Genomic DNA, 51723 nt, shown 5'->3' on the forward strand with positions numbered 1-51723 from the left:
GGACTCGCGCTCCTCGAGGAGCGCGCGCCTGATCGGCTCGCGGAACGACCGCGTGATGGGGAGCGACCTGCCGCGGGCGATGCCCCGTCGCGTGCGCTCAGTGGCTGGATTGAGCGTCCGCATGAACTGATGACGAGCACGACGATCGGAGCGACGACGGGCTCGCTGACGCCGAGGCGCGTGACACCGCACGGGCTGGCGGCGGGCGCGTTGGACGCCGACGGGCGCGGTTGGGGCGCGGCAATGGCGGCTGCCTCGCTGCAGCCTCGGCCGCGCGACGAGGGGGCCGGCATGCGGATCGCGGCGCTGTTGTGCGTGATCATCGCCGCTGGTGCGGGAATGTCGGGCTCGGGGGCCATCGCGGTGGCCTTCGGGATCGGAGCCGCCTGGCTCGGGATCCGTCGGAGCGGGCGGTCGGGTGCACATCCGGATGGGGCCGGCGACCGCGACACGACTGGGGCCGATTAGATTCCCCTCGGCGTCGGCTGGCTTCGGTCGGCAACGCCCCATTGGCCGCGCACCTGCGCGCCGTCGTCGCTGTCCCATTCCGAACAGAGTCGTTCATCCTCATGGCCCAGTCCACGTCCGCGCCCGTCACGGCGTTTCTCCGTCATCATTACCGTCATTTCAACGCGGCCGCGCTCATCGACGCCGCCGATGGCTACGTGCGCCATCTCGAAGCGGGCAACAAGATGATGATCACGCTGGCCGGCGCGATGAGCACCGCCGAGATCGGGCTCTCGCTGGCGGAAATGATTCGGCAGGACAAGGTCCACGCCATCACGTGCACCGGCGCGAATCTCGAAGAGGATATTTACAACCTCGTCGCGCACGATCATTACGCGCGCGTGCCGAACTACCGCGACCTCACGCCGCAGGACGAGCAGGCGTTGCTGGAGAAGCACTTCAATCGCGTGACCGACACCTGCATCCCGGAAGCGGAAGCGATCCGTCGGATCGAAAAGGCGATCCTCGACGAGTGGACGGCGGCTGATCAGGCGGGTGAGAGCTACTTCCCGCACGAGTTCATGTACCGGATTCTCCTGAGCGGCAAGCTCGAGGAGTTCTATCAGATCGATCCAAAGAACTCGTGGATGCTCGCCGCCGCGCAGAAGAACCTGCCGATCATCGTGCCGGGCTGGGAAGACTCGACCACCGGCAACATCTTTGCCTCGCACGTGATCGACGGCAACATCAAGAACGTGCACACGGTGAAGGGCGGCATTCAGTACATGATGTATCTCGCCGATCACTACACCGAAGTCACGAAGGATTCGTCGATGGGCTTCTTCCAGATCGGCGGTGGCATTGCCGGCGACTTCCCGATCTGCGTGGTGCCGATGTTGCATCAGGATCTGCAGCGCACGGAAGTCCCGCTGTGGGGCTACTTCTGTCAGATCAGCGATTCGACGACGTCGTACGGCTCGTACTCGGGGGCAGTGCCGAACGAGAAGATCACGTGGGGCAAGCTCGGCATCGAGACGCCCAAGTACATCATCGAGAGCGACGCGAGCATCGTGGCGCCGTTGGTATTTGCGATCGTGCTCGGTCAGTAGTCGGTTTGCCTACGGCAGCGTGTCCAAGTCGACCTTGGGCACGCGAAGCCGCTGCCCCACTTTGATCTCATCGGTCGACAGCTGATTCAGCTGTCGCAGCACATCAGGCGAGGTGCGGAAGCGTCGCGCGAGTCCGGTCAGTGTTTCGCCGCGCTGCACGATGTACCGCACGTACAGTGCTGCCGGCGGGGCAGGGGCGCGCGTGGTCGCGCTCAACGCCTCTTCGTCGCGGGTGACGGATCGCCGCGCTGCAGCACTCGCCTGCGACACGCGCAGCGCTGATGTCCACGAGTCATCGTCGACGATGAAGTCGACCTGCGCGGCGGGAGTGCGTAGCTTCAGGCCGCGGCCGTATCCGCGGAAGAGCGTGCGCGGCTCGAGCGTGAAGGCCGCGTCGAACGGGTAGCTCTCCACCAACAGTTCGGTTGGACCATCTTCGCGCGGACGCAGCAGCGGTGTCGGTGGCGCGCCCACGTACAGCAACCGCCGGTTGGTCGCGACGACCACGCCGAACGACTCGCGCCACATGTCGGTCCAGCGTCGTTGTGAGGCGAAGGCTCGCGCCACCACACGCTCGTCCGGCCCCAGCTGCGACAGAACCTCCTGCTGCGCTGCCTCGCGGGCCGTTCGACGGGCGCCGATTGGCGGGACGATCGCCGCCGCGGCCACGAGTCCCGCTGTGCCAAGCAGGGCGGTACTGCTCGTGAGCGCCACCAGCAGCCGGACCCACGGGCTGCGCTGCCGGCGGGCTGGCGGTGCGGCCGCACCTGCCCGGAGCCAGCCCGCCCGCCGAGGCGACGAGGCCGCCCCAGCAGACTCGGCGGACGCCGCCGTATCGAGCGCTGCCGTTGCGTTCTCCACAGGGTTGGCGGACGGATCATGGATAGCCATTGGCGAAAAATACCCACCGAGTTCTTCCAACAGAGACGAAGAAACTCAGCTGGGGGCTTGCCAATACGTATTTGCAGCACATTTTGCATCGCGATGGCCCTCTCTCCTGCTGGGCGCCGCGTCACCATTCATGACGTCGCCGCCCGCGCCGCGGTCTCTCAGCCCACCGCGTCGCTCGTCCTGTCGAACCACCCGCGAGCCCGCGTGGCGCCCGCGACCAGGCAGCGCGTCCTCGACGCAGCCGCCGAGCTCGGCTATAAGCCGAATGTCGTCGCCAGGTCGCTGGCCAGCCGCCGGTCGTTCGCCTTGGGGGTCATCGTGCCGGATGTGCGGAACCCGTTCGTGGCCGACGTCATCACCGGGGCCGAGCGCGTCGCCGCCGACGCGGGCTATGCCGTACTGCTCTGCGATCAGTCCGCGCGCAGCGTCCGTCAACACCTCGACGTGCTTCGAGCCCGTCAGATCGACGGCGTGCTGCTGGATGCGGTCGGGGCCAGCACGCTCCCCGACGAGGCCCTCGCCGGCGTAAACGTCGTGCTGATCGACGAGCCGTCGGAGCGATGGCCGGGGATCGCGACCGACGCCGTCATGGCCGGACGTCTGGCCGCGGAGCACTTGCTCGAACTCGGACACACGGAGATGGCCTTCATCGGTCCCGCCTCCGACGTCCACGCCTTCCGCATGCGCGAGCGCGGGTTCGTGGTGCGATTGCGTGAAGCGGGCATTTCGCTGCGCTCGGCGTGGCTCCGTCGCGCACCGGCCACGGTGACCGGCGGCCGCGAAGCCATGCGGCTGCTCCTCGCCACCGGACCTCGGCCCACCGCGGTGTTCTGCGCGAACGATCTGATGGCCATCGGTGCGCTCAAGCAGGCGCTCACGGCGGGGTTGTCCTTGCCCGCCGATCTCTCCGTCGTCGGCTGCGATGACATCGAACTGGCGCGATATGTGACTCCTGAACTCACCACCATTTCCGTCCCCGCCCGCGAGCTCGGTGCACGCGCGGCCCGTCTGCTGCTCCAGCTCATCGAGCAGTCCACGCAGCGCGTCTCGGCCAGCCGCCTGTTGCCCGTGCGCCTCGTGACGCGCGGCAGCTCTGGACGCGCGCCGACGGCCGTCGCATGACTTCGACGACGACAGGGGGCGTGGTCGCTCGTGGTCGCGAGGCCACGATCGTCGGCACCGGGAGCGCCGTGCCGTCTCGCCTCGTGACCAACGAGGAACTGTCGGCGCAACTCGGCGAGGATATCGATCCCTTCGTGCGGGGAACGCTCGGCATCGCGCAGCGACACTGGTGTACGCCCGACGAAAGCACCGCCGATCTGGCCGAAGCGGCCGCACGTGCGGCCCTCACAGCCGCTGGACTTTCGCCGGCGCAGATCGACCTGCTCATCGTGGCCACGGACACACCCGAGTATGTGTCGCCGGCCACGTCCTCGGTGGTGCATGGACGTCTTGGGCTCACGAATGCCGGGACGTTCGACCTGAACGCGGGGTGCGCCGGATTCGTGACCGCGATCGACACCGCGTGGAAGTACATCCGCGCCGACGAGCGCTACTCGCGCGTGCTGGTGATCGGTGCGTACGCGATGTCGAAATATCTGAATCCGCACGACAAGAAGACGCTCACGATCTTTGCCGACGGCGCCGGCGCTGCGGTGATCGAGGCCGGACCGGTGCCGGGTTTGCTTTCGTCGGAGCTGTTCGCCGATGGGCGCTACTGCGATGGTATGGGCGTGTTCGCCGGAGGCACGCACACGCCCATCACGCGCGAGATCCTCGACGAGAATGTGCAGCAGTATTTGCGCTTCGTGCAGAAGTATCCCGCCTCGGTGAACGAGGAGGGCTGGCCGCGCATCGTACAATCGGTGCTCGCCCGCACCGGCCACACGCCGAACGACGTCGATCTGTGGCTGTGGACGCAGGTCAATCGATCAACGATCGACGTGGTCATGCGGGGCCTCGGCCAGCCGCTCGCGCGTGCGCATACGATCATGCACAAGTGGGGCTACACCGGCTCCGCGTGCCTGCCGATGGCGCTTGATGACGCCGTACGGAGTGGGCGTGTAAAGGACGGCGACTTGATCGTGCTCACGGGTTCAGGCGCCGGTCTCGCGATGGGCTCACTCGCCATGCGTTGGCGCGGCTCCGCAGTCGCCGCCCCGTCGCCGTTGCCCACGACATCGGCGTAGCACAGTATGTCGCTCACTTCCGCCAATAACGTGGGCATCATGGCCGAGACGCCCCTGGCGTTTCGCTTCCTGGCGCGCTGCGACCGGTTTCCCGACGCCGTGGCGTTTGCGGTGTATCCGACCGGCGCGCGCGTGCCGAGTCGGATGCTGACGTGGGGCGCGTGGCGCGATGCGTCCCTGGCCTGTGCGGCGCGTCTCCTCGACTTCGGCATCGAGCCCGGCGACCGCGTCGCGATACTGGCAGGCAACGGATTGCTGTGGCCGGTGGTCGATGTCGCCCTACAGCTGTGCCGTGCCGTCGGCGTCGGCCTCTATCCCACCAGTGCGCCGGCACAGATCGTTGCGCTGCTGCGTGACAGTGGCGCGCGTCTGCTGTTTACCGACAGTGAAGCCCACGCGGCGGATATTCGCGCGGCCAGCGAGCCGGCCGTGGCGGATATCGCCATCGTCGTCGACGGAGCTCGTGGTGGCGAGGTCACGAGCTTCGCGACGTGGTGTGACGCGGGCGCGCATCTGCTGCGCGAGGGGAGCGCGAGCACGCTGCTGGAGGCGCGTATTGCCTCCATCGTGCCGGACGATCTTGCGGCGTTGATCTATACCTCGGGGTCCACCGGGGAACCGAAGGGCGCCTGCATTACGCATCGGTATCTGGCAGCATCCGCGGCCTCGATTGCGGAGGTATTGGGCATTGATGGCGACGATCGCTCGGTGTCGTTTCTGCCCTATTCGCACGCCGCCGAGCGCATCTTCGGGCAGTCCACGCGGATGCTGTCGGGGATGTCGGCGGCACTGGTGGAAGATCCCACGGATGTCTTTCCCGTATGCGCGCATTTCCGCGCCACGGTATTCGGCGGGTTGCCGCGTCTGTTCGAGCGATTGTACGAGGCCACAGAGATTGCGCGCGCCAACGGCACCGATCCCCGCGACGCGATCGCCGCGCGCCTTGGCCCCGATGTCCGGCTCGCCACTTCGGGTGGGGCGGCGCTGCCGCAGCGCGTGGCGGAGACGCTCGATGCCTTGGGCTTGCCGATTCTTGGCGCGTACGGACAGACCGAGCATCTGTGCATCGCGATGAACCGCGTCGATGCGATCCGGTTCGACACGGTCGGCACGCCGATGCCGGGAACGACGGTCCGCATTGCCGACGACGGTGAACTATTGGTACGCCGCAGCGCGCTCACGTTTAGTGGATACTGGAACAAGCCAGAAGACACCACGGCGGCATTCACGGATGACGGACTCTGGTTGCGGACTGGCGATCGGGCGGCGCTCGAAGCCGATGGCTCGTTGCGCATCACGGGCCGCGTGAAAGAGATCATTGCGCTGTCGACCGGTCGCAAGATCGCGCCAGTGCCGATCGAAGCCGCACTGACGGACTCCCCGTTCATCGCGCATGCCGTGTGCCATGGAGAAGGCCGAAAGTTCCCGGTGGCGCTGCTGGCGCTCCGGCGTGACATGGTCACCGCCTGGGCTACCTCAGCGCAGCTCTCGTTGCCCTGGACTGAATTGGTGCAACATGCGGCGCTGCGCGCGATGGTGCAGGAGCAGGTGGATCGCGTAAATGCCACGCTGGCGCGTACCGATCGCATTCAATCGTTCACGATCACCGACGCTGAGTTCTCGGTGGCCGGCGGCGAGCTGACGCCGACGCTGAAACTGGTACGCCGCGTGATCGATGCGCGATTCGCACCGGCGTTCGATGCACTGTACGCGGCCGCCGCCCGACCCACGGGGCACACATGACGGAGCACACATGATCCCGTCATCCACCGACCGGTTCGACACGCGCGCCGCGGGCCCGAATGCCACGGGTGTGTATCGGCTGACGATCACCGATGTCGTGTCGATCTCCGACGGCGACGCCGCTGTTCTCGTTCCGCTGGAGGGGTGATGTCGCCACCTGGCAAGCCTCCGCCCCGCTCCGCCTGACGATTCCCGATGTCCCGCAGTTCCGTTTCCCTCCGCACCGTTGTGGTGCACCTCCCTCGTTGTTCCCCTCCTGGAGGAGTACGCATGTCGTCATTCGTTCATTGGGCCGCCTGTCATGGGCGTGCGCTCAGGCAATTACTTGTGGCGCTGCCGTTGCTGGCGTCGCCCGCCGTCGCGGCGGCGCAGGCCGGCAGCATCTCCGGTCTCGTGTCCGACAGCGCGAAAGCGCCGCTGCCCGGCGCGCAGGTTACCGTGGTCGGAACCCGCTTCTCGAGCACCTCCGGCATGGATGGTCGCTATCGTGTGGTCGGCGTCCCGGCCGGTACGTACTCACTGCGGGTGCAGCGGATCGGCGCGCTCGCCCGCACGTTCGACAACATCACCGTCGCGGTCGACCGTGACACCAAGGTCGATATCACGCTCGCGGCTTCGGCGCTGCAGCTGGGCGGCTACGTCGTGTCGGCGTCGCGTCGCGTGGAGAAGATCACGGATGCGCCGGCCACCGTCACGCGTATCGATGCCGATCAGCTGCGCAATACGGTCGGCAACTCGTTCACGTCGGTGCTGAAGGACGTGAAGGGCGTCGACTTCTTCCAGACGGGCGTCGCTGCGGCGGGCATCAACGCCCGCGGCTTCAACAGCGCGTTCAACAACCGCATGCTGCAGATGGAGGACAACCGCGTCGCGGTGCTTCCGGAAAACGGCTTGCCAGTGGGAGTGTTCACGACCATCCCGAAGATCGACATCGCCGGTGTGGAAGTGCTCATCGGCCCGGGCGCAGCCCTGTATGGCCCGGACGCGTCGAACGGTGTGGTGACGCTGCTGAGTAAGGACCCGAAGCAATACAAGGGCCTCACGGTCGAGACGTCGATGGGCAGCAATGGCGGCTCGGTGTCGAAGACGTTCGAGAAGGATCCGGGACACGTGAGCTTCTCGGATCTCCAGGTCCGCTACGCCAATGTCTACGGCAAGGTCGGCTTCAAGGTCACCGGCGAAGCGCTCTACGCGAACGATTGGCAGAACACGAACAACTACGCGCCGGTCGCGCCGCGCACGACGCCGTCACCGGAAATCAATCCCGATTGGAGCACCAGCTATCGCCGCGCGAGCGGAGCGTTGGTGTACTACTTCGATCAGGGTGGACGCCTCGAGTACCAGGCCGGCGCGAGCAACAGCAACGGCATCGGCGTGACCAGCGCTGGTCGGAACCAGCTCAAGAACTGGGGCTACTGGAATCAGCAGGTGCGCTACACGTCCGATCATTGGTTCGCACAGGCGTACGCCACGCGCTCCACGTCGGGACAGACGTTCGCGCTAAATGGATACTCGACGAATCGGCTCGCCGCGCGCTTCAATGGCATCAGCGACGACTCCGTGCGGCGCGCCTCGGCGTTCCCGGCGGATGGACACATCTATGCCGGTGAAATCCAGTACAACACGACAGTACCACGGCTGTTCAACACCCGCATCGTGGCCGGCTCGCAGGTGCGCCGTGACGTGGTGAGCTCGAAACAGGTGTGGCTCACGGACGCGCTCACGAAGGAAGACATCCAGCTCAATCAGGTGGGCGTGTACGCGCAGACCGAGACTCCGGTGAACCAATACGCGAAACTCGTGTTTGGGGCGCGCTACGACAATCCGGAGTTCTACGATCCCCAGTTCAGCCCGAAAGCGGCGCTGCTGCTCTCGCCGAATGAGAACAGCACGTTCCGCTTCACCTTCAATCGCGCCTTCAAGTCGCCGTCGATTCTGCAGACGAGCTTCTACTTCCGTGATTTCAACCCGAGTGTCGGGGTGTTCGGCAACAAGGACGGTACCACGATCAAGAACGCTGCGGGCACCACGCTTCGCACCTTTGCGCCGGTCGTCCCCGAGGTGAACAACACGATCGAACTTGGCTACAAGGGCGTGATCAAGGACCGTCTGTACATCGACGTGGCCGGTTACGTGGCGCGCTACAAGTCGTTCCTCAGCCCGCTGGTCGTGGTCGCCAATCCGTTCGCAGGGACGTTCGCGTACAACACCGCGACGAACACGAAGTACACCAATGCCGCCGGCGCCGAACAAATCGCGCTCACGTACTACAACCTCGGTGAAGCCACGCTGACGGGCATCGATGCGGGCTGGCGCTTTGTCGTGAACAGCAAGGTCAACACGACTGGCACGTTCAGCGTGCTCAAGCTCGACTCGATCATCCAGAAGGTCGGTGACCCGCCGGAAGCGACGTCGCTCAACAGCCCGACGATGAAGGCGACCGTCGGCATGGATGGCAAGGACGGCCCGTTCCAGACCTTCGGCGGATTCACGATGCGCTTCGTGAAGGACTACAAGTTTCTCTCAGGCGTGCACAACGGTCGCATTCCGGGCCTGCTGAATCTCGACATCAACATGGGCAAGCGTCTCACGCCGAACATGGTGTTGAACGTGTCGGTGCAGAATCTCTTCACCTGCACGAGCGGCGTGACGACGGCGCCGGCATTTCTGCGAGCAGATCAGATTGCACCCTACCAGCGTGGATGGGGATGTGGTTTGGGCCGTAAGCATATCGAGCTGCTCAACATGCCGGCCCTTGGAGCGATGACGTTCATCGGCCTCCGGTTCGACCGCTAAGACGTGAATCCCTGGCGTTCCCTAGCTTTGGCCGCGTGCGTGGGGACGACCGTCGTCCCCACGCCACGCGTTCACGCGGAGAGACACATGATCGATGAGTCCAGTGCGCTGGCTCCGCTCGCGAGCGGCGTGGTGTCGGGGGAGTACGATGGTCCCGAAGGTCGTCGACCTTGGCGACTTTTTGTGCCGGCGGGCGATGCCACGACGCCGAGGGCGATGCTGGTCATGCTGCACGGTTGCACGCAGGATGCGGCGGACATCGCACGTGGGACGCGGTTCGATGAAGAAGCGCAGGCGGGCAACTTCCTCGTGTTGTACCCGGAGCAGACCGTCGCCGGCAATCCGCGACGCTGCTGGAACTGGTTCGACGCGGCGCACCAGTCACGGGGCAGTGGCGAGCCGGCGATTCTTGCGGCCATGATCGCGAAAGTGGGCGCGGAGTACCACGCTGATCCGCACCGCGTGCATCTGGCCGGTGTGTCGGCCGGTGCGGGCATGTCGGTACTGCTGGCGGTGGCGTATCCCGAGCGGTTCGCGTCGCTCACGTCGGCGTCGGGGATCGGTTGGCGCGCCGCTAGCGATGTCGCGGGGGCGATCGCGGTGATGCAGAAGGGTGCGGGCGACGGCCTTCCCTCGGGCGCTGCGATGCGCGCCGCGATGGGAGCGAATGCCTGGGCGTTGCCGGTGCTCGTCGTGCACGGTGGCAAGGATGCCGTGGTCAGCGTGCGAAACGCAGACGAGACGGCGCGACAGTTCGCCGCGCTGCACGACCTCGTGCGCGGCGAAGCAGGACAAGCGCCCCTCGTCGGCGCCGAGATGCCGCCACGGGTCGAGCATGGGTATACAGTGCAGGAACGTCACTGGAATGACGCCGGCGGTCGCGTAGCCGTGACGCTCGTGCGCGTCGATGAGCTGGGGCACGCATGGTCCGGTGGCTCGCCATCCGGTACTTTCACCGATAGTGCCGGTCCCAAGGCAAGTCAGCTCATCGCAACGTTCATTGCGCAGCATGCGCGTCCAGCTGTTCGCTAGACCTTATTCTCGATCCGATGACGTATCCGCAGCTGCCCGACCTGTTCGATCCCATCGCCTGGTGGTCCATGGTGGATGGAACGCGCACGGCCATTATCGACTCGGCCTCCGGGAGCCGCTACAGCTATCGCGATGTCGATCGCGATGCCGATCAATGGCACACCGTCCTGGCGCGTCAGGGCGTACAGGCCGGCGACCGTGTCGCAATCCTCGCGCAGAATCGGTACGACTTTGTCCCGCTCTTCTTCGGCTGCATCCGGCTTGGCGCGATTCTGGTGCCGCTCAACTGGCGGCTGTCGGCCGTCGAACTGGGTCGCGTCGTTACAGACGCCGACCCGTCGCTGATCGTCGGCGAAGCCGCTTCACGCGCGCTGCTCGAAGAGGCGTGCGCGCAGCTCGACGGCATCCCGACGCCTCGTGTGCTCGACCTGGATCACGACGTGCCGGCGTTGCAGCGCGCCGCCGCCGACGATGTCACGCCGGTGTCGCCCGCGCGCGGTCACGACGACACCACGATGCTGCTGTATACCTCGGGCACCACCGGAGTTCCCAAGGGAGTGATGCTGCCGCATCGTCAGCTGCTCTGGAATGCGATGGCCACCACGATCGGGTGGAGACTGGGCGCCGATGATGTCGGTCCCGCCGCCACGCCATTCTTTCACACCGGTGGATGGCACGTGTTCACGACCACGCTGCTTTCACGCGGCGGTGCCATCGTGCTCATGGGAGCGTTCGAGCCTGCGGAGTATATCAACGTGCTCGATCGCTTCGGGGTCACCGTCACGTTCGGTGTCCCCACCCAGTTCGCGATGTTGCGCGATTGCTCGAACTGGGGTCGGCCGCTCCCGAAGTTGCGATGGTTCTTCTCCGGCGGTGCCCCCTGCCCACAGGGCATCAAGGACATGGTGCGCGCCGCAGGATACGGATTCCGCGAGGGCTACGGTCTCACCGAGTGCGGGCCGAACTGCTTCGCCACCAACGATCGTACCGCGTTCGAAAAGGATGGCTCGACCGGCTGGCCCATACCGTTCCTGCAGATGCGGCTGCGGGCCGACGACGGTTCACTCGCCGGCGATGACGAAATCGGAGAACTGGAACTGCGCGGGCCGCAGATGTTCAGCGGGTACTTCCGAGCACCCGAGAAGACGGCGGAGGTGATGACCGACGACGGGTGGTTGCGCACCGGTGATCTTGCCAGCCGCGATGCCGAGGGCGTCCATCGTATCCGCGGTCGTCGCAAGGAGATGTTCATCTCCGGCGGCGAGAACGTCTTCCCGGGGGAAGTGGAGGCCGCGCTGCTCGACTGCCCCGGTGTGCTCGAAGCCACCGTGATCGGAGTGCCCGACGCGCGCTGGGGCGAAGTGGGGTGCGCGCTGATCGTGCGCCGCGATCCCGCGCTCGATGCGGGCAAGGTGACGCGCGACGCGCGCCTGAGGCTGGCCGGCTACAAGGTGCCAAAGCGCATCGTGTTCGTGGACGCGATCCCGCGACTTGGCTCAGGGAAGATCGACCGACGGGCCACGGCAGCGCTCATTCCCGATGCCTGACGCGTCCCATGCCTAGTCCGTCAGCGCGAGCGAGAGGTTCGGCGGTTCAGAGTACGTTGGCATTCCTGGCCGCCGCCGTTGGCGAGGCGATGCCGGCCGCGCTCATGGCCGAACTTGACGTCGATACGAAGGACGTTGTGGCGGGCGTCGCGCCGACACACGAGGTCCCGTACGACGTGTTGGTGACGCTGTGGCGGGCGGCCGATCGGTGGATCCTCGCGCATCGTCCGGATCTCCGGGACTGGGCAGAGCAGGCGGGCGAAGCGTCCATCGGATCGCTTGGCGTCCAACTGTACGGCGGGATCCTTCGGAAACCCACCCCGCGCGAGTTCCTCACGCAGAGCATCTCGCTCTTTCAACTGTATTACCAACCCGGCGACATGGATGTGGTTGAAGATGTGCCCGGACGTGTCGTGCTTCGGCTGGTCGGTTTCGATCCCGTGACGACGATGTTTTGTCGGCGGCAGACGGGTGGTTTGCGCAAGGCCGTCACCCTGGCTGGTGGCGAGGATGCCCGGGTGCGCCATGTGCGGTGCTGCATTGAAGGGGATGCCTTCTGCGAGTGGGAACTCTCGTGGCAAGTCGAGCACTCCACCGCTGGCGCCCGGAGCGCGACCTAGCGAGCATTGGAGATGCTTCTGCAGGTCCGAACGGCTCCATGACGCGCTTTGAGCGCGCACCCGCCCCCCGGCGTGCCAAAGGCGCGCGCACGTCTGCGTCCGCCGCCGCCGAGGCGAAGGCCGCCAGTGCGCCGCCGCAGCTCGATCTGTTTCCAGTGCGTCCCGTCGTCGACGTGCTCGATCCACGGTCCGTGGTGGGGGCGCAGACTGGTGTTGAACATCTGGTGCGCGTGCGGCTGCGTCCCAATGATGCGCCGCATCTGATCTTCCATGATCGGCACGGCTGGTACTGCGAGTCGCACGGACCCGCGTGTCATACCGTACAACTCGCCCGCGACGAGATCAAATGACGGGGCCATATGTCCGTTGACGTCACGCCGATCTGGACGCCGTCGGCGGACGTGGTCGATCGCGCTCGCATTACGCAGTTCCGACGCGATCTCGTGCGGCGCGGCATCGTCGATCCGTCGGTGCGTGATGCGCATGCGCTGCAGCGTTGGTCGGTGGAACACCCGACGTCGTTCTGGGCCGAGATCTGGCGCGCGGCGGCGATCATCGCCGATGGTCCCGGTGCATCGGACTCGCCGTGGAGCGAGGTACTCGTGGGTGGTGAGTGCATGGCGCCACCCGATACACAGCGGGGCCCGCGCTGGTTCACCGATACGCGTCTGAATTTCGCCGAACATTTGTTGCGTCGCCGAGATGCGGCCACGGCGATCGTATCGTGGAACGAGCACGGGGCCCAGCAGCGCATCACGTTCGCGGAATTGGCCGAGCAGGTGGCCGCCACGGCGGCCGCCCTCTCGGCGGCGGGTGTTGGCGTCGGTGATCGCGTAGTCGGCTATCTGCCGAATTTGCCGCAGGCCGTGATCGCGATGCTGGCCGCCACGTCATTAGGCGCCGTATGGTCGTCCTGCTCACCCGACTTCGGCACCAAGGGCGTCCTCGATCGGTTCGGGCAAATCGCCCCCAAGGTGCTGATCGCCGCCGACGGCTACTGGTACGCAGGCAAACAGATCGACGGTCTCGAACGACTGCGCGAGATTGTCGCCTCGTTGCCATCGCTGGCGGCGGTGTGGGTGGTGCCGTACGTCCACGCCGCGCCGACGATCGCGTCGATTCCGGCGGCGGTCACGTTCACCGACGTGTTGGTGCAGTATGCCGCGCATCGCGAGCCGACGTTCACGCGTCTGCCGTTCGATCATCCGTTGTACATCATGTATTCGTCCGGCACGACGGGCTTGCCCAAATGCATGGTGCACGGCGCGGGTGGTACGCTCCTGCAGCACTGGAAGGAATTGGCGCTGCACACCGATCTCGGGCCCGATGACGCCATCTTCTACTTCACGACCTGCGGGTGGATGATGTGGAACTGGCTGGTGTCGGCGCTGGCCATCGGCAGCACGGTCGTGCTGTACGACGGCGCTCCACTGGCGCCGTCGGCCGACATCCTGTGGCGCATGGCGGCCGCCGAGCGCGTGTCAGTGTTCGGCACGAGCGCCAAGTATCTGTCGGTGCTCGAGAAGGAGGGTGTGCAACCGCGGGAACAGTTCGATCTGACCGCGTTGCGCGCGATTCTCTCCACCGGCAGCCCGCTGGCGGCGCACAGCTACGACTTCGTGTACGCGCAGATCAAGTCGGACGTGCGTCTGGCCAGCATCAGCGGCGGCACCGACATCGTGAGTTGCTTTGCGTTGGGTGATCCTACCGGTCCCGTCTATCGCGGCGAACTGCAGATGCGCGGGCTTGGCATGACGGTCGAGGTGTTCGACGACGGCGGCATGCCGGTGCGCGAGACACCGGGAGAGTTGGTGTGCACGCGTCCGTTCCCGAGTATGCCGGTGGCGTTCTGGAACGATCCCGACGGCGCACTCTACCGCGGCGCGTACTTTGAGCATTTCCCCGGCGTGTGGCGTCATGGCGACTGGGCGGAAATCACCTCGCACGACGGTCTGATCATTCACGGTCGTAGCGATGCGACGCTCAACCCCGGTGGAGTGCGAATCGGGACGGCGGAGATCTATCGGCAGGTCGAGCAGATCCCGGAGATTCTGGAGTCGCTGGTGATCGAGCAACGCCTCGGCGTCGATGGCGACGACTCTCGCGTGGTGCTGTTCGTGCGCATGCGTGATGGGGCGTCGCTCAGTGTAGACGTGCAGCGGGCCATCCGACAGCGCATCCGTGAGCACGCCAGCCCGCATCACGTGCCGAAGGTGATCGTTTCGGTAGCGGACATTCCCCGCACCATCAGCGGCAAGATCACCGAGATCGCGGTACGCGACGTCGTGCACGGCCGACCGGTCAAGAACGCCGACGCCTTGGCGAACCCGGCGGCGCTGGCGCTCTTCGCCGACCTGCCCGAGTTGCGTTCCTAGGCACGTCGGGTCGGCAGCAGGTTATCTTTCAAGGATACCGCCGGACCGGCCCCGAGAATCACGTTCGTGGAGCGTCGTCCCATGTGCAAGAATCCGCTTTCGGAAGACCAACGGCAACGCGCCTGGATCGGCGCGCTGCCGCGTTCGCATATCTGAGTTCGGGATGGCTGAACATGGTCGGCACGATTTCGCGTGCCCGACCGTCCACCCATCACAACTGAGGTCTGTCCTATGGCGACGATGACTATCCCCGAACAGGGGATCGAGCACGATGCGTTCCCGATCAATGGCACCGACTATGTCGAGTTCTACGTCGGCAATGCCAAGCAGGCGAGCCACTACTACCGCGCGGCGTTCGGCTATCAGCTGGTCGGTTACCGAGGTCCCGAGACGGGCGTGCGTGACCGCTCGAGCTATCTCATGCAGCAGGGCAAGATCCGCCTGGTGTTGACCACGGCGCTCGACCCCGACTCTGCCATCGCGTCCCACGTGCACACGCATGGTGACGGCCTCCGCGACTACGCGCTTTGGGTGGACGATGCGCGGTCCGCCTACGCGACGGCGATCGCGCGGGGCGCGATCGCGATTCAGGAACCGCAGGTGTTTTCCGACGAGCATGGCGAGGTGATCATCGCCGCCATCGGCACGTATGGCGACACGATTCATTCGCTCGTGGAACGCCGCAACTATCGCGGCTTCTTCTTGCCGGGCTTCCGCGAGATCTCGTCGCGATATCAGCCGGCAAGCGTGGGACTCAAGTACGTCGATCATTGCGTCGGCAACGTCGAGCTTGGCCAGATGAATCGTTGGGTCAACTACTACGCGAACGTAATGGGCTTCCGCAATCTGATCACCTTTGACGACGACGACATCAGCACCGAGTATTCGTCGCTCATGTCGAAGGTGATGGCGAATGGCGACGACAAGATCAAGTTCCCGATCAACGAGCCGGCCTCAGGCAAGAAGAAGTCGCAGATTGAAGAGTATCTCGACTTCTACGGCGGACCGGGCGCACAGCACCTTGCCCTCGCGACCGACGACATTTTGGCAACCGTGACCGCGCTGCGCGATCGCGGCGTCGAGTTCCTCTCGGTGCCGACGTCGTACTACGCCGAGTTGCAGGAGCGCGTGGGGCAGATCGATGAGGATATCGACGCGTTGGCTGCGCTCGGCATTCTGGTGGACCGAGATCCGGATGGCTATCTGCTACAGATCTTCACGAAGCCAGTGGAGGATCGCCCCACGCTGTTCTACGAGATCATCCAGCGAAAGGGCGCCAAGAGCTTCGGCAAGGGCAACTTCAAGGCGTTGTTCGAAGCCATCGAACGGGAACAGGAGCTGCGCGGCAACCTCTAGCGTGGCGAACGGCTAATACGTTCGGCATGCTACGTGCGACACATCACCGGTGAACCCGTACCCACAGGAGATCATCGATGATGCATCTGGTGCATCGCACCATCCCGTTCATCGCCGTTGCGGCGTTGGTGACGGTGTCGCCAGCCGGCGCGCAGGAGCGGGACGATTCGACCTCGACCGCCGGTGCTGTCGTCTCGCTGCTCGGGCTCGGCGGTAACTTCGTCGGTTTCGGCAAGGCCGATCGCGATGCGTCGCATCCGACTGCTTGGAACTGCGCCGGCGGTTGTGCCGCCTTCGGCGCCCGCGGTTTGGCCGTGGCGCCCTTCGGTACGTCGGTGTCGGCGCGGCGCGCGCCAACCCATGGCGCGTCGATCGCCAACGGTCGCTCGGCGTTATTGCCGACCGACCGCGCCGATCTCAGTGACTACGGCTGGTCCCGACGGGTTGGCAGCGATGGCGCTGCACTCGAGCGCCTATCGGCGGCCACGGCGCCGTCGGATGCCCCCGATGTGTCGACGTCGGGTGGCGCGCCGGCTGGCCCCGTGCCAGCTCCTGTTGCCGACGGCGCCGGTCGCGCCCCGGCGTGGGTCGCTCCGGGCAGCAGCCCGGTGGCGGCAGCAGCCATGTGGAACGATGAGTCGGTGGGACCCGCGGCAGCTGCTGCGGCAGCGGCGGCGGCCCAAGACGCTGGTCGCGTGACCACGTCGAAGTTGGCGAAGGCGCCCGACGAGGCGATGACGGCGTTTGCTGCGTCGTTTGACGCGGCGCCGCTCGTGACCACGGTGCCGGAGCCGAGCACCGTCGTGTTGCTGGCAGTCGGAATGTCGTCGCTGCTGTTCCCGCGTCGGCGGAGCGCGCCGCGCCGCTGAGTCGCGGCGAGGGCCGTTCGACGCCCTGAACGCGTACGCAATGTCATGTACCGGCGGCGGGAGGATTGCCCTCCCGCCGCTTGGTGCGTTTGGCCAGATTGCAGGTATCAATTCGTCGGCGCACGACTGCCATCCGGCGTCGCGTCGGCCGCCCGCACCAGAGGCCGTCTTTCATGCCGTTCTACCACCAGCTGGGTTCCGTGCCGCGCAAGCGCCACATTGTCTTTCGACGTCCCGACGGCGGATTGTACGCTGAGGAACTGATGGGGCACGAGGGGTTCGTGGGAACCTCGTCGCTGCTGTATCACACGCACCCGCCCACCACGTACAAGTCGGCGCGCAAGGTGCGCGATTTCGTGCTCGAGGCCGATGTCGACACGTCGCTGCGCCACCGGCACTTCCTCACGTCGCGGATTGCAACTGGTGGATCGGCCACGCTTGGTCGCCTGCCGCTGCTCTTCAACAGCGACATCGTGATGCTGTACGTCGAGCCCGACACCAACGACACGCATTTCTACCGTAATTCGCAGGCGGATGAAGTCGTGTATGTGGTGGAGGGCTCGGGCGTACTGGAGTCGGTGTACGGCGAGCTGCCATACAAGTCCGGCGATTACGTCGTGATTCACCGGAACATCACGCATCGCTGGCGCCATGACCTGACCGCCGGTGCCACGAAGTTCCTGGTGATGGAGAGCCGCGGGCACATCCGTGTGCCCTCACGCTACCGCAATAATTTCGGACAGATGCTGGAGGGGGCGCCGTTTTCGGAGCGTGACATCCGCCGCCCGCAACAGCTCGCGCCGCGCGACGAGATGGGCGACTTCCCGATTCTCGTGAAGCAGTACGACGCCCTCAATGAACTCGTGCTCGATCACCATCCATTCGACGTCGTGGGATGGGATGGGTACTTCTATCCGTGGATCTTCAACATCCACGACTTCGAGCCGATCGTCGGCCGGATTCACCAACCGCCCCCGGTGCACCAAACGTTCCAAGGTGACGGGTTCGTGATCTGCTCGTTCTGCCCGCGTCCATACGACTTCCACCCCGAGGCGATACCGGCACCGTACAATCACAGCAACGTCGACTCGGACGAAGTGCTGTTCTACGCGTCGAGTGAATTCATGAGCCGCAAGGGGATCGAGTACGGATCGATCACGCATCATCCGGATGGTCTGGCGCATGGCCCGCATCCGGGTCGCACGGAGGCATCGATCGGCGCGAAGTACACCAACGAACTCGCCGTGATGATGGACAGCTTCAAGCCGCTCAAGATCGCCAAGCTCGCGATGGCGATCGAAGATCCGGCGTACCACAAGAGCTGGATCGATGCGCAGCACGCGCAGTACAGTCCGCCCACGTCGTAATTCCGCTCTCCACTTCCGACTCGCCGTCATGCCGCGCCTGTCCCAACGGTTCTCGTCGTTTCCTGCCTATCCGCTTGCACACATCCCAGGGCGCAAGAAGGCGCTGATCGAGGCTGGCGTCGATGTCATCGATCTCGGTGCCGGTGACGCCGATCTGGCGCCGCCCGCAGGCGCCGTGTCGGCGCTCCAGCGCGCGGCCGAGGTCCCGGCTATGCAGCGATATGGATTCGGGCTGGGGCTGGTGCGCTACCGCGAAGCGATCGCGGCGTGGATGCAGACTCGGTTCGGGCAGCGCGTCGATCCGATCACCGAGATCGTGCCGTTGCTGGGCAGCAAGGAAGGGCTCGCCCACATCGCCTTTGCCTTCGCTGGCCCCGGTGATGTCGCGATCATTCCCGATCCCGCCTATCAGGCGTATCTCGGTGGCACGCTGCTCAGCGATGCCACGCCGTACGTGTATGCGTTGCGGCCGCGCACGAACTTTCTGGTGGACCTCGACGAGGTCCCGACCGACGTGCTCTCACGCACGCGGATTCTGTACCTCAACTATCCGAACAATCCGACCTCGGCGATCGCGCCGCGCGACTATCTCGAACGGGTGGTTCAGGTGTGTCGGGAACGCGATATGCTGCTAGTGTATGACAACGCCTACTCGGAGATGGGATTCGACGGCTACGTGCCGCCCAGCATCTTCGAGATCGACGGCGCACGCGAGGTGGCGATCGAGTTCCACTCGCTGTCGAAGACGTACAACATGACCGGCTGGCGCTGTGGCTGGGCGGTCGCGAGGCCGGAGATTTCCACGGCGCTCGCCAAGGTGAAGGCGTTCACGGATACCGGGCAGTATATGGGCATTCAGGCGGCAGGGGTCGCGGCGATCGAGAGCTGGGCTGACTTCGTGCCGCAGAACGTGGCGGTGTTTCAGGCGCGTCGTGATGCGGCCGTCACGGCGTTCCGCGCCAGCGGCTTTGCCGTCGAGGTCCCCAAGGCCACGATGTACCTGTGGATGCCATTGCCCGAGGGCATTGCCAGTGCGGCGTTTGCCGATCGCCTGCGGGAAGAAGCTGGCGTTATCGTGCTGCCGGGCTCCGGCTTCGGGGCCGGTGGGGAAGGGTTCTTCCGGATTTCCTTCATCCAGTCCGAGGAGCGCATTGCTGAAGCCGCGAAGCGAGCCGGCGCTGTGCTCGATGCCATGCTGAAGGAGCTGACGTAGTGCGTGGTCGCGATCTGATCACTGCCGGCGCAGTGCTCGCCGTGTCGGCGGTGCTTGCCTGCCGGCCTACGGCACCGCCCGTCGCACCTGGGGAGCCGGTGCCGGCGGCTCGCCCGGAACCCACGCGACCGACGCCAGTGCAAACTCCGGGTCGTACGGCACCGGCCGCACCGGCCCGTGTGCGCCCGGTGGTCAGCGCCGAGGCCCCGCCGCTGGCGCGCGAGTTTCGCGGCGTGTGGGTGGCGTCGGTGGCCAACATCGACTGGCCATCCAAGCGCACGCTCTCCACCGCCGAACAGCAGGCAGAGCTCATTGCGCTGCTCGACCGCGCGGCGGCGCTCAAGTTGAACGCGGTGCTCTTTCAGATCCGTCCGGCGGCCGATGCGTTGTACGCATCGAAGATCGAACCGTGGTCGGAGTATCTCACGGGCGCGCAAGGCCGCGCACCGGCGCCGTTCTGGGATCCGCTCGCGTTCGCGATCCAGGAAGCACACGCGCGCAACCTCGAGTTGCACGCGTGGTTCAATCCCTACCGTGCGCGACACACCGACGCCAAGTCGCCGTTGTCATCCACGCACATCGCGCGCACAAATCCGTCTTTGGTGAAGCCGTACGCGGGCTATCTCTGGATGGATCCGGGTGAGCCTGCCGTCCGCGCACGCACATTGCGCGTGGTGCTCGATGTGGTGCAGCGCTATGACGTCGACGGCGTGCATATCGACGACTATTTCTATCCGTATCCCGAGAACGATCGACGCGGTCGCACCATTCCGTTTCCCGACGATCGCAGTTGGAAGCGCTACGTGCGCGAGGGCGGCAAACTCGCGCGCGCGGATTGGCGGCGCCGCAATGTCGATCTGCTGGTACAGGAGCTCGACGAAGGCGTGCACAAGGCCAAGCCGTGGGTGCGCTTCGGTATCAGTCCGTTCGGCATCTGGCGTCCCGGCTATCCCACGCAGGTGCGTGGGTTCGACGCGTACGAGAAGCTGTACGCCGATGCACGGAAGTGGCTGCGTGAGGGTTGGGTGGACTACTTCACGCCGCAGCTCTATTGGCCCACGACCAAACGTGAACAGGCGTATCCGGCCCTGCTCGACTGGTGGGTTGGCGAGAATGTCATGGGGCGCCACATGTGGCCGGGCAACTTCACCTCGAGAGCCGGTGGTGTCGGGTCGGGTGCGTTCTCCGTGGGCGAACTGGTGGAGCAGATCCGTGTCACGCGGCTGCAGGACGGGGCGACCGGCAACGTGCATTTCAGCATGAAGTCGTTCCTGACCAATCAGGCCGGCATGAACGACACACTGCTGGAGGGACCCTACGCCGCGCCGGCGCTGGTGCCGGCCACGCCGTGGCTCAAGGCGGCAGCGCCCCCGCTGCCCACCGCACGTCTGGCGGAAACCAGCACGGGGACCCGGTTGCTGCTGCGCACCACGGGCGCCGCGATGCCGTGGCAGTACGCCATCCGGCTGCGCACCGACACGGCATGGATTACGATGCTGGTATCGGGATCCACGACGTCGTGGCCGATCCCGAAAGGCACGTCGCCGACGGCGCTGTCGGTTGTGTCGCTCAACCGCGTGGGCACCGAAAGCCTTCCGGTCACTGTCACGTTTCGAGGACGTTCCGATGCGCCCTGATCCCATCCCGTTCTACTATCGCATCACGTCAGGTATTCGTATCACGGTACGCCCGTCGTATCTGCGCGACCGATCGAATCCAGTGCTTGGCCAGTTCGTGTTCGCCTATCACATCCGCATCGAGAATGTGGGTGAACAGGCGTCGCAGCTCCGCACGCGCCGCTGGCTGATTCACGACGAGTCCGCGGGCGACACCGTGGTGGAAGGGGAAGGCGTGGTTGGCGAACAGCCGCATCTGCTTCCCGGACAAGTGCACGAGTACCGCTCGTTCTGCGTGCTCAAGGCGCCGCAGGGCTGGATGGAGGGCTCGTATCGTTTCGTGCGCGACGACGGTTCCTCGTTCGAAGCGGTGATCCCGCGCTTTACGCTTGCCGCTGAGCCCCGGGCCGACACCGTCTCCTGAGCCGAGGTGCGACGGAGTACCGTTCACCCCAGCGGGATCGTGTCGCTGAAGGCGTCGGTCAGTAAACGCGCGGTCGCGTCGTCGAGCAGGTCGCGCACCATCAGCGCCAACAGCGCCGCGAGTGCCGGCTCGGCAATGGGCTCGAGCTCGACGTCCGCTCCCGCCGGTGCAGGCGTCCCCTGTCGTTTGACCAATTGCAGGAGCGGCCCGCTCAACGCATCGCGAGCCTCCTCCCGGCCGCTCCGGGCGATCACCGCACCGAGGCGCGCATCCGCGGCCTCGTATGCCCGGGTATCGGCCATGGCCTCGTAGCGCGCGACGACGCCCGCACGATCGGCCGCCCCGAGGCCAGCCAGTCGCACAAGGAAGCCACGCACGGCGGCGGTCTGCGGCCCATACGGCAGCGACGGCGCGGTGCTCACGAAGTAGCCGGCGTCAACGGCACCTGATGGCCGAGCAGGCGCAGGCCATCGTACACCGTGGGCGCGCTGGGACGCCAGCCCGTGGCCAGCAAGGCGTCGACGTTGATCCGCTGATTGCTGCGGCCACTGCGAACCGGCGCCGCGTTATCGCGTGGCGTCTGCTCCGCCGGCGCGGTGATCGGACGACCGATGAGGGTGGATGCGATCGACGACGAGCGCAGCGGCGTTCCATCGGCGCAGTTGAACACGCGCACGCCCGGTGTGCGATCGTACTGCAGCAGATGCACGATGGCTGACACCACATCGTCGCGCCACGAAAAGTTGCACCACACATCCCCAGTCGCGAAGGCGGGGGCGGCCAGCCGTGCGGCCGGATCACGTTGCGGTCCGTACAGGCCGGCCGCGCGCACGATGCGAACCGTGGCGTCGTGATTCCGGGCCAGCGTCGCGATACGCTGTTCGGCGTCGTACAAGGCCTGCACCCGCGCGTCGCGTGGCTCGATGGCGCTCATCTCGGTGACTTCGCTGCCGTCTTGCCGATCATAGACACCAGTGCTCGACACATACAGCACCGATCTGATGCCGAGCGCATTCGCCAACGCCGCCGCGCCGGCGGCTGCCTGCGGATAGATGCCGTAGTCGTCACCACGCGCGCGCGACGGTGCGACGCACACGACGAGGTGATCGATCGGTGCCGGGAGCGCCGACCGCACGATGGCCTGCAAGGCCGCCGTCGATTCCGGCCCGCGCACGGCGTCGGCGATATCGCCCGTCAACGCGGAAACGTCGGGGTGGGTTGCTGTACGGGCGCTACGCTGCAGCGTGGCAACGGTAGCGCCACGCGCCGCCAGCTGTACCGCCGTGGGCTGACCCAACCAGCCCGGCCCCACGAGCAGCACACTGCCGTGCAGGCGTGCTGCCGTTGCTTCCGGAGGGACCGACGTCATCGCGTGCCGCGCATCAACGAAGCAGGAAGTACCAGACCGCGCCGCCCGCTGCCAAGGCGACACCGATGCCGGCCCCGATCAGGCCGGTGCTCTTGCCGCCGGTCTCCTTCGGATGTCGATCGGACATCGGGGTCCGCCCGGTCCGTCCGGCACGCTGCGACGTGTGGGCGCTCGCCTCGTCTGCGTCGGCGGCGTTCTGCGCATCCTGTGCGCGCGTCATGTCCCGCGCCGTCGGCGGCATCGGCGCCGGAGCGGGCGCCGGCTCCATGCGAGCGCCAGGGGTGACCAGCGCAGCCGGAGGCGGCCCGAATCCATGCGTCAACACGGGCTCTGTGTGCCGTACCGGTGGACGGAGCGGTGCGTTGAGCGGCGAAAGCGGTTCTGGCACAGCGGGTGCCGGCTCCTCGATGCGCGACGGCGTTGCCTCATCGAGTTCGAGTGCCGGACGGTGCATCGGCACATCGACCAGTGAGTCGGCCAGTGCGTCGTCGAGCTCGAGCCCCAGCAGATCGGTGCTCGCATCCAGTATCGATGCGGGCGCATCGGGTGCGCCGAGCCCATGCTCGATCGTGAAGCCGAGCGCCATCGAGGGCGCATCGTCGTCCTGGCGCGGGGGCCCGAACTCGTCGGCCAGGTCGAGCGCGATGTCCACCGCTGGCGTGGGGGCATCGTCCACCAGATCGAGCATCGGTTCGACCGGTGTATCCACGACCGTTTCGAAGGCGGCGAGAATCTCGGCATCGTGATTCACCGGCTCCTGAATCGCGATCACCCCCGAGGGCGTGGTGCGCAGCAGCACATCGGTGATCGCGACGGCATCGCGGAGCGGCTGATCGTCCCACTCGGCTTCGGCCGCCTGCTCGTCGATCGAGGCATGCGCGTAGACGGCCACCTCCTCGGCGGGGCTCGCCTCACGGTGGACCGTCTCGGCGCGATTGGCGTCGGCACGGGAGCGAACGGCCGCAACCATCGCGAGCAGGCGGTCGGCACGATCGGTGGACATGCCATGCGCATCGAGCAGGGCGTGGAGACGCAGCAACAGCGGTTCGGCGTTGGCCGGGACGCCCGCGGCCAGGGCCAGCCGGGCGGCGTTCTCCAACATCACCACGAGGCGCGCATCTTCATCGCCGACATGACGTTCCACGGCTGATATCGCGCGCTGGATCAGCGCCTGCGCTTCGTCGAGCCGGCCGGAGGCACCGAGCATGACCGCGAGATCCATGCGTTCGCGAGCCACCGGCATCGCGTCCTCGCCGGCGAGCGCGACACGGAGGGCGCAGGAGCGCTGGGCATGGAGCAGGGCGTCGTCGGTACGTCCGGCCCGGAAGCAGGCCTGCGCCAGATTGCCGAGAATCAACGCCAGCGCATCGTGAGAGCTCACATCGGGCGCACGTCGTGCCAACACGTCGGCCGCGGCAGCAAATGCCTCGGCGGCTTCATCCCAGTCCGCCGCAGCGGCAAGGGACAAGCCCCGCGTGTTGTCATCCATCCAACCGTCGCGCTCGGAGCGCGCGGACCCGTGTGCCATCAGTAGCTCATGCATCGCGAGAGTTTGACGCGCCGTCGTAACCCACGTCACCGTGGTGTGCGCGATTGTGCCAGCAGTGAAACGTTCGTGCACGGAGCGACATGGCCGCCGGCCGCTTGCACTGAAACGCCGTGATCCGCCGTTCCCTCTACGAACGGTTTCACGACGCCCTGTGTGCAATATGGCATGCTCCGACCATCCGGCGGCAGGCGCGATGCGAACGGAGCGTGATGGGCGTCAAACCTCATAAGGCGGCGCTTGGGCGTCGCGTTGACGCCGATCGTCCAGCGCGTAGCTTCCGCGTATGAACTCGTCGCCGAATCGATTTGCACTGAATGACTTACGGTCCTGTTCGCCGAAGTCAGTCGGTCGTACTGCCTGGCATCTCGCGATGCTCTGCACACTCGCGGCGTGCAATCGTGAAAAGAGCGTCACGGTGTCGGGTGACATACCGGGGCTCGATACACTCGGATATCGCGGCGATTCGCTGCTGGCGCAGGCCGAGCGCGGCCCGGCCGACCTACTCGATTCGCTCGCGGTCATGCAGAACGCGTCGCAGGTGGCGGCCAGCGGTTCAAACGACGGCACGATCGCGAACGTGAACAGCGCCACGCGTGCCAGCGCCGGGTTCGGTACCACGGCCGGTCAGGCGATGAGCCTTCGGGCCCAAGCACGTGGTGATTCGATGGCCCGCGCCATCGCGCAGCGACTGGCGGGCGGGAGTGATCTGGCCGGTCGCACGCGTGGTGATTCGGTGCGCGGCGTGGTTACGATCGTCGGTGCCGAGCCCGCTCGGCAGGTCGTCCTGCGCGTCGATGGCAACAACATTTCGCTGAGCGGGATGGCGACCACGGGGCTCGGGCGATTGGCCGGCACGGAGGTCGTGGTGCGCGGCGTCAAGATCACGCCGCGCGACATCGTCGTGTCGGATTATCTGGTGCGGTCGTCCGACGGTGTACCGGCGTGGGATGGCACCCTCGACGACGGCGGCGGGCTGCGACTCACTGACGGATCCGGTCGCAAACGACTGCCCTCCGTGCCCAGCGCGCTACGAGGGATGGTCGGTGCGCGTGTCTGGGTCGCGTTCAAGGAAGGCAGCGCTACCGCCGACTCGTACGGTATCATCGGTCGGCGGTAGTCGCGCACTGATGTCGTCAGGCTTCGCGGATCGCGGCCATCGGCGTTTCCTTGTAGACATCGCGGCTGGTCAGTAACCCGATCGCCATCGTCAGCAGCAGCATGCCCGCCGCGATCACGAACGTCGGGCCGACGGCGGGATCGAACGGATCCTTGAACACGAAGCGCGTGAGGCCCCATGCGCCAGCGAACGCCAGCACCATGCCGGTGAGCGCCCCGAGCGCCCCGAGCGCCCCGTACTCCGCGAGCAACACGCGCGCGACCTGAGCCCGTGATGCTCCAAGCGTGCGCAGTAACACGCCTTCTCGCAATCGCGCGCGCCGCGTGGCGGCGACGGCGCTGAAGAGCACCGGGATGCCCATCGCCAACGAGAACAGTCCCAGGAAGCGGATCGCGAGCGTGACCTTGTCGACGATGGCGCCGATCGTCTGACGCACGAGTGTGAGATCGACGCTCGAGATGTTCGGGAACCGTCGCACGATATCGCGCTGCACGGCGGCGATCGCCGGTCCCGCCGGCACATTGGCGACCACCACGAACTGTTGTGGCGCGCGACGCAGCGCCTCGGGCGCGAACACCACGAAGAAGTTCGCCTCGAAGCGTGCCCAGTTCACGGTGCGGAAACTGGTCACGATCGTGGTGACCGGTACACCCTGCACATTCCACGTGACGGTGTCACCGAGTGCCACGCCCAGATCGGTGGCGAGGTCGCGCTCGAAGGACACTTCGAACGGCGCATCCGGACTGCTGGCGCGCGACTTCGCGCGCGTGGCCGAATCGGCGAACCACTTGCCAGCCACGACGGCTTCCGAGCCCACGATGGAATCGCGATACGTGCTGCGGTATTCGCGACGCAGCGCCCACCCGGCGCGCCGCGCGCTCGTGTCGGCCATCAGCGACGACACACTACGGCCATTCAGCGCGTCGATACGCATCGTCACGATCGGCGTCTGTTGCACCACGGGATGCTGCCGCGCGCGCAGGAGTGAATCGAGTGGTGCCGCCTGATCATCCTGCACGTCGAAGAAGAGGAGGTTGCCGGCCGAGCCGGCGGAGGTGGCTTGCACGCGACTGAGCAGATTCGCCTGCACCAGGTACACGGTACTGAGCAGGAAGGCGCCGAATCCCAGCGCGAGCGTGACCGCGCGTGTCTGATTGGCCGGGCGGTGCAGATTGGCGATGCCCTGCCGGAGCTCGAATGGCCACGACGGCCGCGTGCTGCGGCGTGCCGCCGCGATGAGCAACGAGGCGGCGATCCAGAGCACCAGCACCGCGCCCCCGATGGCCGCGCTGATGTAGAGCCCCTGGCGAACGCTGCCGATGCGCGACACCACGATGCCGATGATGCTGCTCACCAACAGTGCGTCGACGGTCAGGCGTGCCGGGTCGTTCCACTCGCGGGGCAGGGCCGTGTTGTCCATTTCGCGGCGAATCGCCTGCAACGGGGACACACGACGCAACGCGAGCAGAGGTCGCATTGCGAACACCAGCGACACCCACACGCCGGTGGCAAGGCCCAGAATCAGCGGCCGCGGTTCAAGGGCGAGTTCGACATCGATGGGTAGGAAATCCGACACCACACCCGGCAGGAGGAACTGCACGGCGACGCCGAGCAGTGTACCGGCGATAGCACCGACGAGGCCCATGGCGGCCGACTGCACGACGTACAACGCCAGGACCTGACGACTGGTGGCGCCTAGGCATCGCAGCACGGCCACGGTATCGATCTTGGCGGAAACGAACGCGTTGACACCACTCGCGACACCGATGCCGCCGAGCAGGAGAGCAATGAGTCCGATGATGCTGAGGAAATCCGCCAAGCGCGCAACCGACTCGGTGAAATCGCGCTCGGTATCGGCCACCGTGCGTACGCGCACACGCGTGCGCACGGCGCCCGACACGAGCCCCGAAGCGGAATCGGGCGCTGGTTCGACCGCCTTCGGTACCGAGTCGGCCGCCGGGGCTTCGTCTTCGCCGCCCGGGCCACGGCGTTCCTCGCCGCGTGCTTCCTGCGCTTCCTGCTGCGCGGCCGCTTTCGGGTCGATCCGGCGACGGAGATCACGCGCCATCGTCTTTGCGGCGGCTGGGGTGGCCAGCGACGCGGGCAGCTTGAGCACCACGTCGTACTCGGCGCGGCTCCCGAACTTGAGCAGTGCGGTCGCGCCGAGCCACGTGTCGGACACGTACACCCGCGGCCCGATGACCGCCGTGATGCCGGCATCGCCGGGCACGTTGCCGAGCGTGCCGGCAATGGCGAACATCTTCTGACCGAGTCGCAGTGAATCACCGACGCTGGCATCGAGCGCGACCAGCAGCGATGGATCGACGAACACGATCGACTCGTTGTGTACGCGCGACCACGCGTTGGCGGGAATCGTTTCGATCTCGCCGTAGAACGGATAGCCGGGCGAGACGGCGCGCACCTGCACGAGTCGTGTGCCACCCGACGGCTCGGCCAGCGCCATGCTGGCAAAGGTCGTGACCCGAGACGTGGCGATGTTGTCGGTGCGCAGCGAATCGAGCAGCGTATCGACCACGGCCGGGAACGCGGCGCGCGCTTGCAGCGCCATGTCACCGCCGAGCAGCGTGCGCGACTGTTCGCGAATGGAGCGCGTGACGTTGCCGGCGAACGAGTCGATCGCGACGAGCGCGGCGACGCCGAACGCAATCGATGACATGTACAGCGCCAGACGACGACGGGCCGTACGGCTCTCCCGCCAGGCGAGGCGGAGCAGGGCCTGCGTCGTCATGAGGCGGACGGAGCTGCAGTCGGCTCGTGCATGACGTCTTCGACCACGACGCCGTCACGGAGACGGATGGTGCGTTGCGTTCGGGCGGCCAGCGCGATGTCGTGGGTGACTAGCACGATCGTGCATCCACGTTCGCGATTCAGCGCCTGCAACAACTCGACGATGCGCTCACCGGTCGTGCCGTCGAGATTTCCGGTGGGTTCATCGGCGAATAGAATGCGCGGCTCGTTCACGAACGCGCGGGCGAGCGCCACGCGCTGCTGCTCGCCGCCTGACAGCTGCTGCGGAAAATGGTGTGTGCGATCGCCAAGGCCCACGCGCGTGAGCAGATCGCGGGCGCGCATGGTGGCGTCCTTGGCGGAGACCGCCCCGGAGAGCTCGAGCGGCACCTGCACGTTCTCGAGGGCCGTCAGCGTGGGAATCAGTTGAAAGCTCTGGAACACAAAGCCGACCTTTTCCCCACGCAGTTTGGCGCGGCGATCTTCGTCAAGACTTCCGAATTCTTCGCCATCGAGCGACACTGTGCCCTGTGACGGGGTATCAAGCCCGGCGAGCAGACCGAGCAGCGTGGTCTTGCCGCTGCCGGACGGCCCGACGATCGAGACGAACGCGCCCTGGGGCACGTCGAACGACACGTCGCGCAACACCGTGAGGCGCTGCGTGCCACTCTGGTATTCCTTGGTCAATCCACGGGCAACGAGCATGCGATTGGAACGGAAGAAGAAGATCGGGCGCTGGGCGGCGGGTGCGGTACTCGCGGCCCTGACGGCAATGGGAGGGGCCTGTGGCACCAACGGCAAATCCGGTCGTTCGGATTCAGCCGCCGGCGCATCGGCGTCGGCTGAAAGAACCGGGGGGGACGCCCCCGAAGCAACTGTTGCGACTCGATCCGCCCGCGTGGTGCTGTTGGGGACGAGTCTGACGGCCGGGCTGGGGCTTGATCCCGAGAAAGCCTATCCCGCGCTGCTGCAGGCCAAGGCCGACTCAGCGGGATACGCCGTGCGCATCGTGAATGCGGGGTTGAGCGGGGAGACCTCGGCGGGTGCGTTGCGACGGGCGGGGTGGGTGCTGGATCAGCCGGCGGCGTTGGTGGTGCTCGAGGTGGGGGCGAACGACGGACTGCGGGGCGTGGATCCCGACTCGACGTATGCCAACATCGTGGCGCTGGTGAAGGTGGTGCGCGCACAGCGGCCCGAGGCCGATGTGGCGCTCGTGCAGATGGAAGCCCCCACGAATCTCGGCGGGAGCTACACCACGCGCTTTCACGAGGCCTACCCGCGTGCGGCAAAGGTGACGGGGGTGACGCTGCTCCCGTTCTTGCTGGAAGGGGTGGCGGGCGATGCACGGCTCAACCAGGCCGACGGAATTCACCCGAATCCAGAAGGTTCGAAGCGAGTAGCCGACACGGTATGGCGCGGCTTGTCACCGCTGCTGGCGAAGGTGGCGGGCCGCTGACGGCTCTGCCCAACTGTAGTGATTTCTCAAGCAGGTCAGGACCATGCGTTCCATACTGGTTTTGCTGGAAGACATCGTGCGGTTGGAGTTCGGCCCCGGGGAGCTGGCGTCGGTGCGCGCCGTGGCCTCCGCGCACGTCAGTGACGCGGTTTCCGGAACGGGATCGGCGGTGCGCGTCACGGCCTTCGTGCGCGCCCTGTGTCAGGTGCGCCGTCGGCCCCTGCCCGAGGTGTACGCGTTTGTTGGTTTGAAGCTCGCCCAGTCGGTCGTCACGGATTTTCCGATGGTGACGCGCGACCGGCAGTCCACGCGACTGGTGCTGCTGCAGATCAACCAGTTGGCGCCGGCCGTGTTGGATGCCCTGGTGCCAGGGGTGGAGGTGCCGGCGTTCGATGTGGAATTGATCGACGCCGAGTCGGTGCGGGTGAGTTTCACCGGTACACCCGAAATGGCGTCGCTGCTGGAGGGCGCCGTCCGCGGGTTGGGCCAGCATTTCGGTGAGCGGGTGGAGCCGACGCGCGCGAGTCCTCCGTCCTACGCGCCGAATCGGCGCTTGATTGACATCAAGATCACGCCGGATCGCCGCACTGAGGATGCTCCCTCTCCAACGGGTGTCGATCGACGGAAGTTCTTCTCGTTCTAGCCAGCGGCCGAACCGTGATGGGTCCCTTCCGGTGATGAGACCGTCTGGTTACTTTTCGAGGCTGTGCGGTTTTGGCTCGTCGGTGCTTTGCCGGCTGGTGGGTTTGAGCGGCGCGGTATTCCAGCTGGTCTCCTGCGGGGGTTTGCCCCCGATGTCCCCTGTTCGAAGGTGTCGTTCGCATGGCCTTTTCTGCGACCCAGATCCGACGTGGCATGGTCCTCGTGTTCGAGGGCGATCCGTGCCGAGTCGTCGAGTTCCGTCACCACACGCCGGGAAACCTGCGCGCCATGGTACAGGCGAAGCTGAAGAACTTGCGGACGGGTTCGAACTTCGAGCATCGGTTCCGCGCCGCGGACACGATCGTGAAGGCGGACATGGAAACGCAGGAACTGGAGTTCATGTACCAGGGCGGCGACGTGTTTCATTTCATGAACATCGCGAACTACGATCAGATCGAGATGGATGAAGAGGCACTGGGCGATTCGGCGCCGTGGATGCAGCCGGGTATGAAGATCCTGGCCGAGTACTACAACGGCCGTCCGATCGGCATTGAACTGCCGAACTCGCTGATCTTCGAGATCGTCGAAACCGCACCGGTGGTGCGTGGCGCCACCAAAACGGCGTCGTCCAAGCCGGCGAAGCTGTCGAACGGCGTGACGGTGAACGTGCCGGAATTCGTGGAAGAGGGCACGCGCGTCCGCGTGAACCCGACGACGGGCGAGTACCTGGAGCGCGCGAAGGACTGAGCGTTGGTACCGATGAAGAAAGTCGGGGTCAAGTATGGCTGCCCCGCTTGCAATCGGCCTTTCGTCTGGTTACAGTTTGCGTCTCCCGTCGGTTGTCATCCTTGGTGATGCCTGAGGGGATGCTGGCTTCGAACGTGAGGAGTGAAGGCACACGCGTTCGACGATGGTGGCCGTAGCTCAATTGGTTAGAGCACCGGATTGTGATTCCGGGGGTTGCGGGTTCAATTCCCGTCGGTCACCCTGGTCGCACTGCAAGCGCCAGTGAGACGCGGCGCTTCAGGAGGTCCGTAGCTCAATTGGTAGAGCACCGGTCTCCAAAACCGGCGGTTGGGGGTTCGATTCCCTCCGGGCCTGTCAAAGAGTAGGAAGTACGGGGTAGGGAGTAGGGCGGGTGCCGCGAGGCGCTCGGAACGAAGAGTGATCGCGAACAGCGATCACGACAGGAAATAGCATCACCGCCGTCGGCAGGTCGCCTTCGGGGACTGCCGACGGCGGTATCGTCTAGGGGACTAGGACACAGCCCTCTCAAGGCTGGAACACGGGTTCGAATCCCGTTACCGCTACTGAAGGTGCTGTTGCACGACGCAGGCTGCAGGAACGCACGACGTAGACTCTGGCTCCATCGTCTATCGGTTAGGACACGACCCTTTCAAGGTTGAGAGACGGGTTCGATTCCCGTTGGAGCTATCAGCTCCCCCTGGAGCTGGCTGATGCAGGTGCAGGATGTTGTTGGGGGCGTAGCTCAGTTTGGTTAGAGCACTCGACTGTCACTCGAGAGGTCGCGGGTTCGAGCCCCGTCGCTCCCGTTGTTCCGCGGATGTTTGGGATGCAGGTGCTGGTGGAGTTTCCGCGAACACAGATGCAGTGCTGCAGGTGTTGTACGCCCTCGTGGTGGAATTGGTAGACACGCTACTTTGAGGTGGTAGTGCTTAACGGCGTCGCGGTTCGAGTCCGCGCGAGGGCACTGTTTACCGTTGGATAGCAGGACACGGCACCTCACCGTGAGATCGAACGCCACAGTAGCTCAGTGGTAGAGCACCCGATTCGTAATCGGGCGGTCATCGGTTCAATCCCGATCTGTGGCTCTGGTTGGTTCAGAGCAGATTCATAGCAGCAACATCGAAGCGGCCTCCGATCACTCGGGGGCCGTTTTGCGTTGGCGTGCGTATTGGCACCATTGGCACAGCTGTGCACACGCGCTCGACCGTGCACATTCCCGACATGGCCACTCCGTCGACGCATTCGCCCTCGAACGCCCCCGTCAATCCCGCGGAGCAGGGCTCGCGCTATCGCTATCTCGTGCTCGCGATGCTCGTGCTTGCCTACACGTTCAACTTTCTCGATCGCCAGATCCTCGGCATCCTCAAGGAGCCGATCAAGCAGGAGCTCGGACTCACCGACACGCAGCTCGGGCTGATGGGTGGGCTTGCCTTTGCGATGCTCTACTCCACGCTGGCGGTGCCGATCGCGTGGCTCGCCGATCGCGCCAGCCGCACCTGGATCATGACGGCGGCGCTGGGCCTCTGGAGCGCGTTCACGATGGCCTGTGGGCTCGCGACGGGCTTCTGGTCGCTGTTTCTCTCGCGCGTCGGTGTGGGCTTCGGCGAGGCCGGTGGGGTGGCACCCGCCTATTCGCTCGTGAGCGACTACTTCCCGAAGGAACAGCGCGCCCGGGCGCTCGCCGCGTACTCATTCGGGATCCCCGTGGGATCCGCGCTCGGCATTCTCTTCGGCGGCCTCATCGCCGCGTCGATCAGCTGGCGCGTGGCGTTCTTCATCGTCGGCGGCGCTGGCGTGCTGTTGGCGCCGATTTTCAAGCTCGTCGTGAAGGATCCCGTGCGCGGTGGGCTCGATGGCGCCACCGCCGCCGCGCCGTCGATCGCGCCAGCGTTCTCGAAAGTGGTGGCGACCGTGTTGCCGAAGCCGACCTTCTGGCTGCTCGCACTAGGGGCCGCCTGCTCGTCGGTGTGCGGATACGGCGTGGCCTTCTGGCTGCCAAGCTTCTTCATCCGCAGTCTCGGCCTCACCTTGGTGCAGACCTCGTGGTACTTCGGCGGGATCAACCTGATCGGTGGCGTGGCCGGCATCTGGCTGGGCGGCGCGTTCGCCGACCGCTTCGCGAAGAAGAACCGCGCCGCCTACGCCCTCACGCCGGCGGTGTGCTTTCTGGTGGCGCTCCCCTTCGCGTACGCCGCCATGAACACGACGTCGCTGGTGTGGGCCTTCGTGTTGTTCCTGGTGCCCACTGGCCTCAATCTCGCCTGGCTCGGGCCGGTCATCGGCGCGGTGCAACACCTCGCGCCGGCGAACATGCGCACCACGACCAACTCGCTTTTCCTGCTGATCAACAATCTGCTCGGCATCGCGGTGGGGCTCTGGATCTTCGGCTACCTCTCCGACCTGCTCGCGCCGCGCTACGGCACCGAGTCTATGCGCTACGCGCTGTACTGCGGCGCCGGATTCTACGTGATGGCGTCGCTGCTCCTCTGGTTGGCGTCGCGGCGCCTCGCCGCCGACTGGGTCGAGGGGTAGAGGGAGCGACGCCGAGTCCGTGATCGGTCGTTACTTCACCGTGTTCATAGAGCGCAGCACCGGGTAGTAGCTCGGCGCCGGCGTCTGGCCCAGCACGGCGTCGAGCAGGTTCCACCACATGAAGCCGTCGTCGGAGCGCGGGTCCATCAGGATGAACGTGAGACGCGCCAAGGGCTGATCCATCGGGATCACCAGCGAGCCCGCCGGCAAGGTCTGCTCCGTCGGCTCCCACGCGCCGGTGAGCGTGCGTCCTTTGTGCGTGCCCTGATACTCGCGCGTTTCCACGGTATTGGTCGCAATCTTGAAGCGATCGCCGCTGAACGGTTGGTCAGCCGCCGTCACGCTGTAGCGAATGCCGTGGGCCTCGAGGCGATCGATCACGGTCGCCAACATGCGCTGCGTCGGTGTACCAGCCGCACCGCCGCGTCCGCCGCCGAATCCACCTGGCGCCGGTGCCGGTGCTGCCGCGGCGGCCGGCGTCGCGGTCATGGGCACGACCCACACCCGCGGGGCCAATGTCGTCTCGGTGGGCTCGGCTGTGCCGAAGAAGGGCAACATCTCGCTGGTCACGTTGGCGTCGCCGAGGCCATCGGGACGCAGGCGGTACGGCCGATCGGCCACGTACGGATTGCGCACGGAGATCGTGGGCGCGAACACGATCTTCTGCAACGCCGGCGCCTTCACCAACTGCTGCCGCACGGCCAGCTGCTGGCCGATGATCGACTCGGCGTTGGCCTTGGCGACGACGTCGCGCACGGTCTCACCATGCGTCGCCACGTAGCTCAGTGACTCCTCGAGGAACCAGTACGTCTCGGTGATGCGCGTCTTGAAGGACGCGTACGAGTACGTCTCGGTAAGCAGGCCGAGGATGTTGCGCACGCCGTAGTAGGTCGAGGTGTAGCGTGGCTTCGCGAGCTCGGCGTCGGAGCGCCAGGCGCGCTGCTCGCCGCTGCCCGACACGCCGCCGTAGTAGAACCAGTCGGAGCCGTGTTTGGCCTTCACGGTCTTCGTGATCTCCGGCAGCAGCACGTCACGCAGCAAGCTCATTTGCGCTTTCGCGTTGTTCGGGTTCAGCGACGTTTCGTACGTCATGTTGAAGCCGCTCGTGGAGCTGCCGTCGGTGGTGTGCAAATCCATCGCCACGTGCGGCTGATAGCGCGTGAGCAGCGACGCCATCGATCGCGCTTCCGCCGTTTCCATCTTGGTGCCGTCGCGATTGAGATCGAGGCCCTGTGCATTTTCGCGCGTGCCCATGCCTCCCACGGGGCCCGCTTGCGAACCGCGGTTGGAGACCGACACGCGCTCGTTGCCGTCGGCGTTGTAGATCGGGTTGATCAGCAGCACGGTGGTCTTGAGCCACGCATTGCGCTCGCCCTTCGCGATGGAGCGCAGCAACCAGAGCAGCGCTTCCTTTCCTTCCACTTCACCGGCGTGGATGTTGCCTTGGATGTACACACGGGTCTTGTTGGTCGCGAGCACCTGCGCCGCGCTAGCGCCGGGCGCGCCGATCACAGCGAGCGGCAGCGGTCGGCCTTCGGTGGTGTAGCCGTAGGTGGTGAGATGGATATTCGGATTGACCGCCGCCATCTGCTTCATGTACGCGATGACGTCGTCGTACCGGCTCGTCTCGGCGTAGTCGGTACGCTCAGGACGCGTGAGCCACCGCGCGCTGCTCGTGGCGTTGCTCGTGGCGTTGCTCGTCGGCTTCGCGGGGGCTTGAGCGACGAGTGCGCGCCCGTCGAGCAGCGCAACAGCGGAGGCGAGCGCGCAGACGGCGCGGGTGACACGCGAAACGGACCACGGCTTCATCGGACGACTCCAGGGGGAGAAAACATCGGGGTCTGGTGCTGTTGAACGACGGCGACGGGGGCGACTTCGTTGTGGTCCTGTATCGTGCGGACTTCGTGCAGCTGCGGCGTGAGGCCGCCGCGCGCGCGCAGCATGACGGCGATGCTGGTCTTGCCCTTGGTCACGGCGAACGGGACGAGGATCTCGATGACTGTCGGTGCGCCCAGGGTCGCTTCGAAGCGTTTGGACGCGATGAGACTGTCTTCCACTATCAGATCGTAGTTGCCCGAGGCGCTGCTCAGGAACGTGCAGGCGATCGTGACGTCCGTGTCGTCAAAGGTCGTGAGGGCGTAGCGGATCCAGCCGCGGGCGCGCCGGTAGGCGCGGCCGTCGGCCGTGCCCGTGGCGTCGTCGTGCCCCACGTAGCCGTGCATCGCTTCGCTGTTGGCGCTGCCGGCCTCTACGCGGTCCACCACGCGGCGATCGCCGGTGGCGAAGGGGTTGGCCGTCGCGGCCGACGCGCAGGCCGCCCAAAGGGCTGCCAGGGCCGCTGCGCGGCGGAGCAGGGAACACGCGCTCGCCGTCATTCTTCGGGAAATGGCACGTCGTCGAGCCCGGGGCCGGCCGCGCGGCGCGACACCGGACCTTCGGTGCTGCCGGCCGCCAAGCCGGCGCGGGCCTGCGATCCGCCTGGCCAAGTGATCGCGCTGAGGGCACACCGTGCGAGATCCATCTCGGGCAGCGGCACATCCTGACGAATCGTGGTGAGCTGCAGCATGAGTCGCAGGTGCTCGTGCTGTCCCGCCAGCTTCGCGGTGTCGTCCCGATGACTCACGAACTCACTGGCCTCAAGGGCTTTCTCGATGGACTGCCAACGTCGCAGCAGCTTCACGGCGGTGCCTTTCCCCACGCTCTTCACACCGGGAATGTCGTCGCCCTCTTCGCCGCACAGCGCCTTGAAGGCCGGCAGGTTGCCGGGGAGCACCCCGAACTTGGCCAACACCTCGGCGGCACTCCACGGCTTGATCCGCATGCCGTTCGGTCCTTTTCCGGCGCCCACATACGTCGCCACATCGACGCCGTCCGACACGAACTGCAGCAGATCGGAGTCGTTCGAGAGAACGGTCACCCGCGCCGCAGGGCGGAAGCGCGCCATCAGCGAGGCCACGCTGTCGTCCCCTTCGAACGAGGCGACACTCACACTGGCGATGCCGGTGGCTTCCACGCCCACACGGATCGGCGTGATGCGAGTGCGCATGGAGCCGGTGCGCCGGTGTTTGTAGGTGGGGAATAGCGCATGGCGAAACGTCGGACCCTCGTGGTCCCAGGCGGCTACGACATGCGTGGCGGCGATGTCCATCGCCGCGCCACGCGCCATCTGGCACCAGAGGCGGACGCCATTCGTGACGTCGCCCGCTGCCACGTGGGCGGCGCGGCCGGCCAACGATTGGGCGTCGACGACGAGAAGGTGCGGCAGGGTCATCGGGACAATTTAGCGGTCCGACGTGCCAAGGGACCGGGAAGTACGTCACGTGACGGATGTTCGGGCCGACCGGTTGGCGCGAAGCTCCGGATACACCTTTCAGGAGCGTTCATGCGATGTCGCGCCAATTCCGCCGTGCTGTCTCTGGCGGTACTTCCCTTCGTAGCCCTCGCCGGGGCCTGCACTCCGTATGCCGTGTCGACGACCGCCGTGCCGATGGCGCGCGGCGAGGGACAGCGCACCACTACGCTGGCGGTCGTGCCGGGCGGCGCGGAGTGGTCAACCGACTCGAGCGACACACGCAAGGAGAGTATCGCCATGCCAAGTCTCGATGTCGAGCAGCGCATGGGTCTCGACGATCGCTCCGACTGGGGCGTGCGAATCCCGACGGCCAGCGGCGTGATCGTATCGTACAAGCGGCGGCTGGACGGCCCCACGAATCGTGACACGCACGCGACCGCCATCATGATCGGTGCCGGCTTTGTCAATTTTCTTCAGCATGCGCACGGCGAAGTCACTCTGATCACCTCGGGCCGCGAGAGCGCATCGGTGGTGCCGTACGGCGGTGTTCGCGCTATTCAGACCGTTCCGATGAGTTCGACGGCAGTGCACGATACGCCAACGATCGGGGCGTTCGCGGGCCTCAAAGCGGGCGGTCGTCATCGCGGCGTGTCGGCGGAGTTTGGGGTGTTCTACGATCGGTCGGCCCTGGGGCTGCGGTCGAACAATTTCGTGTTCGTGCCGTCGATTGCCTTACACGGCGACGTGTTCAAGCGACTGGTGTCGAAGTAACAGCAGCACGGACAGCACACGAGGGCGGGGAAACTCTCCCCCCGCCCTCGTGCTATCGTCGTACCGTCCGGCGCCGCAGACTACGGGGCCGGCTTCACACCGCTGGCAACCCACGAGGTGAGATCGCCGAAGGCATCGGAGATTTCTGTCGCGTTCACCTTGCAGTGGCCATAGCGATTGATCACCCGCTGCGACAGAAAGTCGGTGGCGCCAGCAGTCATGACGGCGTTGAGCAGTGCAGTCTCATGCTGCACCGGTACGGCCGGATCGTACGCGTTGTGCACCGTGAGCACAGGGATGCGCAGGTCGCCCGACGGCGTGAAATTGTGCGACAGATACTGCTCGGCGGCCGGATCGATGGCATAGCGCGTGACCGTCGCGTTGGCGAGCTGCAACAATGGCGTCAGCGCGGCCGCCGGGAGCAGCGGCGTGCCGACGCTGTACACGGTCGATGTATTGCCGAAGGGCGAGAACCCGTGTGTCAGCTCGACGATATTGTTGATGCCGCGCGCGTGAAAGGATACGCCGGTGATCAGCGACTCGAGCAGGCTGGGGAAGAAATTCGCCGGGTCGATGGGCAACGGCGTCTGTGCGGTACTGGCCATCGCCAACAGCTTGGCTTGGTTGGCCGGATTCGGCGCGATGGTACCGATGATCGTCATCGGATTGATGACGGTATTGGCCGGCACGCCGAGCACGTTGCCGGGCAGCATGCCCGGGAAGTACGCATCAGCCAGCGCACGCACGTGCCCGAGATACTGCGTCTGGACGCGCGAGCCACCGACCATACCGCACACGAGCAGTGCGCCGTCATACTGCGATGAGAACTTCTCGGCGAGCGTGAGTGCGACGCCGCCGCCCAGTGAATATCCGATCAGATAGTTTTTCGTGGGCGTGGCCGGGAGGTTCGACGCGAGCAGGCCCCGTAGTTGGTGCGTGCGCTGCGCGCCATCCTTCACGGCGAAACCATTCTCGGAGTAGCTGGAGTAGGCGACCGCGTATCCGAGTGCGCCCAGCGCTTCCCGCGTCGCGTAGAGACCGTCCTGATCACGGAGATCGACGGGCGTGGAGACATCGCGGAAGCCGTGGGCGACCGTGACCGTCTGACGATTCCACCTGGTGGGTACGTAGATGGCGTACAGGGCGCCAGGTCCGGTCGTGCCCTCGACGATTCGCGCCCACGGACCATAGGCCGGCGGTTCGGCGGTCTGCCCGAGGGTGAGTGACGCGGTGACGGCCGCTGACGGCGCGACCACACCGTCGCCACAGGCGGCAACGGCGACCATCGCGAGCATCGTGACGGCGGCGAGCTTGGAACGTTAGAAGTGGAGCAACATGGGGACATCTCCCGGGCACACGCCCAATGAAGTAGTGCTGCATCGCACACTGTGCGTGCCTCTACTTTCTGGCGTGCGAGAGGGCGGCGATATCCGTCATGCGACGTACATGCCGTCGCCGAATCTAGATGCGCGTTTGGCTACACACTCGACGCCTCAGCGCGGTAGCGTCACGCGGAACGTCGTGCCATCCTCGGACGACGAGGTAACGTCGATGTGTCCGTTGTGCGCGGACACAATGCGATCCGTGATGAACAGGCCGAGTCCGAGGTGGTGATCGGCGGAGGCGACCGGCTCGTCGGCGAGGATCTTCTTGAACGGACTGAACAGGGTGGCAATTTCGCCGTCCGGAATTATGCGGCCGAAGTTGGCCACGTCGATGACGACGGTCCGTTCGGTTCCGAATGCTCGAATGCTCACGGGCACAGAGGAGTCGCCGTGATGCACGGCATTGCTGAGCAGATTGGCCAGCACTTGCCGCATGCGCGCGCCATCGACCGGCGCCCACAGGTTGGGGTCGATGTGCGGCTCGAAGGCCCACTGCGGGTGGGCCGCTTCGATCTCCTCTACCGCGTGCTCCACCAACACGGACAGGTCGGTCGGCTCTGGCGCAATCGCGAGGCCCGCTCCCATGCGGCTCCGCGTGAAGTCGAGCAGGTCGTCGACCAAGTCGATCATCCGGGTCACACTGCGCGAGGCGCGCGAGACGAGCACCGTCTGCGTGGTGTCGCGTGTCGGGAGGGTGGCCAGGTGATCCGTCACCATGAGAACCGTCTGCAGCGGCGCACGAAGATCGTGGCTGAGGATCGCGAGAAACAGATCCTTGGACTCGTCGATGCTGCTGGTGAAACGCGTGACCGACTCACCGATGGATTGGTCGACGGACGCGTTGAAGCGCATGAGATCACTGATGTCGTCGGCGTCGAGCGTCGCGCGCGACGCGGTCCAGAGCCGGAGCACACTGGTGCGCAGCGCACGGAACTCCGACACCATTTCGCCCACGCTGAACCCATGGTGCGCGCGTTCCGCGCCGTGTGCCTGCGCCGCCGAGTCGACGCCGTCGACCGACTCATCGTGCTCGGCGCGCGCCTTGTGGGCCCCGGCATCATGCGACTGCGACCGGCGCAAGTCGGCGACGATTTCGCGGAGCATGCTGGCGGAGTGGTCGCGCAGTGCGGCCCGGTCCAGATGCTCGGCGCCCTCGCGGGTGCGGGCAAACTCTTCCCACGCCGCGAGAATGGCGTCGCGGTTGGCTTCGATGAACTCAGGTAGTCGCACAGCAGGACGGGAAGATGGTGACGCTGGAAGGTAGCGAGTCGGCCCCAGCCGCTGCACGAGTGGGACGAGATCGAGAGGACGGCGCGGATTGGGGGCGAGGGCTTTACCCGAGCGGGCCGGGCGGAGTAGCTTCTGGGGGTAGGGCGGTCGGGTGGTGGGCCGCACTGCGGGCGTAATTCAGTTGGTAGAATGCCAGCTTCCCAAGCTGGACGTCGCCGGTTCGAGTCCGGTCGCCCGCTCTGACATAAAGCAAAGCCCCGCAACGGTTTCCGTTGTGGGGCTTTGTCTGTTGTTCGAGTCGGTCGCCGATCGGGTAACCGAGGGGTAACCAATCGGGTGGATTTCGGGTCGAATCGGCTACGCTCGGGACGATGAAGCTAGCGGGAGATCGTTTGTGGCGCCATAAATTTTTTCGCAATCAAGCGTGACGCCTCTTGGTCCTCTTCGAATAGCCGCCGAATGACGCTCATCTCTTCGCTCGTCTCGGCAGCTTTAAGGGCGACGGTCGTCGGAATTGTGACCAACTCACGACCTGGCTTGCGTCGGCCAATTGCTTGTTTGCGCGCCTCATTCATCGCGGACTGTAGAGCCATCAAGGCGGGGGAAAGGGCTTGGAGCACTCCCTGTTGAAGATCGTGAATCTTCCTCACGTCGTCTTGCGCGCGCTGCTTGACGCTTTTGTCGGGGCGCTTCCTGCCTTGAGCACTTTTCGTAGTAGCCGTCGGAGCAGGGAGCGCGGCATTCATTCTTGCAACGCGGTATACCTCGGCGTGAGCAATTGCCAAAGTATCATACTGCGAGATCCATTTGGTTCGCTGTTGCGCCATGGAGACTACCTCGCTTTCGACCGAGTCTACTAACGAGTTAAGCGCAGCACACCCGTCAATCGCGAACTCGTCTATCAGGGCAGCTGAAACCCCGCCGCGACGTCGCACTATTTCGACGATCGCAGTCGAGAGTTCACTCTCGAAGTCAGTCATGCTACGCCATTGGGTTGGGTACATCGGGGCTCCTTTTACTCCGAGGAGCCAATCAATCGACACCCCAAAGTGGCGAGCAATACCGACAAGAGCCTCAGCACGAGGCAACACCCGAGCATTCAGCCAGTCTCGGACGGTGTTTGGCTTCGCCGAGAAAAGCTCCGCGAACTTTTCGACGGTCAGGCCACCCTGCTGGCGCAATTCCGCGAGCCTTTCGCCGAAGACCTTTGCGGGGTTGTTTTTCGCAAGCTTGCGGGAAGTACGAGATCTCGTAGTTGGCATTACGAAATCTCGGCAAACTTGGGGGAGTCCGTCAACTGCTCGGAATGCCTAGGCTGAACTGCATCAGTCCACCCTAGCCCAGAGTGACATGGAAAAGACCGTAGCCCCTCTCGTGAAATTCCTCACCGAACGCGATGTCGCGGCGCTGACGGGCACCGCCCGCTCAACGCTCTCGAAGATGCGCCTTCGTGGCGACGGGCCGCCCTTTGTGCGCGTCGGAGTCTCTGTCCGCTACCCGGAAGACGCACTACGCGAGTGGCAGTCCGCGCTCCCCCGCCGCAGATCGACCTCAGAGCAGTGACACGGCTTTGCCCCGCACGAAGGCCGTAGACGCCTTGCCAACTGCCCCACCGCCTGACCTACAACCATCCGGCGCTCTGCACGATCCGACCACCGTGGCCCCATCCAACAGGAACCCACGGCCTGATCCGAAGCGCCTCAATGCCTACTCCACCGTGCACTTGTAGCCCGAGCTATGCCCAAGATCAAACGAACGAGGGTCACCCAGCCGATCGGCAGCGACAACCAGCGGCCCCTCCGACGCGCCCTCATCCGGGAATCAGCCCGCTGGATCGCACAGCGTCGGTGGCACACCTTCGCCACCCTGACGTTCGAGACCGAGGTAGACGAGCCTGCAGCCGCGAAAGAGTTCGAGCGCTACGTGCGACGATTGGAGCAACGCTCCCTCGGACGGGTCAGCTACTTCGCCGTCGCTGCGAAGAGCCCTGTGTTCGGCCGGGTCCACCTACATGCCGTACTGGGGTTCACGCGGCAGCCTCCCGCCATCGCGTATCGGAAAGCGTGGCTCGCTGGGCTGGCCAAGATCAACTGTTATGAAGAAGAGCGTGGCGGCTACCAGTACATCGCCACCCACGTCACGATCCCGGGAGCAGAGATCCTGCTCTGCCCATAAAACATCCGGCCGCAAAGGTGCGACAGAATGCCACGAAATAGGACAGGCGAGCGAGACATCGAGGAAGCCCCGCGCACCATTGACCCCATCCAGCTGACGGTGCTCGAAGCGCTGCTGGCCGGTCGCAGCATCACTGACGCGGCGGCGGCCGTCGGGGTCAGCAGGACAACGGTCCACCGCTGGCTCAAGGATGACTACCTCTTCCGGGCGGAAGTGAATGCTTCACGGCACGCCCTGCGACAGACGGCGCTCGCACGCCTCGACGCTCTTTGTGAGCGCTCGATCGAAGTACTGCGAGGAGCGCTGGATCAGGCCAGCGACACTCGCGTTGCGTTTGAGGTTCTGAAGGGCTGCGGTGTCTTGGGCGGTGACCGGGCTATCGGTACGTCGGACGCCGACCTCCTCGAATCGGAGGAGCACTCTGACACCAAGGAGCGGAAGGCCCGAATCCGAGATAGGGCGCTTTTCAGCCTCTGACCAACGGCACGAACGGAAATTGGTTGCTCTACCGATCGAGGTAACTGGGAGCGATCATATTCCGGAGTACCTGCGCTTGCCGCATCTGTCCCGCCGACCCATCACCGCCAGAATGAGCGACACCCCCCAATGCTTGAACAAGCCTTCCTGAACATCGACGACGTCCTCTGAAAGGAGGCCGGCTGCACGACTTGTTGCAGGACCAGCGGTCCGACGGAAACGGATAGCCTCAAGCATAAACGCGTACCTAGACGAGGAAACGGAATGGAGGCGTGGGCAGCTTCCTACTCCTAGCTGCGCCGAAGTAGGTGGCCAGCACTGTCCGAGCTGCTGATGGCCTCGCTTCGCAGCACCGCGATGGACGCCGTACAGTCGCCGCGACCCATCGTACTTGCTGGGTTTCGACCGTGCCATCAATGGCTGTGGCCACAGGACGAGGTCGGCAGGCGAGGGGTGCGTCCCACGCTTCGTTCCCGTGGGAAGCTCCGATAACTCGTGCGAATGTCGGACTGTACGGTTATCGTCACCTTCCCGTCCATTCGTCCTCGCCACAGCCGTTAAATGCGCTTCGTCCAGAATTCGGGAACTGACCGCGTCATCGATCTGCTTCGCGCCACTCTGGGCACCGCACAAGAGCTGGACTGCGTTTCGCCGAGTTTTTCTTTGTTCGCGTACGCCGAGCTGATGCGTGACCTGGGCGGGTTGAATCAGACCCGGCTGATCCTGCCGGTGGACGACGACCGGCTGGACCTCTTGGGACGCGAAGGCGACCGGGCTGCCCGGAACCGCCTCCAAGCACGCTGGCTGGCCCGCCAGTGCGCCAAATGGGTGCAGCAGGGGGTCGAGTTGCGGCGCGCGGCCGGAACGGTCCCCCAGGGCGCCGTGGTGCTCCGGGACAGCCAGGGTACCCCCCTGCAGATCGTAGTGGGCTCCCTGGCCCTGAGCTCCGATGGCCTCGGGGTCGCCCCCGGCAACCCGATGTCGCTGATCCAAGCTTCGGAATCCCTCGAAGAAGCCGGGCGTCTGTCCGCTTGGTTCGAACAGCAATGGGCAACCCTGCCAGCGAGCCCCGAGGCGAGAGGTCAGTTCGTAGAGCGCCTGCAGTCACTGGCAGCTCATCGCGACGCGCGGAGCATTTACGCGATCACATTGAACGCGCTCTTCGGCGCGCGCGAAGACGCGCTCGATGAAGAGCAAATCGTCAAGTCGGCGACCGGAATACGGGACACGGTCGTGTGGAAGAAGCTGTACAAGTTCCAACGCGATGGCGTTGTTGGCGCTATCGACAAGCTGAATCGTTTCGGCGGCTGCATCATCGCCGACAGCGTGGGACTTGGAAAGACGTTCGAGGCGTTGGCGATCATCAAGTACCACGAGCTTCGAAACGACCGCGTGCTGGTGCTCGTGCCGAAGCGGCTCCGCGACAACTGGACCCTGTTCAAGGCGAACGACCGACGCAACATGCTGTCAGCCGACCGCTTCAACTACGACGTCTTGAATCACACGGACCTCGGTCGCGACGGTGGCTCGTCGGGGGACATTGATCTCAAGAACGTCAACTGGGGCAACTACGATCTCGTAGTCATTGACGAGTCGCACAACTTCCGTAACAAGAAGACCCCGCGAGCCGGGAGCGAGACCCGCTACGACCGCTTGATGCGCAAGATCATCAAGGAAGGCGTCAAAACACGCGTACTCATGCTGTCGGCAACGCCGGTCAACAACCGTCTGGCCGACCTGCGCAATCAGATCGCGTTTGCGACAGAGGGCGACGACACGGCACTCGCCGATCACGGCATTGGCAGCATCGACGCGACCACGCGCCTCGCACAGAAGCAGTTCAACCGCTGGCTCGATCTGGACGCGAAGGAGCGCACGCCGTCTCGCCTCATCGAGATGCTGGGCTTCGACTACTTCACGCTGCTCGATCTGCTCACCATCGCGCGTTCACGGAAGCATATCGAGAAGTACTACGGCATCTCGGAGACAGGGCGGTTTCCCCAGCGACTCAAGCCGATCAATATCAAGGCCGATGTCGACCAGGCTGGTGCGTTCCCATCCATTCGGGACATTAACCTAGAGATTCGCCGTCTCAAGCTCGCGGCGTATGCGCCGTTGCGGTACGTGCTGCCGCATAGACAGGCCGCGTACGATGCGAAGTACAGCACCGAGGTCACTGGGGGCAAGGGCTTCTTTCGGCAAGCGGATCGCGAAGAGAGCCTCACGCACCTGCTACGCGTAAACGTATTGAAGCGCATGGAGAGCGCGGTGTCCTCGTTTGCACTGACCGTCGAACGTCAACTGCGGGACGTGGACGGGACACTGAAGCAGATCGAAGCTCATGTCGAGTCGCTCGAAGAAGTGGAAATCGAGGATGTCGACCTCGATGACCCCACCTTCGAGAACCTGCTGGTCGGGCGCAAAGTGAAGGTGCTGCTCAAGGACGTAGACATCATCCGCTGGAAGCAGGACCTCACCGAAGATCGCAACCGCCTGGCCACGCTACTATCCGCCGCGCGTGAGGTGGGGAACGCGCGCGACATCAAGCTCGCCAAGCTGCGCGAAATGATCGAGGAGAAGTGTCGACATCCCATCAACGCAGGCAATCGGAAGATCATCGTCTTCACTGCGTTCGCTGATACTGCGCGTTATCTGTACGACGACATCGCCGTGTGGGCGAAGGCGACGCTCGGCGTCGAGACTGCGCTGGTGACTGGCACGGGTACCAACCAGACAACTGTCGTTGGCCTCCGACGCGATCTTGCCTCCCTGCTCACGGCCTTCGCGCCGCGTGCAAAGGAGCGTCCCGAGGAGTTCGCGAGCGAAGGCACTATCGACTTGCTGATCGCGACCGACTGTATCTCTGAAGGTCAGAACCTTCAGGACTGCGACTGGTTGATCAACTATGACATTCACTGGAATCCGGTGCGCATCATCCAGCGCTTCGGCCGCATTGATCGTATCGGCTCACCGAATGAGCACATCCAGCTCGTGAACTTCTGGCCTAACATCGAGCTAGAGGAGTACATCGGCTTGGAGCAACGCGTGAGTGGCCGAATGGTACTCCTGGACATCTCGGCGACCGGCGAGGAGAACCTGATTGAGCAGGAATCAGGCAATCCCATGAACGATCTGGAGTACCGACGTACGCAGTTGCTCAAGCTTCAAGACGCCGTCATCGATCTCGAAGACTTGTCGACGGGTGTGTCCATCGCCGACCTGACTCTCACAGACTTCCGAATCGACTTGGCGGAGTACCTACGAGAGAACGGGGAGGCGCTCGACGCCGCGCCTCTGGGGGCATTCGCGGTAACTACCGCCAGTGAAGCCGAGACACCACCAGGAATAGTCTTCTGCTTGCGGGCAGAAGGCGCGGCCGCCGGCCGCGCGTTCGAGCCGGGATACCCCCTCGCTCCGCACTACTTGGTTCATGTAGCCGAAGGGGGGGACGTGTTGCTCCCGTTCCCGCAGGCGAAGCGCATCCTTGATCGCCTCAAGCGTATGTGTGTGGGGCGTGACCTACCAGATGCGGCCGCGTGCGCGCGGTTTGACAAGTCGACGAAGAACGGCGAACAGATGGGCCACGCGCAAAGTCTCTTGGCGGCGGCTGTCGCATCCGTGGTAGGGAAGACGGAGGAGCGGGCTGTGGCCAGCCTGTTCTCTCCCGGAGGCACGCACGCGCTAAAGGGTGAGTTTGCTGGTATGGCCGATTTCGAGGTGGTGGCGTTCCTTGTCGTCCTCCCCGCTGAACCCTCGTGACCACCGACCAGCTCAAGGCCGCGCTCCAGCTACCGGCCGGCTGCCAGGTGGGCAAGCGAGTCCCGAAGAAGCTGCTGGTCGAAAATGGCGCGCCCACCGCCGCCGACAAGCGACGGATCAACGAGGGGGTTGAGGACTTGTACTGGGTCGCGACCCTCAAGCCGACCACGGTCGGTGTCCCGGCGTTTCGCGATGACGTGCGAGAATACCTTGAGATCGCCGTGATGAGCGCGTCCTTGCGTGATGAAGCTGACGCGACGCGCGTCGTGGAGTTGATCCACCGCGCGATCCCGTACCCGGTACTCTTGCTGACCGAGCAGTCCGAGCGCAGGATGCGACCGGAACTGTCCGCGACGCACAAACGCTGGTCACAGAGCGAAACAGGAATGACGGTTCTGGACGGCGACGTGGTGGCCGCCGAATGGGACGACGAACGATGGCCACGAGCGGGCGACGCGTTCGCGTTGAGCAAACAGCCGCGCGCATCTCTGTACGTTCTCTATCAGGGCTGGATCGATGCCCTGCTGGCGCTGCAAGCCGCGCACGTCACCGGGACGTTTCGGCTTGCCGCAAGCGCGGCGCACGCTGCCCTGCGGCGGAGTGCTCTGAAGGACCTTGTCTTGCTCGACGCAGAGGCCACTGGTTTGCGAGCCAACGCTGCAAAGCAGAAGCAGATGTCTCGGCGCGTCGAACTGAATCAGGAACTCAAGCGCGTCGAGGCGGCGTTAGCGGCCGCTCGCGCAAACCTTTAAAGCACGAGAACAGGATGCAGGCATTGACCTTCAACGATTCCGAGACGAAGTCACCCGATCTCATCGACGCGAACCTGGCCGCACTCCGAGCGCTCTTCCCCGAGCTCGTTACAGAGGGGTCTAAAGGTGTCGAAGTAAATCTCGATGTGCTCAAGCAGCTCGTCGGCGATCAGACGATCACTGATGCTGAGGAGAAGTACGGGCTCACTTGGCACGGCAAGCGGCGCGCGCGTCAACTTGCCCTCACGCCTTCCACGGGCACTCTGAGACCGTGTCCTGAGCAGAGCGTAGACTGGGAGTCCACCAAGCACCTAATGATCGAGGGGGACAACCTCGAGGTGCTAAAGCTCCTACAAAAGTCGTACGCCGGAAAGGTGAAGCTCGTGTATATCGACCCGCCCTATAACACAGGCGGGGACTTCGTTTATCCCGACACTTTTCAGGACAGCATCAAGAACTATCTGGAGGTGACCGGTCAGACGGGAAAAGATGGGAAGAAGCTCTCGTCCAATACCGAAGCTTCCGGCCGCTATCACACCGATTGGCTGAACATGATGTACCCACGACTGAAGCTCGCGAGAAATCTGATGAGCGAGGAAGGCGTGATTTTCATCAGTATCGATGACAACGAGGTCCACAATCTCGGGAAGCTCTGCGACGAAATCTTTGGTGAAGAAAATTTCGTCAGCTCGATCATCTGGGAGAAACGATATAGCCCGCAAAATGCAGTTCAATGGTTCTCGGAAGCCCATGACTTCATCTTAGTCTACGCCAAGAGCAAGGCTCTATGGCATCCCAATCTTTTGGAGCGTTCGGACGAGATGAACGCGAGATATAAGAATATCGATGGTGACCCGCGTGGTGACTGGAAGTCCGAGAATGCCACCGCTCAAGCTGGCCACGGAACGGCATCGCAGTTCTACGAACTAACTGCCCCGAATGGGCGGACATTCTTACCACCAAATGGTCGCTGCTGGGTTTATACCAAACAACGAATGGAAGAGATGATTGCCGACAACCGAGTATGGTTCGGCAGTGCAGGGAATGGTGCCCCATCCATCAAGCGATTCATCTCAGATGTTAAGGATGGCGTTGCCTGCCAAACCATTTGGAAGTACGAAGAAGTTGGCCACAATCAGGAAGGGAAAAAGGAGATTAAAACTCTCTTCCCAGAGTCGATTCCCTTTGATACGCCGAAACCAACACGACTTCTTCGACGGATTCTCGAGCTTGCCACTCGCAAAGACGAAGACCACGTCGTGCTTGATTTCTTTGGAGGGAGCGGAACGACTGCCCATGCTCTTCTGAGTCAGAACACGGCTGACGGAGGCAATCGACGTTTCATTATGGTCCAACTGCCCGAGCCAACAGATAGCGCGGATTACCCGACCATTGCAAACGTCACTGAGGAACGTCTGCGAAGGGCCGCAAAGACCATTCGTGTCGAAAACCCGCTATTTTCGGGAGACCTGGGCTTCCGCGTCTTCAAGCTGGCAAGCAGCAACATGCGTGCGTGGGAACCAGACGACGAGAACATGGCCGACACTCTGCAAGCGTCCATTGAGCACCTCAAGTCTGATCGTACGGAGCATGATATCCTTTTCGAGTTGCTGCTCAAGCTCGGACTTGATCTTTGCGTAGCTATTGAGGCAAAGATGGTAACGGGATCTGGTTCAACTGCGCATGAAGTTCATTCGATCGGCGGAGGCTCGCTGCTTGTGTGCCTGTCGCGTTCGATCCCGCAGGCAGACGTCGAGGCGCTGGCTGAGTTTATCGTGGGCTGGCAAAAGGCATTACAGCCTGCCGGTGAAAGCACACTCATCTTCCGCGACAGCGCTTTCTTTGACGATGTCGCCAAGACGAATTTGGCCGCTATCCTCAATCAGAACGGCTTAACGAACGTCCGGAGCCTTTGATGGTGACGGTCCCTGCGCAGCCCAAGATCTATCACATTTGCCATGTTGACCGGCTGCCTTCCATCGTTAGCGATGAAAGCCTGTGGTGCGACGCCGAGATGGTTCGGCGAGCGCCGTTAGGGACTGTTATCGGGATGAACAGCATCAAGCACCGGCGGCTCAATGAGCTCAGTCTCACGAGTCATCCTGATCTTCGGGTTGGAGCGTGCGTGCCTTTCTACTTCTGCCCACGCTCGGTCATGCTCTACCTCATCCATCAGGCGAATCATCCCGAGCTAGCGTACCGGGGTGGACAGGGAGCGATCATTCACCTTGAGGCGGATCTTCGGGCGACTGTTGCGTGGGCCGACGCGAAGGCCCGACGATGGGCGTTCACACTCTCGAACGCTGGCGCGCGATACTTCGAAGACCGAGCAGACCTCGAACAGCTTGGCGACGTCGAATGGGAGGCAGTGGGCGCTCGCGATTGGCGGCTGTGCAAGGAAGGCAAGCAGGCAGAGTTTCTGTTGGAGCATAGCTTTCCGTGGCATCTTGTTGAGCGCGTCGGCGTGCTGACGCGTGCCGTCCATCATAGTGTGGTCACTGCTCTGCCCGTTGGCGGACATCGACCGCTAGTTGAGATCCTACCAGCTTGGTACTACTGATGACGGATAAGGCACCGATGATAGAGTACACACGTGGCGACATCCTCAAAGATGACGCAGAAGCACTCGTTAACACCGTGAATTGCGTCGGGGTGATGGGGCGCGGCATTGCCTTGCAATTCAAGAAGGCGTGGCCGGAAAACTTCAAGGCGTACGAAGCCGCATGTAGGCGTGAAGAAGTGCAGCCTGGTCGCATGTTCGTGTTCGAGACCGGCCAACTCACGTTCCCGCGATACATCGTCAACTTCCCCACGAAGCGGCATTGGCGCGGCGCTAGCCGGGTCGAGGATATCGAGGCGGGACTCACGGCGCTCGTCGACTTTATCAAGGCGAAGGACATCCGGAGCATCGCGATTCCACCGCTCGGAAGTGGGCTGGGCGGGCTCGACTGGGCCGAAGTTCGCCCGTTGATCGAGGCGGCATTCGCACCGCTCCGGTCCGTGAAGGCCCGGGTCTACGAACCGAAGGGCGCACCTGAGTCAGAGCGGATGGTGAGCAATCGCGAGGTTCCGCGTATGACTGCCGGTCGTGCGGCCTTGGTCGGTCTGATGAGGCGATACCTCGGCGGGTTACTGGACCCGTCCATCAGCCTACTTGAAGTGCACAAGCTGATGTACTTCATGCAGGAGGCGGGTGAACCGCTCCGACTCAAGTACGTCGCGGCGCAGTATGGTCCCTACGCGGAGAATCTTCGACATGTTTTGCATGCCGTCGAGGGTCATCTCATCAGCGGATACGCGGATGGAGGCGACGCGCCAGAGAAGCCGCTCGCGCTGGTGCCCGGCGCAGACCGCGATGCAGACACGTTTCTCGAAGCGCATACGGACACCCAACAGCGGTTTGCGCGCGTCGCCGAGCTTGTGGAAGGCTTCGAGTCGCCGTTCGGAATGGAGTTGTTGTCGACGGTGCATTGGATTCTCGCGCGTCAGCCGCACACGGTTCGCGTTGAGGACGTAATTGAACGCACCTACGCGTGGAACGCGGGCAAGCGTCAGTTCACACCTCGACAGATCGGCATCGCCGTTGATGTGCTGCGGGCCAAGGGGTGGTCCGCCTCTACCGAAGGCGCAGCGCTCGTATGAAGCTGCATTTCGAGCCAGATCTCGACTTCCAACTCAGCGCAATCGAGGCAGTCTGCGATCTGTTTCGCGGTCAGGAGACTTGCCGCACCGAGTTCACCGTCACGCGCGATACTGCGAGCGCGCAGATCAATCTCGCTGTCGCTGACAGTGATCTTGGTATCGGCAACCGTCTCATGTTGCTCGACGACGAGATTCAGAAGAACCTCGCCGACATCCAGCTACGCCACGGTCTGCGCCCTTCAGGCGCACTGGCGTCCGGTGATTTCACAGTCGAAATGGAAACGGGCACGGGCAAGACCTACGTCTACTTGCGTTCGATCTTTGAGTTAAACAAGCGCTATGGGTGGCGGATTCAACGAGTCGGTGCAACGCTCTCAGCGAAGATAGCTGCCGGCGTGCGGAAGCCGAGGGTTTTTCGCGGACGCGTATTCACTTCGTGGGCGACCCGATCGAGATCGCGTTGGGTATACGCGGACAAATCAGTGC

General features: G+C 64.6%; 43 protein-coding genes, 8 tRNA genes and 2 pseudogenes (1 of these 53 cut by a window edge). 40 read left to right on the plus strand and 13 right to left on the minus strand.

Features of this window, described 5'->3' with window-relative positions; all coding sequences use genetic code 11:
- Both RMP10_RS17090 and RMP10_RS17095 read left to right on the plus strand, forming a co-directional pair.
- On the plus strand, positions 1-468 hold the end of the coding sequence (locus tag RMP10_RS17090) for a hypothetical protein (RefSeq protein WP_310571376.1). Its footprint begins 1458 nt before the window's first position; 468 of the gene's 1926 nt are visible here — the last part of the coding sequence; the start codon falls outside the window, past its left edge; its stop codon occupies positions 466-468.
- A gap of 101 nt (positions 469-569) precedes the next feature.
- On the plus strand, positions 570-1556 hold the full coding sequence (locus RMP10_RS17095; protein WP_309671450.1) for a deoxyhypusine synthase family protein: 987 nt from the start codon (positions 570-572) through the stop codon (positions 1554-1556).
- 9 nt (positions 1557-1565) lie between these two features.
- On the opposite strand, the gene RMP10_RS17100 is transcribed toward RMP10_RS17095, so the two are convergent.
- A complete protein-coding gene (locus RMP10_RS17100) occupies positions 1566-2447 on the minus strand; it encodes a LysM peptidoglycan-binding domain-containing protein (RefSeq protein ID WP_310571377.1) in 882 nt (293 codons plus the stop codon).
- 93 nt (positions 2448-2540) lie between these two features.
- Between RMP10_RS17100 and RMP10_RS17105 the strand changes: the two genes are divergently transcribed.
- The 16 genes from RMP10_RS17105 to apaG all read left to right on the plus strand — a co-directional run bounded on the left by RMP10_RS17105 (position 2541) and on the right by apaG (position 21594).
- On the plus strand, positions 2541-3569 hold the full coding sequence (locus RMP10_RS17105) for a LacI family DNA-binding transcriptional regulator (protein ID WP_310571378.1): 1029 nt from the start codon (positions 2541-2543) through the stop codon (positions 3567-3569).
- Positions 3566-4636: a ketoacyl-ACP synthase III gene (locus RMP10_RS17110; protein ID WP_310571379.1), complete on the plus strand. Its 1071-nt coding sequence runs from the start codon at positions 3566-3568 to the stop codon at positions 4634-4636. The genes RMP10_RS17105 and RMP10_RS17110 overlap by 4 nt, the downstream gene beginning before the upstream one ends.
- A gap of 6 nt (positions 4637-4642) precedes the next feature.
- Complete coding sequence (locus tag RMP10_RS17115; protein ID WP_310571380.1) at positions 4643-6379, plus strand: AMP-dependent synthetase/ligase; 1737 nt, start codon at positions 4643-4645, stop codon at positions 6377-6379.
- 10 nt (positions 6380-6389) lie between these two features.
- Positions 6390-6527: a hypothetical protein gene (locus RMP10_RS17120; protein ID WP_310571381.1), complete on the plus strand. Its 138-nt coding sequence runs from the start codon at positions 6390-6392 to the stop codon at positions 6525-6527.
- A gap of 122 nt (positions 6528-6649) precedes the next feature.
- Positions 6650-9175, plus strand: coding sequence for a TonB-dependent receptor (locus RMP10_RS17125; RefSeq protein ID WP_310571382.1), 2526 nt, complete (start codon positions 6650-6652; stop codon positions 9173-9175).
- Positions 9176-9262: 87 nt separating this feature from the next.
- Positions 9263-10207 carry a PHB depolymerase family esterase gene (locus RMP10_RS17130; protein ID WP_310571383.1) on the plus strand — a complete coding sequence of 315 codons (945 nt, stop codon included), beginning with the start codon at positions 9263-9265 and terminating at the stop codon, positions 10205-10207.
- A 17-nt stretch (positions 10208-10224) separates the two neighbouring features.
- A complete protein-coding gene (locus tag RMP10_RS17135) occupies positions 10225-11754 on the plus strand; it encodes a class I adenylate-forming enzyme family protein (protein WP_310571384.1) in 1530 nt (509 codons plus the stop codon).
- Between the two features lie 8 nt (positions 11755-11762).
- Complete coding sequence (locus RMP10_RS17140; RefSeq protein ID WP_310571385.1) at positions 11763-12374, plus strand: hypothetical protein; 612 nt, start codon at positions 11763-11765, stop codon at positions 12372-12374.
- Positions 12375-12412: 38 nt separating this feature from the next.
- A complete protein-coding gene (locus RMP10_RS17145) occupies positions 12413-12724 on the plus strand; it encodes a hypothetical protein (RefSeq protein WP_310571386.1) in 312 nt (103 codons plus the stop codon).
- Positions 12725-12733: 9 nt separating this feature from the next.
- Positions 12734-14749 carry an acetoacetate--CoA ligase gene (locus RMP10_RS17150; protein WP_310571387.1) on the plus strand — a complete coding sequence of 672 codons (2016 nt, stop codon included), beginning with the start codon at positions 12734-12736 and terminating at the stop codon, positions 14747-14749.
- A 231-nt stretch (positions 14750-14980) separates the two neighbouring features.
- Entirely contained in the window at positions 14981-16105 is a 1125-nt protein-coding gene (hppD, locus tag RMP10_RS17155; protein ID WP_310571388.1) for a 4-hydroxyphenylpyruvate dioxygenase, read from the plus strand.
- Between the two features lie 77 nt (positions 16106-16182).
- The gene (locus RMP10_RS17160) at positions 16183-16974 is read left to right on the plus strand and encodes a PEP-CTERM sorting domain-containing protein (protein WP_310571389.1); all 792 of its coding nucleotides are present in this window, start codon (positions 16183-16185) and stop codon (positions 16972-16974) included.
- Positions 16975-17147: 173 nt separating this feature from the next.
- Positions 17148-18341, plus strand: coding sequence for a cupin domain-containing protein (locus RMP10_RS17165; protein ID WP_310571390.1), 1194 nt, complete (start codon positions 17148-17150; stop codon positions 18339-18341).
- A gap of 28 nt (positions 18342-18369) precedes the next feature.
- Positions 18370-19554: an aminotransferase class I/II-fold pyridoxal phosphate-dependent enzyme gene (locus RMP10_RS17170; RefSeq protein WP_310571391.1), complete on the plus strand. Its 1185-nt coding sequence runs from the start codon at positions 18370-18372 to the stop codon at positions 19552-19554.
- Positions 19554-21191: a family 10 glycosylhydrolase gene (locus RMP10_RS17175; RefSeq protein WP_310571392.1), complete on the plus strand. Its 1638-nt coding sequence runs from the start codon at positions 19554-19556 to the stop codon at positions 21189-21191. Before RMP10_RS17170 ends, RMP10_RS17175 begins: the two co-directional genes overlap by 1 nt.
- Positions 21181-21594, plus strand: a complete 414-nt coding sequence (apaG, locus tag RMP10_RS17180) for a Co2+/Mg2+ efflux protein ApaG (protein ID WP_309673160.1) — start codon at positions 21181-21183, stop codon at positions 21592-21594. Before RMP10_RS17175 ends, apaG begins: the two co-directional genes overlap by 11 nt.
- A 23-nt stretch (positions 21595-21617) precedes the next feature.
- On the opposite strand, the gene RMP10_RS17185 is transcribed toward apaG, so the two are convergent.
- Genes RMP10_RS17185 through RMP10_RS17195 form a run of 3 tightly spaced genes read right to left on the minus strand, consistent with a single transcriptional unit; the run spans position 21618 to position 24491 of the window.
- Positions 21618-22016 (minus strand): hypothetical protein, encoded by a 399-nt coding sequence (locus RMP10_RS17185; RefSeq protein WP_310571393.1) that lies wholly within the window; start codon positions 22014-22016, stop codon positions 21618-21620.
- Positions 22013-22963: an NAD-dependent epimerase/dehydratase family protein gene (locus RMP10_RS17190; protein WP_310571394.1), complete on the minus strand. Its 951-nt coding sequence runs from the start codon at positions 22961-22963 to the stop codon at positions 22013-22015. Before RMP10_RS17190 ends, RMP10_RS17185 begins: the two co-directional genes overlap by 4 nt.
- Before the next feature lie 13 nt (positions 22964-22976).
- On the minus strand, positions 22977-24491 hold the full coding sequence (locus RMP10_RS17195; RefSeq protein ID WP_310571395.1) for a tetratricopeptide repeat protein: 1515 nt from the start codon (positions 24489-24491) through the stop codon (positions 22977-22979).
- Positions 24492-24882: 391 nt separating this feature from the next.
- Here RMP10_RS17195 and RMP10_RS17200 point away from each other — a divergent pair, with 391 nt between their 5' ends.
- Positions 24883-25629, plus strand: a complete 747-nt coding sequence (locus RMP10_RS17200; protein WP_309673164.1) for a hypothetical protein — start codon at positions 24883-24885, stop codon at positions 25627-25629.
- 16 nt (positions 25630-25645) lie between these two features.
- Here RMP10_RS17200 and RMP10_RS17205 read toward each other — a convergent pair whose 3' ends face one another.
- On the minus strand, positions 25646-28378 hold the full coding sequence (locus RMP10_RS17205) for an FtsX-like permease family protein (protein WP_310571396.1): 2733 nt from the start codon (positions 28376-28378) through the stop codon (positions 25646-25648).
- Complete coding sequence (locus RMP10_RS17210; protein ID WP_310571397.1) at positions 28375-29082, minus strand: ABC transporter ATP-binding protein; 708 nt, start codon at positions 29080-29082, stop codon at positions 28375-28377. Before RMP10_RS17210 ends, RMP10_RS17205 begins: the two co-directional genes overlap by 4 nt.
- On the opposite strand from RMP10_RS17210, the gene RMP10_RS17215 reads away from it, so the two are divergent.
- The 11 genes from RMP10_RS17215 (at position 29081) to RMP10_RS17265 (ending at position 33754) form a co-directional block, all read left to right on the plus strand.
- Positions 29081-29833, plus strand: a complete 753-nt coding sequence (locus tag RMP10_RS17215) for an arylesterase (RefSeq protein ID WP_310571398.1) — start codon at positions 29081-29083, stop codon at positions 29831-29833. The two genes, RMP10_RS17210 and RMP10_RS17215, sit on opposite strands and share 2 nt — an antisense overlap.
- A gap of 43 nt (positions 29834-29876) precedes the next feature.
- On the plus strand, positions 29877-30476 hold the full coding sequence (locus tag RMP10_RS17220) for a heme NO-binding domain-containing protein (RefSeq protein ID WP_310571399.1): 600 nt from the start codon (positions 29877-29879) through the stop codon (positions 30474-30476).
- Between the two features lie 179 nt (positions 30477-30655).
- Complete coding sequence (efp, locus tag RMP10_RS17225) at positions 30656-31222, plus strand: elongation factor P (RefSeq protein WP_171224094.1); 567 nt, start codon at positions 30656-30658, stop codon at positions 31220-31222.
- A gap of 166 nt (positions 31223-31388) precedes the next feature.
- Positions 31389-31462: transfer RNA gene (locus tag RMP10_RS17230), tRNA-His, on the plus strand.
- Positions 31463-31503: 41 nt separating this feature from the next.
- Positions 31504-31576: transfer RNA gene (locus RMP10_RS17235), tRNA-Trp, on the plus strand.
- A 136-nt stretch (positions 31577-31712) separates the two neighbouring features.
- Positions 31713-31785 (plus strand) — tRNA-Glu (locus tag RMP10_RS17240).
- 52 nt (positions 31786-31837) lie between these two features.
- Positions 31838-31909: transfer RNA gene (locus RMP10_RS17245), tRNA-Glu, on the plus strand.
- Between the two features lie 44 nt (positions 31910-31953).
- Positions 31954-32028 (plus strand) — tRNA-Asp (locus tag RMP10_RS17250).
- A 76-nt stretch (positions 32029-32104) separates the two neighbouring features.
- A tRNA-Leu gene (locus RMP10_RS17255) sits at positions 32105-32186 on the plus strand.
- Positions 32187-32235: 49 nt separating this feature from the next.
- Positions 32236-32307: transfer RNA gene (locus tag RMP10_RS17260), tRNA-Thr, on the plus strand.
- A 136-nt stretch (positions 32308-32443) separates the two neighbouring features.
- Complete coding sequence (locus RMP10_RS17265; RefSeq protein WP_310571400.1) at positions 32444-33754, plus strand: MFS transporter; 1311 nt, start codon at positions 32444-32446, stop codon at positions 33752-33754.
- A gap of 30 nt (positions 33755-33784) precedes the next feature.
- Here the strand turns inward: RMP10_RS17265 and RMP10_RS17270 are convergent, their stop codons facing one another.
- From RMP10_RS17270 to RMP10_RS17280, 3 genes are read right to left on the minus strand one after another with little or no spacing between them, the layout of a single operon-like run.
- Positions 33785-35563, minus strand: coding sequence for a M14 family zinc carboxypeptidase (locus tag RMP10_RS17270; RefSeq protein ID WP_310571401.1), 1779 nt, complete (start codon positions 35561-35563; stop codon positions 33785-33787).
- Positions 35560-36129, minus strand: a complete 570-nt coding sequence (locus RMP10_RS17275) for a DUF6805 domain-containing protein (protein WP_310571402.1) — start codon at positions 36127-36129, stop codon at positions 35560-35562. The genes RMP10_RS17270 and RMP10_RS17275 overlap by 4 nt, the downstream gene beginning before the upstream one ends.
- Complete coding sequence (locus RMP10_RS17280; RefSeq protein WP_310571403.1) at positions 36126-37025, minus strand: 5'-3' exonuclease H3TH domain-containing protein; 900 nt, start codon at positions 37023-37025, stop codon at positions 36126-36128. Before RMP10_RS17280 ends, RMP10_RS17275 begins: the two co-directional genes overlap by 4 nt.
- Positions 37026-37136: 111 nt before the next feature.
- Between RMP10_RS17280 and RMP10_RS17285 the strand changes: the two genes are divergently transcribed.
- On the plus strand, positions 37137-37817 hold the full coding sequence (locus tag RMP10_RS17285) for a hypothetical protein (RefSeq protein WP_309671084.1): 681 nt from the start codon (positions 37137-37139) through the stop codon (positions 37815-37817).
- 80 nt (positions 37818-37897) lie between these two features.
- On the opposite strand, the gene RMP10_RS17290 is transcribed toward RMP10_RS17285, so the two are convergent.
- Both RMP10_RS17290 and RMP10_RS17295 read right to left on the minus strand, forming a co-directional pair.
- Positions 37898-39112, minus strand: coding sequence for a hypothetical protein (locus RMP10_RS17290; protein ID WP_310571404.1), 1215 nt, complete (start codon positions 39110-39112; stop codon positions 37898-37900).
- Positions 39113-39310: 198 nt separating this feature from the next.
- Positions 39311-40432 (minus strand): sensor histidine kinase, encoded by a 1122-nt coding sequence (locus RMP10_RS17295; protein WP_310571405.1) that lies wholly within the window; start codon positions 40430-40432, stop codon positions 39311-39313.
- Between the two features lie 166 nt (positions 40433-40598).
- Here RMP10_RS17295 and RMP10_RS17300 point away from each other — a divergent pair.
- Positions 40599-40671 (plus strand) — tRNA-Gly (locus RMP10_RS17300).
- Between the two features lie 138 nt (positions 40672-40809).
- Here RMP10_RS17300 and RMP10_RS17305 read toward each other — a convergent pair.
- Positions 40810-41694: a helix-turn-helix transcriptional regulator gene (locus tag RMP10_RS17305; RefSeq protein WP_310571406.1), complete on the minus strand. Its 885-nt coding sequence runs from the start codon at positions 41692-41694 to the stop codon at positions 40810-40812.
- A gap of 475 nt (positions 41695-42169) precedes the next feature.
- Between RMP10_RS17305 and RMP10_RS17310 the strand changes: the two genes are divergently transcribed.
- From RMP10_RS17310 to RMP10_RS23440, 8 genes and pseudogenes are all read left to right on the plus strand, one after another.
- Positions 42170-42607 carry a hypothetical protein gene (locus RMP10_RS17310; RefSeq protein WP_310571407.1) on the plus strand — a complete coding sequence of 146 codons (438 nt, stop codon included), beginning with the start codon at positions 42170-42172 and terminating at the stop codon, positions 42605-42607.
- 99 nt (positions 42608-42706) lie between these two features.
- A complete protein-coding gene (locus RMP10_RS17315) occupies positions 42707-43084 on the plus strand; it encodes a helix-turn-helix domain-containing protein (protein ID WP_310571408.1) in 378 nt (125 codons plus the stop codon).
- Between the two features lie 561 nt (positions 43085-43645).
- Positions 43646-46843: a helicase-related protein gene (locus RMP10_RS17320; protein WP_345785815.1), complete on the plus strand. Its 3198-nt coding sequence runs from the start codon at positions 43646-43648 to the stop codon at positions 46841-46843.
- Complete coding sequence (locus tag RMP10_RS17325; RefSeq protein WP_310571410.1) at positions 46840-47595, plus strand: DUF4391 domain-containing protein; 756 nt, start codon at positions 46840-46842, stop codon at positions 47593-47595. The genes RMP10_RS17320 and RMP10_RS17325 overlap by 4 nt, the downstream gene beginning before the upstream one ends.
- A 14-nt stretch (positions 47596-47609) precedes the next feature.
- Positions 47610-49511 (plus strand): site-specific DNA-methyltransferase, encoded by a 1902-nt coding sequence (locus RMP10_RS17330; protein WP_310571411.1) that lies wholly within the window; start codon positions 47610-47612, stop codon positions 49509-49511.
- A gap of 2 nt (positions 49512-49513) precedes the next feature.
- Positions 49514-50155, plus strand: a complete 642-nt coding sequence (locus tag RMP10_RS17335) for a DUF4433 domain-containing protein (protein ID WP_345785818.1) — start codon at positions 49514-49516, stop codon at positions 50153-50155.
- Positions 50156-50172: 17 nt separating this feature from the next.
- Positions 50173-51237, plus strand: coding sequence for a macro domain-containing protein (locus tag RMP10_RS17340; RefSeq protein WP_310571413.1), 1065 nt, complete (start codon positions 50173-50175; stop codon positions 51235-51237).
- A pseudogene (locus tag RMP10_RS23440) lies at positions 51234-51584 on the plus strand (restriction endonuclease subunit R); the annotation flags it as partial. The gene RMP10_RS17340 and the pseudogene RMP10_RS23440, both read left to right, overlap by 4 nt.
- 5 nt (positions 51585-51589) lie before the next feature.
- On the opposite strand, the pseudogene RMP10_RS17345 reads toward RMP10_RS23440, so the two are convergent.
- Positions 51590-51723 (minus strand): annotated as a pseudogene (locus RMP10_RS17345) (IS30 family transposase); the annotation flags it as partial.

Origin of the sequence: Gemmatimonas sp., from assembly GCF_031426495.1 — a bacterium.
Taxonomy (GTDB): domain Bacteria; phylum Gemmatimonadota; class Gemmatimonadetes; order Gemmatimonadales; family Gemmatimonadaceae; genus Gemmatimonas.

Bases quoted from the DNA above. Each gene is read 5' to 3' on its own strand.
- RMP10_RS17215 (WP_310571398.1), top strand. From the start codon at position 29,081: ATGCGATTGGAACGGAAGAAGAAGATCGGGCGCTGGGCGGCGGGTGCG.
- RMP10_RS17275 (WP_310571402.1), bottom strand. From the start codon at position 36,129: ATGACGGCGAGCGCGTGTTCCCTGCTCCGCCGCGCAGCGGCCCTGGCA.
- RMP10_RS17290 (WP_310571404.1), bottom strand. From the start codon at position 39,112: ATGCTCGCGATGGTCGCCGTTGCCGCCTGTGGCGACGGTGTGGTCGCG.
- RMP10_RS17165 (WP_310571390.1), top strand. From the start codon at position 17,148: ATGCCGTTCTACCACCAGCTGGGTTCCGTGCCGCGCAAGCGCCACATT.
- RMP10_RS17135 (WP_310571384.1), top strand. From the start codon at position 10,225: ATGACGTATCCGCAGCTGCCCGACCTGTTCGATCCCATCGCCTGGTGG.
- RMP10_RS17285 (WP_309671084.1), top strand. From the start codon at position 37,137: ATGCGATGTCGCGCCAATTCCGCCGTGCTGTCTCTGGCGGTACTTCCC.
- RMP10_RS17220 (WP_310571399.1), top strand. From the start codon at position 29,877: ATGCGTTCCATACTGGTTTTGCTGGAAGACATCGTGCGGTTGGAGTTC.
- RMP10_RS17265 (WP_310571400.1), top strand. From the start codon at position 32,444: ATGGCCACTCCGTCGACGCATTCGCCCTCGAACGCCCCCGTCAATCCC.
- RMP10_RS17210 (WP_310571397.1), bottom strand. From the start codon at position 29,082: ATGCTCGTTGCCCGTGGATTGACCAAGGAATACCAGAGTGGCACGCAG.
- hppD (WP_310571388.1), top strand. From the start codon at position 14,981: ATGGCGACGATGACTATCCCCGAACAGGGGATCGAGCACGATGCGTTC.
- efp (WP_171224094.1), top strand. From the start codon at position 30,656: ATGGCCTTTTCTGCGACCCAGATCCGACGTGGCATGGTCCTCGTGTTC.
- RMP10_RS17330 (WP_310571411.1), top strand. From the start codon at position 47,610: ATGCAGGCATTGACCTTCAACGATTCCGAGACGAAGTCACCCGATCTC.
- RMP10_RS17100 (WP_310571377.1), bottom strand. From the start codon at position 2,447: ATGGCTATCCATGATCCGTCCGCCAACCCTGTGGAGAACGCAACGGCA.
- apaG (WP_309673160.1), top strand. From the start codon at position 21,181: ATGCGCCCTGATCCCATCCCGTTCTACTATCGCATCACGTCAGGTATT.
- RMP10_RS17310 (WP_310571407.1), top strand. From the start codon at position 42,170: ATGCCCAAGATCAAACGAACGAGGGTCACCCAGCCGATCGGCAGCGAC.
- RMP10_RS17170 (WP_310571391.1), top strand. From the start codon at position 18,370: ATGCCGCGCCTGTCCCAACGGTTCTCGTCGTTTCCTGCCTATCCGCTT.
- RMP10_RS17105 (WP_310571378.1), top strand. From the start codon at position 2,541: ATGGCCCTCTCTCCTGCTGGGCGCCGCGTCACCATTCATGACGTCGCC.
- RMP10_RS17190 (WP_310571394.1), bottom strand. From the start codon at position 22,963: ATGACGTCGGTCCCTCCGGAAGCAACGGCAGCACGCCTGCACGGCAGT.
- RMP10_RS17110 (WP_310571379.1), top strand. From the start codon at position 3,566: ATGACTTCGACGACGACAGGGGGCGTGGTCGCTCGTGGTCGCGAGGCC.
- RMP10_RS17095 (WP_309671450.1), top strand. From the start codon at position 570: ATGGCCCAGTCCACGTCCGCGCCCGTCACGGCGTTTCTCCGTCATCAT.
- RMP10_RS17150 (WP_310571387.1), top strand. From the start codon at position 12,734: ATGTCCGTTGACGTCACGCCGATCTGGACGCCGTCGGCGGACGTGGTC.
- RMP10_RS17320 (WP_345785815.1), top strand. From the start codon at position 43,646: ATGCGCTTCGTCCAGAATTCGGGAACTGACCGCGTCATCGATCTGCTT.
- RMP10_RS17340 (WP_310571413.1), top strand. From the start codon at position 50,173: ATGATAGAGTACACACGTGGCGACATCCTCAAAGATGACGCAGAAGCA.
- RMP10_RS17200 (WP_309673164.1), top strand. From the start codon at position 24,883: ATGCTCTGCACACTCGCGGCGTGCAATCGTGAAAAGAGCGTCACGGTG.
- RMP10_RS17270 (WP_310571401.1), bottom strand. From the start codon at position 35,563: ATGAAGCCGTGGTCCGTTTCGCGTGTCACCCGCGCCGTCTGCGCGCTC.
- RMP10_RS17195 (WP_310571395.1), bottom strand. From the start codon at position 24,491: ATGGCACACGGGTCCGCGCGCTCCGAGCGCGACGGTTGGATGGATGAC.
- RMP10_RS17130 (WP_310571383.1), top strand. From the start codon at position 9,263: ATGATCGATGAGTCCAGTGCGCTGGCTCCGCTCGCGAGCGGCGTGGTG.
- RMP10_RS17140 (WP_310571385.1), top strand. From the start codon at position 11,763: ATGCCTAGTCCGTCAGCGCGAGCGAGAGGTTCGGCGGTTCAGAGTACG.
- RMP10_RS17280 (WP_310571403.1), bottom strand. From the start codon at position 37,025: ATGACCCTGCCGCACCTTCTCGTCGTCGACGCCCAATCGTTGGCCGGC.
- RMP10_RS17125 (WP_310571382.1), top strand. From the start codon at position 6,650: ATGTCGTCATTCGTTCATTGGGCCGCCTGTCATGGGCGTGCGCTCAGG.
- RMP10_RS17115 (WP_310571380.1), top strand. From the start codon at position 4,643: ATGTCGCTCACTTCCGCCAATAACGTGGGCATCATGGCCGAGACGCCC.
- RMP10_RS17205 (WP_310571396.1), bottom strand. From the start codon at position 28,378: ATGACGACGCAGGCCCTGCTCCGCCTCGCCTGGCGGGAGAGCCGTACG.
- RMP10_RS17160 (WP_310571389.1), top strand. From the start codon at position 16,183: ATGATGCATCTGGTGCATCGCACCATCCCGTTCATCGCCGTTGCGGCG.
- RMP10_RS17145 (WP_310571386.1), top strand. From the start codon at position 12,413: ATGACGCGCTTTGAGCGCGCACCCGCCCCCCGGCGTGCCAAAGGCGCG.
- RMP10_RS17120 (WP_310571381.1), top strand. From the start codon at position 6,390: ATGATCCCGTCATCCACCGACCGGTTCGACACGCGCGCCGCGGGCCCG.
- RMP10_RS17305 (WP_310571406.1), bottom strand. From the start codon at position 41,694: ATGCCAACTACGAGATCTCGTACTTCCCGCAAGCTTGCGAAAAACAAC.